The organism is Lacticaseibacillus jixiensis (assembly GCF_042847315.1).
GTDB lineage: Bacteria > Bacillota > Bacilli > Lactobacillales > Lactobacillaceae > Lacticaseibacillus > Lacticaseibacillus jixiensis.
This window is the reverse complement of sequence record NZ_BAAFPR010000007.1, coordinates 115,344-170,268: the sequence shown is the minus strand read 5'-3', so window position 1 is coordinate 170,268 and position 54,925 is coordinate 115,344. Positions and strand designations below refer to the sequence as shown.

47 protein-coding genes, 1 tRNA gene and 1 pseudogene (1 of these 49 running past the window's edge) are annotated in these 54,925 nt (G+C 52.3%); 19 read left to right on the top strand and 30 right to left on the bottom strand.

Translation table 11 applies throughout. The features are described 5' to 3' along the window. The 5 genes and pseudogenes from ACGG90_RS06650 to ACGG90_RS06630 all read left to right on the top strand — a co-directional run. Window positions 1-617 (top strand): transposase (locus ACGG90_RS06650; RefSeq protein ID WP_390407408.1); only part of this gene is annotated, 617 nt, incomplete at its 5' end. Window positions 618-787: 170 nt separating this feature from the next. Beyond that, window positions 788-1,471 (top strand): annotated as a pseudogene (locus tag ACGG90_RS06645) (carbohydrate ABC transporter permease); the annotation flags it as partial. A 179-nt stretch (window positions 1,472-1,650) separates the two neighbouring features. Continuing rightward, a complete protein-coding gene (locus tag ACGG90_RS06640; protein ID WP_390407405.1) occupies window positions 1,651-3,882 on the top strand; it encodes a helix-turn-helix domain-containing protein in 2,232 nt (743 codons plus the stop codon). A gap of 296 nt (window positions 3,883-4,178) precedes the next feature. Further along, window positions 4,179-4,862: a rhamnogalacturonan acetylesterase gene (locus tag ACGG90_RS06635; protein WP_390407402.1), complete on the top strand. Its 684-nt coding sequence runs from the start codon at window positions 4,179-4,181 to the stop codon at window positions 4,860-4,862. Window positions 4,863-4,867: 5 nt separating this feature from the next. Beyond that, on the top strand, window positions 4,868-5,683 hold the full coding sequence (locus ACGG90_RS06630; RefSeq protein ID WP_390407400.1) for a sugar phosphate isomerase/epimerase family protein: 816 nt from the start codon (window positions 4,868-4,870) through the stop codon (window positions 5,681-5,683). 108 nt (window positions 5,684-5,791) lie between these two features. On the opposite strand, the gene ACGG90_RS06625 is transcribed toward ACGG90_RS06630, so the two are convergent. The 6 genes from ACGG90_RS06625 to ACGG90_RS06600 all read right to left on the bottom strand — a co-directional run bounded on the left by ACGG90_RS06625 (window position 5,792) and on the right by ACGG90_RS06600 (window position 12,117). Next, a complete protein-coding gene (locus tag ACGG90_RS06625) occupies window positions 5,792-6,907 on the bottom strand; it encodes a glycoside hydrolase family 88/105 protein (RefSeq protein ID WP_390407397.1) in 1,116 nt (371 codons plus the stop codon). Next, a complete protein-coding gene (locus tag ACGG90_RS06620; protein ID WP_390407395.1) occupies window positions 6,907-7,920 on the bottom strand; it encodes a LacI family DNA-binding transcriptional regulator in 1,014 nt (337 codons plus the stop codon). The genes ACGG90_RS06625 and ACGG90_RS06620 overlap by 1 nt, the downstream gene beginning before the upstream one ends. Window positions 7,921-7,997: 77 nt before the next feature. Then, complete coding sequence (locus ACGG90_RS06615) at window positions 7,998-8,690, bottom strand: hypothetical protein (protein WP_390407392.1); 693 nt, start codon at window positions 8,688-8,690, stop codon at window positions 7,998-8,000. Window positions 8,691-9,010: 320 nt separating this feature from the next. Further along, window positions 9,011-9,889, bottom strand: a complete 879-nt coding sequence (locus tag ACGG90_RS06610) for a carbohydrate ABC transporter permease (protein ID WP_390407389.1) — start codon at window positions 9,887-9,889, stop codon at window positions 9,011-9,013. Further along, entirely contained in the window at window positions 9,889-10,776 is an 888-nt protein-coding gene (locus ACGG90_RS06605; protein ID WP_390407386.1) for a carbohydrate ABC transporter permease, read from the bottom strand. The genes ACGG90_RS06610 and ACGG90_RS06605 overlap by 1 nt, the downstream gene beginning before the upstream one ends. An 18-nt stretch (window positions 10,777-10,794) precedes the next feature. Further along, window positions 10,795-12,117, bottom strand: a complete 1,323-nt coding sequence (locus ACGG90_RS06600; protein ID WP_390407383.1) for an ABC transporter substrate-binding protein — start codon at window positions 12,115-12,117, stop codon at window positions 10,795-10,797. 603 nt (window positions 12,118-12,720) lie between these two features. On the opposite strand from ACGG90_RS06600, the gene ACGG90_RS06595 reads away from it, so the two are divergent. Then, complete coding sequence (locus tag ACGG90_RS06595; protein ID WP_390407380.1) at window positions 12,721-13,563, top strand: helix-turn-helix domain-containing protein; 843 nt, start codon at window positions 12,721-12,723, stop codon at window positions 13,561-13,563. A 48-nt stretch (window positions 13,564-13,611) separates the two neighbouring features. On the opposite strand, the gene ACGG90_RS06590 is transcribed toward ACGG90_RS06595, so the two are convergent. The 5 genes from ACGG90_RS06590 to ACGG90_RS06570 form a co-directional block, all read right to left on the bottom strand. Then, window positions 13,612-14,727: a glycoside hydrolase family 88/105 protein gene (locus ACGG90_RS06590; RefSeq protein ID WP_390407378.1), complete on the bottom strand. Its 1,116-nt coding sequence runs from the start codon at window positions 14,725-14,727 to the stop codon at window positions 13,612-13,614. A gap of 8 nt (window positions 14,728-14,735) precedes the next feature. Then, window positions 14,736-15,437 (bottom strand): hypothetical protein, encoded by a 702-nt coding sequence (locus ACGG90_RS06585; RefSeq protein WP_390407375.1) that lies wholly within the window; start codon window positions 15,435-15,437, stop codon window positions 14,736-14,738. Between the two features lie 802 nt (window positions 15,438-16,239). Continuing rightward, a complete protein-coding gene (locus ACGG90_RS06580; RefSeq protein ID WP_390407416.1) occupies window positions 16,240-17,118 on the bottom strand; it encodes a carbohydrate ABC transporter permease in 879 nt (292 codons plus the stop codon). Further along, a complete protein-coding gene (locus ACGG90_RS06575) occupies window positions 17,118-18,005 on the bottom strand; it encodes a carbohydrate ABC transporter permease (RefSeq protein ID WP_390407372.1) in 888 nt (295 codons plus the stop codon). Before ACGG90_RS06575 ends, ACGG90_RS06580 begins: the two co-directional genes overlap by 1 nt. Before the next feature lie 385 nt (window positions 18,006-18,390). Further along, window positions 18,391-19,710 (bottom strand): ABC transporter substrate-binding protein, encoded by a 1,320-nt coding sequence (locus ACGG90_RS06570; RefSeq protein ID WP_390407369.1) that lies wholly within the window; start codon window positions 19,708-19,710, stop codon window positions 18,391-18,393. 1,049 nt (window positions 19,711-20,759) lie between these two features. Here ACGG90_RS06570 and ACGG90_RS06565 point away from each other — a divergent pair. After that, entirely contained in the window at window positions 20,760-21,578 is an 819-nt protein-coding gene (locus tag ACGG90_RS06565) for a helix-turn-helix domain-containing protein (RefSeq protein WP_390407366.1), read from the top strand. 189 nt (window positions 21,579-21,767) lie between these two features. On the opposite strand, the gene ACGG90_RS06560 is transcribed toward ACGG90_RS06565, so the two are convergent. The 4 genes from ACGG90_RS06560 to ACGG90_RS06545 form a co-directional block, all read right to left on the bottom strand. Next, entirely contained in the window at window positions 21,768-23,147 is a 1,380-nt protein-coding gene (locus tag ACGG90_RS06560) for an MATE family efflux transporter (RefSeq protein WP_390407363.1), read from the bottom strand. 254 nt (window positions 23,148-23,401) lie between these two features. Further along, a complete protein-coding gene (locus tag ACGG90_RS06555; RefSeq protein WP_390407360.1) occupies window positions 23,402-24,034 on the bottom strand; it encodes a TetR/AcrR family transcriptional regulator in 633 nt (210 codons plus the stop codon). 29 nt (window positions 24,035-24,063) lie between these two features. Beyond that, window positions 24,064-25,215: an ABC transporter permease gene (locus tag ACGG90_RS06550; RefSeq protein WP_390407357.1), complete on the bottom strand. Its 1,152-nt coding sequence runs from the start codon at window positions 25,213-25,215 to the stop codon at window positions 24,064-24,066. Between the two features lies 1 nt (window position 25,216). Next, entirely contained in the window at window positions 25,217-25,939 is a 723-nt protein-coding gene (locus ACGG90_RS06545) for an ABC transporter ATP-binding protein (protein WP_390407355.1), read from the bottom strand. A gap of 278 nt (window positions 25,940-26,217) precedes the next feature. Here ACGG90_RS06545 and ACGG90_RS06540 point away from each other — a divergent pair, with 278 nt between their 5' ends. Genes ACGG90_RS06540 through ACGG90_RS06515 form a run of 6 tightly spaced genes read left to right on the top strand, consistent with a single transcriptional unit; the run spans window position 26,218 to window position 32,480 of the window. Then, the gene (locus ACGG90_RS06540) at window positions 26,218-27,270 is read left to right on the top strand and encodes an ABC transporter ATP-binding protein (protein WP_390407352.1); all 1,053 of its coding nucleotides are present in this window, start codon (window positions 26,218-26,220) and stop codon (window positions 27,268-27,270) included. Further along, complete coding sequence (locus ACGG90_RS06535) at window positions 27,267-28,514, top strand: ABC transporter substrate-binding protein (protein ID WP_390407349.1); 1,248 nt, start codon at window positions 27,267-27,269, stop codon at window positions 28,512-28,514. Before ACGG90_RS06540 ends, ACGG90_RS06535 begins: the two co-directional genes overlap by 4 nt. Before the next feature lie 12 nt (window positions 28,515-28,526). Further along, window positions 28,527-29,453, top strand: coding sequence for a carbohydrate ABC transporter permease (locus ACGG90_RS06530; RefSeq protein WP_390407347.1), 927 nt, complete (start codon window positions 28,527-28,529; stop codon window positions 29,451-29,453). Then, window positions 29,450-30,274 (top strand): carbohydrate ABC transporter permease, encoded by an 825-nt coding sequence (locus ACGG90_RS06525; protein ID WP_390407344.1) that lies wholly within the window; start codon window positions 29,450-29,452, stop codon window positions 30,272-30,274. Before ACGG90_RS06530 ends, ACGG90_RS06525 begins: the two co-directional genes overlap by 4 nt. Before the next feature lie 23 nt (window positions 30,275-30,297). Then, window positions 30,298-31,158 (top strand): metallophosphoesterase, encoded by an 861-nt coding sequence (locus tag ACGG90_RS06520; RefSeq protein WP_390407341.1) that lies wholly within the window; start codon window positions 30,298-30,300, stop codon window positions 31,156-31,158. Then, window positions 31,155-32,480, top strand: a complete 1,326-nt coding sequence (locus tag ACGG90_RS06515; RefSeq protein ID WP_390407338.1) for an MATE family efflux transporter — start codon at window positions 31,155-31,157, stop codon at window positions 32,478-32,480. Before ACGG90_RS06520 ends, ACGG90_RS06515 begins: the two co-directional genes overlap by 4 nt. Window positions 32,481-32,623: 143 nt before the next feature. Here ACGG90_RS06515 and ACGG90_RS06510 read toward each other — a convergent pair whose 3' ends face one another. The 7 genes from ACGG90_RS06510 to ACGG90_RS06480 form a co-directional block, all read right to left on the bottom strand. Next, complete coding sequence (locus ACGG90_RS06510; RefSeq protein ID WP_390407335.1) at window positions 32,624-33,481, bottom strand: TPM domain-containing protein; 858 nt, start codon at window positions 33,479-33,481, stop codon at window positions 32,624-32,626. A gap of 449 nt (window positions 33,482-33,930) precedes the next feature. Beyond that, complete coding sequence (locus tag ACGG90_RS06505) at window positions 33,931-34,515, bottom strand: LemA family protein (protein WP_390407332.1); 585 nt, start codon at window positions 34,513-34,515, stop codon at window positions 33,931-33,933. A gap of 262 nt (window positions 34,516-34,777) precedes the next feature. Then, window positions 34,778-34,963, bottom strand: coding sequence for a hypothetical protein (locus tag ACGG90_RS06500; protein WP_390407330.1), 186 nt, complete (start codon window positions 34,961-34,963; stop codon window positions 34,778-34,780). 561 nt (window positions 34,964-35,524) lie between these two features. Continuing rightward, complete coding sequence (locus ACGG90_RS06495) at window positions 35,525-36,442, bottom strand: FAD:protein FMN transferase (protein ID WP_390407327.1); 918 nt, start codon at window positions 36,440-36,442, stop codon at window positions 35,525-35,527. Further along, window positions 36,439-37,455, bottom strand: coding sequence for a tryptophan--tRNA ligase (gene trpS, locus ACGG90_RS06490; protein WP_390407324.1), 1,017 nt, complete (start codon window positions 37,453-37,455; stop codon window positions 36,439-36,441). The genes ACGG90_RS06495 and trpS overlap by 4 nt, the downstream gene beginning before the upstream one ends. A 1,006-nt stretch (window positions 37,456-38,461) precedes the next feature. Next, window positions 38,462-38,656, bottom strand: a complete 195-nt coding sequence (locus tag ACGG90_RS06485; RefSeq protein WP_390407321.1) for a hypothetical protein — start codon at window positions 38,654-38,656, stop codon at window positions 38,462-38,464. 18 nt (window positions 38,657-38,674) lie between these two features. After that, entirely contained in the window at window positions 38,675-40,012 is a 1,338-nt protein-coding gene (locus ACGG90_RS06480) for a dihydrolipoyl dehydrogenase family protein (RefSeq protein ID WP_390407318.1), read from the bottom strand. A 171-nt stretch (window positions 40,013-40,183) separates the two neighbouring features. Here ACGG90_RS06480 and helD point away from each other — a divergent pair, with 171 nt between their 5' ends. The 3 genes from helD to ACGG90_RS06465 all read left to right on the top strand — a co-directional run bounded on the left by helD (window position 40,184) and on the right by ACGG90_RS06465 (window position 43,544). Beyond that, complete coding sequence (gene helD / locus ACGG90_RS06475) at window positions 40,184-42,472, top strand: RNA polymerase recycling motor HelD (protein ID WP_390407315.1); 2,289 nt, start codon at window positions 40,184-40,186, stop codon at window positions 42,470-42,472. Window positions 42,473-42,909: 437 nt separating this feature from the next. Further along, window positions 42,910-43,182, top strand: a complete 273-nt coding sequence (locus ACGG90_RS06470; RefSeq protein ID WP_390407312.1) for an AbrB/MazE/SpoVT family DNA-binding domain-containing protein — start codon at window positions 42,910-42,912, stop codon at window positions 43,180-43,182. Window positions 43,183-43,184: 2 nt separating this feature from the next. After that, entirely contained in the window at window positions 43,185-43,544 is a 360-nt protein-coding gene (locus tag ACGG90_RS06465) for a type II toxin-antitoxin system PemK/MazF family toxin (protein WP_390407309.1), read from the top strand. Window positions 43,545-43,775: 231 nt separating this feature from the next. Here ACGG90_RS06465 and ACGG90_RS06460 read toward each other — a convergent pair whose 3' ends face one another. The 3 genes from ACGG90_RS06460 to ACGG90_RS06450 all read right to left on the bottom strand — a co-directional run bounded on the left by ACGG90_RS06460 (window position 43,776) and on the right by ACGG90_RS06450 (window position 45,875). Further along, complete coding sequence (locus tag ACGG90_RS06460; RefSeq protein WP_390407308.1) at window positions 43,776-44,450, bottom strand: CPBP family intramembrane glutamic endopeptidase; 675 nt, start codon at window positions 44,448-44,450, stop codon at window positions 43,776-43,778. A gap of 628 nt (window positions 44,451-45,078) precedes the next feature. Beyond that, window positions 45,079-45,151 (bottom strand) — tRNA-Thr (locus tag ACGG90_RS06455). Window positions 45,152-45,233: 82 nt separating this feature from the next. Beyond that, window positions 45,234-45,875, bottom strand: a complete 642-nt coding sequence (locus tag ACGG90_RS06450; RefSeq protein WP_390407305.1) for an HD domain-containing protein — start codon at window positions 45,873-45,875, stop codon at window positions 45,234-45,236. A 74-nt stretch (window positions 45,876-45,949) separates the two neighbouring features. Between ACGG90_RS06450 and ACGG90_RS06445 the strand changes: the two genes are divergently transcribed. Then, on the top strand, window positions 45,950-46,366 hold the full coding sequence (locus tag ACGG90_RS06445) for a MarR family winged helix-turn-helix transcriptional regulator (protein WP_390407301.1): 417 nt from the start codon (window positions 45,950-45,952) through the stop codon (window positions 46,364-46,366). Here the strand turns inward: ACGG90_RS06445 and ACGG90_RS06440 are convergent. Further along, complete coding sequence (locus tag ACGG90_RS06440) at window positions 46,350-47,069, bottom strand: nitroreductase family protein (RefSeq protein ID WP_390407298.1); 720 nt, start codon at window positions 47,067-47,069, stop codon at window positions 46,350-46,352. The genes ACGG90_RS06445 and ACGG90_RS06440 overlap by 17 nt on opposite strands. Window positions 47,070-47,127: 58 nt before the next feature. Between ACGG90_RS06440 and ACGG90_RS06435 the strand changes: the two genes are divergently transcribed. Further along, window positions 47,128-49,638: an excinuclease ABC subunit UvrA gene (locus ACGG90_RS06435; protein ID WP_390407296.1), complete on the top strand. Its 2,511-nt coding sequence runs from the start codon at window positions 47,128-47,130 to the stop codon at window positions 49,636-49,638. Window positions 49,639-50,199: 561 nt separating this feature from the next. On the opposite strand, the gene ACGG90_RS06430 is transcribed toward ACGG90_RS06435, so the two are convergent. From ACGG90_RS06430 to ACGG90_RS06420, 3 genes are all read right to left on the bottom strand, one after another. Continuing rightward, on the bottom strand, window positions 50,200-51,192 hold the full coding sequence (locus ACGG90_RS06430) for an aldo/keto reductase (RefSeq protein ID WP_390407293.1): 993 nt from the start codon (window positions 51,190-51,192) through the stop codon (window positions 50,200-50,202). 166 nt (window positions 51,193-51,358) lie between these two features. After that, window positions 51,359-52,168, bottom strand: a complete 810-nt coding sequence (locus ACGG90_RS06425; protein ID WP_390407290.1) for an HAD family hydrolase — start codon at window positions 52,166-52,168, stop codon at window positions 51,359-51,361. A gap of 658 nt (window positions 52,169-52,826) precedes the next feature. Further along, complete coding sequence (locus tag ACGG90_RS06420) at window positions 52,827-53,162, bottom strand: hypothetical protein (protein WP_390407287.1); 336 nt, start codon at window positions 53,160-53,162, stop codon at window positions 52,827-52,829. Between the two features lie 284 nt (window positions 53,163-53,446). Between ACGG90_RS06420 and ACGG90_RS06415 the strand changes: the two genes are divergently transcribed. Then, the gene (locus ACGG90_RS06415) at window positions 53,447-53,704 is read left to right on the top strand and encodes a DUF2187 domain-containing protein (protein ID WP_390407284.1); all 258 of its coding nucleotides are present in this window, start codon (window positions 53,447-53,449) and stop codon (window positions 53,702-53,704) included. 93 nt (window positions 53,705-53,797) lie between these two features. On the opposite strand, the gene brnQ is transcribed toward ACGG90_RS06415, so the two are convergent. Further along, window positions 53,798-54,925, bottom strand: the 3' portion of a protein-coding gene (brnQ, locus tag ACGG90_RS06410) for a branched-chain amino acid transport system II carrier protein (RefSeq protein ID WP_390407281.1). 204 nt of this gene lie beyond the right edge of the window; the window shows 1,128 of its 1,332 coding nt (coding positions 205-1,332); its start codon lies beyond the right edge, outside the window; it ends in the stop codon at window positions 53,798-53,800.

Genomic DNA, 54,925 nt, shown 5'->3' with positions numbered 1-54,925 from the left:
CGCCAAAATTTTACGAGATGTGCGACACACATGGCGTCGACTTTTTGGTTCGACTCAAGGCAAATTCAAAGCTTGGGAAGCTGGCAGAAACGGCCTTAGTGGATTGCCCTCCAAAATATGAAGAGAGCAAATGCGTCTACCACGAATTCAAGTATCAGGCCGCGTCATGGGGTAAAGCTCGCCGTGTTATCGTATGTTCTACTCATACGGCAGATGAGCTAGTTCCCTGGAACCACGCATTCGTAGTGACCAGCCTGGCCTCCGAGGCTCCAGAGACTTTGTTCAAGACCTATAGACAGCGGGGCAATGCTGAGAACCAAATTAAGGAGCTGAAATGCGGGTTTGGCTTTGACAAAACAGACAGCTCAACTTTTGCACGGAACACTGCACGAGCCTTGATCACCGGTATTGCCTATAACCTGGTTCAGCTCTTTAAACAGCTCTTTGTCTCGGAAGACCGTCGTTCAACCATCTCCTCGCTACGGTTCAGTCTCTTTCACATCGCCGGTAGGATTACTTGGCACGCCCGTCGTGTGGTGATTCATCTTGCTTCTAACTATGTTTACAAGAACTGGTTTAGTCGGCTCATGGACGAAGTCCATCAGTTGGCGACCTGAACTGAATAACTGAATAGGTCGTGCGTCGAGCCGAAAACTGGGTCGGTCTGTTCGTGGTGCATCGATCACCAACTTCTCCGCTCAGTCAGTATTCGCAACGCTCCAAACGTTGCTTTCAGACCGGCCAGATGCGATTTCATGTCCCCAATACCGAGGTGAATAATCCAGGATACGTGTTATCTACCCCAACGGTGTTCAAAAGCATCGGGGTTTCGCTGTTTGTCACCATTGTCGGAACGTCTTTGTCACTGATCCTCACCAGCTTCATGGCTTATGCTTTGAGTCGCAAGTACTTGCACGGCCGTAAGATCTTCAACTTCGTCGTCGTCTTCACCATGTTATTCAACGGTGGGATGATCCCAAGTTTCATCTTGGTGCAAAACCTGCACTTGATGGATTCCTTGTGGTCGTTGATCTTGCCTTCTTTGGTATCAGCTTACAACATGATCATCATGCGCAACTTCTTTCAAGGCATCCCGGATTCCCTGGAAGAATCCGCCAAGATGGACGGCTGCACCAACTGGGGTGTGTTCTTTAGGATCATTATTCCGTTGTCCTTGCCGTCTTTTGCCACGATTGGCCTGTTCTACTTGGTTTCGTATTGGAACACTTACCAGAATGCGATTCTGTACATTTCCAGTGCCGATAAGTGGCCGATCCAGATCCTGTTGCGGCAAATCGTGCTGGTTTCTAGCGGGATGGATGCCGACGCCGGTTCTGTTGATGTGATCCCACCAGCACAATCAGTCAAAATGGCCGTGATCATCATCGCCACGATCCCAATGCTTTGCGTTTATCCATTTATTCAGAAGTACTTCGTCAAAGGCGCTTTGATCGGTTCTGTGAAAGGCTGATCGTCGCTTGCTCAAGCCGCCACATGTTGTAAGTGGCGGCTTTTGGCGTGAAAAAGCTTACTGCAAACGTTATCCTAATTAAGAAATCAATGAAGATTGGAAGATGCGCAGGACAGCTTCCCACAAAGAGTGGTATACTGGAAGCGCTAACAACTATCGCTTTGGGGGAGGGGAAAACCGTGTGGCAGCATCGATCACGTTTCTATTACAGTATCTTGATTCCAATCATCGTCTTAGGCGCTGGGATCGTCATCGGTTTCTCACTGTACATCTTCCAATCCACTTACCGCAGTATTAAGATCCATTTGATCGATGAACGCCAGAATTATCTGGCGCAAGTCAAAAACAACCTTGAACAGAAAGTCAAAACCGTTGAATATTCCTTCTCCAGCTACAGCACCACCACAGCGTTCTCAGATCTGATCGCCACGCCATTGGATTACACCAATTTCGTCGATGTCAAACAAGTCAGCCATGAATTATCTTATATCAGCTCCATGAGCATGGAATCGACCACCTACTCACTGATCTCGACCCAAAGCAATTGGGAGATTTCTGACGGCGGTGGCTTACATAAGTTGTCTAAAGCCCGCAAAGCCCACTTCGAGCGGCTGACTGCCGATTCTGGCAAGCAATTGTTCTGGCACAAACAAGGCCACGAGATCCAGATGCTGGTGTCTTTGCCATTCTTTTCTGCAGAGCGGCGCGCCATTGGGGTGGCCAACATCCGTTTGGACACGATCCGCAACTTGCTCAACGATCCCATATCCAACAACATCGGCATCGTTGACGGCGATACGCAGATCCTTTTTCAAAATCATAAGTTCATCACCAAGCCGCTGTTGCAGCGCTTGGCTGCGGCCAAAGATACCAAAGACACTATCGGCACCCTCACTGAAGCCAACGGGGATACCTTGTTGTACACCCAATCCAGCTATAACAACTGGTATTACATCACCAGGCTGCCTGCTGCTCAAGTACATGCACAAGTGCAAACCTTGGCGGTGGGGATGGTCATGATCTGCGCGCTGTTATTAGTCTTGTTGTATTTTATTGCGTATATCGTGGCTTCACGCTCGGCTAATTCCATCGCCGCCATTCGCGATCGGCTGGTGCCGGTGATCGACGGCGCAGCGCGGCCGCATGACGAAATCGCCGATATCTTAGGTAATATCGACACCCTCAAAGACGAGAAGGAATCGCTGAGCCGGACGCTGGATTTTCAAGCGCCAGAAGTGGAGAACCTATTCGTGTTGAATTTATTCCGAGATTACGTCGATAAGCACGATATTCAAAAGCGCCTCACCCAATTCGGCTACCCCGACATGACCGAGAAGTGCTTTGCCACCATGCTGATCCAAATCGACGACTACGGCACTAACACCTCTGCCGATCGCGACTTGGTATTGACTGCCATCGAAAACATCGTCACCACCGTCATTGACGCTTCGCACCGCTTGCGCCCAGTGTTGATCAACACCGATACGCAAGCCACCTTGTTGTATTTCGATCAAACAGACGGTGAAAGCATCAAGACGCAACTATTGACCTATGCCAACCAATTGCAAAAAGCCGCCGCCACCTACTTGAAGATCAAGATTTCTGTGGGCATTTCCAATATCTATACCGATTTGTCAAACACCGGCGCTGCTGCCACCAACGCCAAGCAAGCCTTACATTTCCGCTTAAGCCTTGGTGAAGAATCGATTATTTCATATGACGAAATCGCCCCACAGCTCAACCAAAACGCTGTCGTCAAGATCCCGCGGTCCAAACAAGACTTGTTAGATGCCATCCGTGCCGGCAATAAGCCGGTGATCCGCCAGTTGTTCACCAAAGTCATCGACGACATTTTCACCCAGAATCACAACCCGATGGCGATCAAAACCAGCGTACTCAAAACTGTCGGTGACTTGATCCAATTAGGCCAATTGTTAGGCATCGACTTCGAATCTTCCTCAGACATCCGCAATATCTATTACGATGTGATCGATACCGACAATCAATCCCAGCTGATCGATTTGCTGTACAGCCACTTGGTTGTACCGATCGTTGATGAAACTGTCAATCGCACCAATAACGACATGCAGTCGCTATCAGAAAAAATCATCCATCTGATCCACACCAATGTCGACAAAGACATTTCGCTGGATTCTATCGCTGATGAACTGCATTACAATCCTAACTACCTCAGCTCCGTGTTCAAGAAGGAATTCGGCACCAACTTCAGCGATTACCTGCAAGCTTATCGCATCGAAACCGCTAAGAAATGGCTGATCGAAACGGACATGACGATCAAAGACATCGCGGCTCGTTTGCAATACAACAACCCGCAAAACTTCATCCGTTTCTTCAAAAAACACGCCGGCTGCACCCCAGTCGCATATCGCCAGAGAAACCGACCATTGTAACCCAGAGCGGAGTGGCGCGCATTTAGCGGGTCGGCTAGCCTAGACAGCATGCTTGAGGCGCGCTTTGCCTCGAGTATGCTGTCGTAGCTAACCGCACCCGCGTTGCGCCACGCAGCTCGACGACAAACCCAATACGAAGCCAAGGATATTTTAAATCCCACGCACCTCATCAGCTTGTCAATATGGAAAGAGACAACTTATCCCTGTACAACAGTCATCTTGAGTTCTTGAATCAGGATGATTAGTTTGTTGCACCCATCATCACAAATTTAATACATATCCAAAGGAGAATTATTATGGTGACATTATTTATCGCCGGTGATTCCACCGCCGCCAAGAAACTCACTGAAAGAAGGCCGGAAACCGGTTGGGGCGAGTGCCTGCAAGGCTTCTTTGACCCAGCACGCGTCACGGTTGATAACCGTGCGCTAAACGGCCGCAGTTCCAAATCCTTTATCGCCCAAGGTCACCTCAAAGAAATTGAACAAGTGATTCAACCGGGTGATTACATGTTCATTCAATTCGGCCATAATGACCAGAAGCTGTCTGACCCGCAACGCGGTACCCATGCTTTTGGCGATTATCAAGACTATATGCGCCAATACATTCAGGTAGCCAAAGCGCACCAAGCAACGCCGATCCTGCTGACTTCAGTGACGCGGCGCAAGTATCTCGCAGACGGGAGTACCCTAGACCCGCAAGCCGTTGGCGACTTTCCGGAAGCGACGCGCCAAATCGCGCAAGCTGAAGGTTTGGTGTGCTTGGATATGTTTGTCGAAACTCAGGCGTTTTTGAGTCAATTCCCACCAGCAGAAACCACGAAGTTCTTCATGAATTTTGCAAGTGGCGTCTATAGCAACTATCCGGCTGGTTCGGATGACAACACCCACAGCCGTCCCGCTGGCGCATTGTTGAATGCTTGGCTGGTGGCTAAAGCCTTGCGTAACAGCCCTTCACCGCTGCGCAACGCGTTATTGTGAAGCCTATGCTATTAAACTTAGGCATCCGCGCGCACGACTTGGCCTTTAACGATTTGGCCGGCTTGATTGACCAACTGCACGCGTATCAACTCACTCACATTCAATTTGCCGCAGCAAAATGCTTCCCTCAAAACGGCCCGTTGACCCAAGTTGCGGCAAAACATTATCACGACACTTTTGCCCAAGCTCATATCGCTATCACGATCCAAGGCTGCTACGTACCACTTGGTGCCAAAGACCTCGCCAAACGCCAAGCCGGCATCGCCCGCTTCATTCACGAGGCGGCGTTTACGAAAGCTTTAGGCGCTACGGTGATCGCCACAGAATGCGGTGGTGATGGCAACACCCCAGAGAACTTCACGCAAGCCGCCTATGAGCGCGTGCGTGACAGTTTCACCCAGATCCTCACCGCACTTCCTGCAACTGTGCCTGTCGCCATTGAAGCCGGTTTGCACAGTCCAATCTATTCAGCCGCGGTGTTGCGCCGCTTATTAGACGACTTGGCGGCCCCCAACGTGTGTGCTTTGGTCGATGGCGCGAACTTGATGACTCCGGATAATTGGCAACGTATGCCCACCGTGCTGGCAGAAGCGCTGGACTTGTTAGCACCAGACATTGCTGCGCTGCACCTCAAAGACGCGCGAGTCGTGAATGGTGCGGTGCAAATCGTCGCCAGCGGCCATGGCGTGATCGATTACACGCCCTGGCTAACGTACATCAAACAAGTGCGCCCGCAATTGCCTGTATCGCTGGAAGCTACCAAAACCCCAGATATCACCGCAGCAGTGGCGGCATTGCAGGCGAAATACGCTGAGCTATAACATCACAAAAAGCATCGATCCGCCGACAACAGCGGACCGATGCTTTTTTGACTTACAGGGTGTATTATTTTCTCATTAGTTTGCTTTAATATCAGGATCCAAAACTTGCTACCGCTGCGCCATTTCCGCCACCAGCAACAAGAACGGCCCGACGCCTTTGTGGTCGTTGACTACGATCGGTTCGCTCATGTAATAAGCATAAGAGCCGTCGCGGTGATTGTCCCCGCCTAAGCCGCCGACATGGGCGATCTTGTTGACGTTAACGAAGCCTTCGTTGGTGATGGTGATAAACTGCATCAAGGCGTTGGCATAGCCTTTGGCCAAGAAATCCTGCCAAGCTGCCTTGTCCAAGTAGCCCAGCCGCGTGCCTTTGGCAATAGCGGCTAAGATCATCAAACTGCCGGAAGATTCCAGATAATTCAGCGGGCGATCGCCTTGATCTGGGATCTGATACCATAAGTTGGTCGCCGGGTCAGCAACTTTGCGCAGCGCTTCAAGCAAGGCGTTGAGGTTTGCATTGAGTTGCGATTTCTGCGCAGAATCCGGCAAGTAAGCTTGTACATCAACCATCGCCATGACAAACCAGCCCATCGCCCGCAGCCAGAAGTGCGGCGAATGGCCGCTGAGCGGATCAGCCCAATACATTTGCTTGCTGGCATCATAAGCGTGGTAACACAAGCCGCTTTTTGCATCAACGGTGACGGCATATGCGTCAAGAAATTGTGCGCACACATCAGCCAAATGCTCGGTGATGCCTAAGTCGTGTTGATAGCGCGCATAGAAAACGTCGCCCATGTACAAGCCGTCCAGCCACACTTGTTCGGAATACATTGCCTTGTGCCAGAAGGTGCCGGCTTTGGTGCGCGGCTGCTTCAACAGTTGCGCGTATAACTTTGAAGCAGCCAGTTGATATTTAGCTGCCCCGGTTTCTTGATAAAGCGTCAACAAGATCTTACCGTTGTTGATATGGTCAAGCTGCCACTCCTGCGGCGCGTAGCCTTGAATTGAACCATCTTCTGCAACATAGCGATCGATATTGGATTTGATGTAGGCGAGATACTCTGGTTTGTGTGTGACTTGATAAATCGCATACATCCCGTCTAACATCAAGCCGTCTTCGTACTCCCACTTGCCGCTGTGATTCATGATCGGCTCGCGGTTTAACATTGTTTGCGCCGCCATGTGACACCAATCACTGTGCACATCGCCATATTTTCGATACATTATGCTTCCCCTTTCAATTGTGCAATCGATTCGCGCACCACCAAGCGTGGCGGCAGTCGCAAATGCATTCTGGGCATGTCAGGTGTGTCGATTTGTTCCATCAAGTGCGTGATCGCCAATGCCACCATGTCGCCAATGGGTTTGGCGATCGTGGTGATCGCCGGATTGTGCATGCTGGCATAGAAACTCCCGTCAAAACCCAGCACCGACATGTCTTCTGGCAGGTGCAGCCCTGCTAAATAACACGCTCTTAACGCGCCGATGGCCATGTCGTCATTGGCACACACCACACAAGTCGGCCGGATATCTTCAGGCAAGGCCAAGATCGCGGCCATTTGCTCTTGGCCGGTTTGCGACGAGTAATCGCCGACGCGAATCGCTTCAGGCACGGCGATCAGGTGGTTATCGATCACCCCTTGATCAAACCCTTGCCGGCGCAGCAATGCACTGGTAAAACCCGGCATGCCTTGGATCATGCCGACTTTGCGGTGGCCGCATTGGGCAATGTAATCCAAGCCCAGATGCACCCCGGCGGCATCGTCTGAAGCGACATTGGCGATGCCGGTATCATTGAGTTGGCGATTGATCACCACCAACGGTACCTGCAGGCTTTTGGCTTCATAGATGAACTGGGCGTCTTTTTCTGATTGGCTGACGACGATCACCCCGTCCATACGGCTGGCCACCATGTCGGCGACGCTGTCGATACGGTTGATCCCATTGACCGTCAGCAGATAATTCTCCGGCACCGCCGTGTACGCGGCATTGATGATATCTGACAAGAAACTTTGCGACGTGCCATCGGTCAGCGTCGAAAAGAAGATCCCTAACGTGTATTTCTTGTTTGTCACCAAACTGCGCGCATTGTAATTCGGCACATACCCGGTTTCGCGCGCCACTTGCAAGATGCGCTGCCGCGTTTCGGCTTTGATCACCGTGTGCTCGTTGAACGCGCGCGATACTGTGGTCATCGAAACGCCTGCTAAGCGCGCTACATCTCGAATCGTTACCATCGTCCCCAACTCCATTTTCCCAACGATTTTGACAAAAAGCGGGGCCTGCTTAGGCCCCGCTTCCATTCCCCAAGGAATTAAACTGTCGCAGCCACCTTATTCATTGAGGCGTTCAAGCTCCGATACAACAACCACCAAATGACCTCTGAAACGATCATCACGTTTAAAAACGCAGCTTGATTGGCGAAGCTCAGCCAAGCGACAAAGAGAAACGCCACCACCACTGACTTCAACAGGTACTTCCAACCAATAAACGCAGCCAGGCGCATCCGCAAGCGCCATGGGGTCTTTGGCGAACGCACGGTGATCATCACATAATGGATCAGTGCTGATACCGCCAAGGTCCCCAACACGATGAATGGCACGATCATGAAGGCGATTTGCTTATGACTGACGATTACGCCGACTTCCAGCAGATAAACGCCGATCACGACGTTGCTGATTGCGCCAAGTTTCAACCCAGATGCCAGATAGCGCCGCAATGCTTGCACATATTGCACCCAATAGGTCTTCAGCTTGGTTTCAGTTGTTTCGGCATAGATCTTGGTCATCACATGTAACAACGCCATGAAGTTTGGATACAGCCAAATGCCTACCACCAAGTAAATCGGCATCGTCACAATGTGTGGTTTGAACACGATATTGACTAACATATACGGGATCACGAACAATGAAAAGATCAGGGTCGCCTTGTATAACTCATAGAAACGACTGATCTTACTGGACATCGACGCTGGTCCCAGCAAATCATCGGCTAATTTATGGATCACAACGACCCCTCCTTAATCAATTCAGTCACGGTAATATCAAACATGGTGCAAAATATATGTGTGACAGTCCTACACCTAACAGTCTTACACCTAACAGTGTTACTAGTTTGTCACCAATTATGGTTTTGCCTACTGTTGGTGATCTTGCAACGACGTAGGCACCGCAGCAGGCCGTTGCCGGCATGATACGACTGTGGTCTTCGTCGAGCGCCGCAAAGCAACGCGATAGTGATATAAGCTGTGACGCCGCTAAGGCAAAGAGCGCCTTTGCGTCATCCCATCTTATATCAATCGCTAAGTGCGCTTTGCTCTGCTCTGGTTTATCCTTTAATCGACCCTGCCGACATCCCGTCCACGAAAGTCCGTGAAGCGGAGAAGAACAAGATCATTGAAGGCAACAGTGCAATCAGTGACATTGAGATAACTTGGTTCCAAGGCACGAAACCGGAAGCGGCATCAGAGGACATTTTCAACGCGATCGCTACTGGGAACTTGGACACACTGGAGATGTAGATCAACGGTGTGAGGAAGTCGTTCATCGTCCAAATGAACTGGAACAAGATGACAGTCATGATCGCCGGGCGCATCATTGGGGCGATGATCTTGATCAAGATCCCAAAGGAACTGCACCCATCCATTTTCGCCGCTTCATCCAATTCATTAGGAATCCCCCGCATGAATTGGATCATCATGAACACGAAGAACGGCTCTTGGGCAAACACGGTGTTGGCCACCAGCGGAATGTAGGAATCCAGCATGTGCATGTTGCGGAACATGATGTACAACGGGATCCGCGAAACGACTTGCGGCAGGAACATCGTGGCGATCAACATGGAAAACATCGCCTTTTTGAACGGGAAGGTGAAGCGGGTAAAGCCATATGCCGTCAAGGTACAAGATAAGACGGTAAACAAGACTTTAGGCAGCACGATCTCCATGGAATTGATGAAGTAATGGCCAAAGGTATATTCAGTACCGGTTTTCCAACCATTGATATAGCTGGTAATATCCCAATGCTTCGGCCAGAACCAAATCGTGCCGAAAATCTCGGCGTTAGACTTGAAAGACGCCCCAAACAACCACAGGATCGGGTAGAGCATGATGATCGCAGTTACGATCAATAAGACGTAGCGCCATGCGGCATTGACCGCGTTGCGCCGCCGCACTTTGCGGTTAACAGAACTTGCATCTGCCATCATCACATACCACCTCCACCATCAGAATAGTAAACCCACTTGTCAGAAGTCTTAAACAAGACCGTGGCAAACACCGCGATGATCACGAACAACACCCATGATTCAGCACAAGCATAGCCCATGCGGAAGTTCTTGAAGGCATTATCGTAAATGATCATTGAAGCTAAGTAAGTTGACTTGTTCGGGCCGCCGTTGGTAATCAGGTATGGCCCATTGAATTCTTGCAGTTTCTTGACCAGCTGCATGACGAGGTTAAAGAAGATCGTCGGGGTGATCATCGGTACCGTGATCTTGAAGAAAATCGTCCACTTCTTCGCCCCATCGACTTCCGCCGCCTCGTAAAGATCCAGCGGAATCTGTTGCAAGGCGGAGAGGAAGATCACCATTGACGATCCAAATTCCCAAACCCCCAGAATGACCAGAACAAACATCGCACTCGTGTTGCCGGAAAGCCACCCCACCGGCTGGCCCCCGAAGGCTTTGATGACTTGGTTGATCAAGCCGTCATTAGAGAACATGAACTTCCACAAAATCGCCACAGCCACGTTGCCGCCTAAAATCGAAGGCACATAATAAGCTGTCCGGAAGAAGTTGATCCCTTTGAGCTTGAAGTTCAAGATGAACGCCAAGAACAAGGCGAAAGTCAGCTGGATCGGCACCGTTAAGAAGGTGTACTTGAACGTTGCCAGCAGCGACTTCACAAAGTCTGTGTCAACTGTGAACATGTCGATGTAATTCTGGAGCCCAACAAACTTCGGGGTATTGATCAACGAATAGTTCGTCAAACTGTAATAAAACGAGCTGATGAACGGATAAATCGTAAAGATGAATAACCCGATAAGCCATGGGGTGACATACAGGAGGCCGATATATTTATCTCTCCGTTTCAAATGCCATCATCCTAACTTTTATTTTTGACTTGCTTTGGCCTGCTTAACGGCTGCAGGGATCTTGGTCATCATCTGACTAGCCGCTTCACTGGAGCTGATCGAACCAGTACCAAAGGCTTCAAAGACATCGTTGTAGGCGCTTTGGACGGCTTCAATGGCGATGTATGGGCTTTGGTAGATCCCAGTCGTCTTCTTGCCGTATTCATAAGCGGCTTTGGAAACTGCGTCAACTTTACCTGCGTCTTCAAGGATCTTAACGGCTTTGGTGTTAGCCGGCATCCCGCGAGACATGCCCATGTCCTTGACCCCGGTCTTGTTGTTCATCAAGAAGTTAAGCAGCTTTGCGGCAGCCTTTTGCTTCTTGGCATCGGAGTGCTTGGAAATCGAGAAGCACATGGAAGGCTTCTTCATCACGCCATCAGTCTTGGCGCCTTCAACCGTTGGGTAACTTGGAATGGCGATTTCGTCGTTGACCTGCTTCAAGTTCGTGGCATAAGTGGCCAAGTTGCCGTTCCAGTCGAAGGACCCGGCAATGGTGCCGTTGGTGAATTCCTTAACTGAAGTCAAGCTGCTGGTGCCAAAAGTGTTCAAGTTCCACTTGTAGGAACTGGTAATGCCTTTGTCGGTCAAGCCTTGATACCAGTCAAAGCCGTCCTTGAAGTCTTTCTTGGTGTATTGCATCTTGCCGGAATTGGACAACATGCCTTTGCCGGTTTTCTGTTGCATATAAGTCAGGACTTGGAAGTAGTTAGGAATGACCATGGCATACTTGCCTTTGCCTAACTTCTTGGCCACATCGGCGTATTCATCCCAAGTCTTTGGATAAGTGGTGACGCCGGCTTTGTTATAAACCGTCTTGTTGACGAAGAAGACACTGGAGTTTTCGCCATAAACCAAGCCGACTTGCTTGCCGTTGAGGTTGCCCATCTTCATCAGTTTCTTCGGGAAGCCGGACATATCAATAATATCTTTAAACTTGCTTAAATCAGCGTACCCATCACCATCAGAAGAATAAGTTGTATACCAGTCATAGTTTGTTTGCATCAAGTCCGCTTCAGTGCCGCCTGACATTTGGGTGGCGACTTTTTCCGGATAACCATCCCAGCCGGCGTATTCGGCTTTGACTTTGATGTTTGGATTCTTCTTCTCGAAGTCTTTGATGGCCTTTAATGTATCTTTATGGCGGTCATCATTGCCCCACCACGAGAAGCGAATCGTGACTTTCTTGCTGCCGCTATCGCTACTTGAAGAACTTGATTTGCTGTTACCACATCCGTAGAGCCCGATCGCAGCAACTGCCGCCGCAGCGACCATTGCGATTTTCTTACCACTCCGCAACATGATTTTTCCCTCTCTTCTTTGACGATCTTGCCGCGGTGCACCCCGATGCACCAAATTCGGCAAGCGTTAACAATTACCACCTAGTGCCTATTTCATCTACCTCGTGATCCACTCGACCCCCTTTACCGCCTTTAATTTAGCAGATAATGGATACGGTTTCATAGCGTTTTGGCGCAATTCGTCACGGTTGATTTTATGTGCAAAACTAAACTTGTGCTGACGATTTAGGACAATCATTGCGCCAGAATGGCACAACTTTCGACGCTGTTTTCCCATTAGATCCGGTGCTTATCCTGATTGTGCTGGCACAGTTTCTGAATATGCAGCCGTGATCCCATTCACAAGCAACAGGTAACGGTAACTTCCTGACAAAACGCGCCATTACACGGATCGTGGGCCTAAACCGTAATTCATGGATGCGCTCCCAATGTGCCGTTTTCGTGATACGTTAGTAAAATGTGCCGTTTTCGTCACGGCAGCCGGCGGACAATGCCCAACCCGTCGATATTTCACCGATCCTGAGCCAATCTATTGTTTAGCGCTTACATCAGTGGCAATATAAGGATAGGCAGAATCAAACCACTCAATTAAGGGGGAGTGATCATGAATCAGCAGCTTTCGCATCCCGTTGTGCTGCAAAGTTTCTATGCGCGCGGTTATCAGCGCTTGTCACCGGCTGCAGCACGGCCGCATTACCACGAATCGTTCGAGTTGTGTCTGGTGTTAGATGGTACCGCTAACTTTTCATTCAAGGGCCTCAGTGTCCCGGTGCAGCGCGGCTCGCTGATGATCGTGCCGCCGCATTGTATGCATCACTCGACGACTGATAACCGCGACGTCTACTCAGATATCGCCTTGTTGTTTCAACCTACCGCCGTTAGTGCCGTGTTTCACCGCTACCCTAAGGTTTTCTCGGTATTCAATGAAGCCTTGACCTCAGGCGGGCGCTTGTCGGCGTTGAATGAAACGCAGATCCAAGCTTATGTCGAAGGCTTTGAGGCGTTTCGCCAAACGTGTTTGCATCTTAACGACGCCACCGAATTCAAAGCTTACCTGCAGCTGTTGGGGCTGTTGGGGATGCTGGCAGATGACGTTAATACCAATGGCTTGTTTCGGCGTGGAGAAAGCCGCTACAGCAGCGAATTCAAGCGCATTACGGATTACATGCAGGCCCATTTGGCTGAACAACTCACCATCAAGCAGCTGTGTGATCACTTCTTTATTTCCAGTCCCACGATGTTGAGGATCTTCAAGCAAACGGTGAACATGTCGCCGATCCGCTACATGACGGTGCTGCGGGTGAATGCAGCCATCGATTTATTGAAACAAGATATGCCCATCAGCATCGTGGCGCCATTGGTGGGTTATCACAACGAATCCAGCTTCATTCGTGCCTTTCGCAGCGTCAAGAACGTCACCCCAGGCAAATACGTCAAAAGTATTTGAACCACAAAAAAAGTATCATCCCCAACTGCAGGATGATACTTTTATTATTTAGTGACGCTGCGCCATTTCTGCTGCCAATAACAACATCGGTCCAACGCCTTTGTGATCGTTGGCGACGATCGGTTCGCTCATGTAATACGCATATGAGCCGTCGCGGCGAGTGGCCCCGCCTAAGCCGCCAACATAGGCGATTTTGTTGACGTTGACATGGCCGTCGTTGGTAATGGTGATAAATTGGGTCAACGCATTCTCCCAGCCTTTAGCCAAGAATTCGTCCCATTGCGGATCAGGCAGATAACCTAGGCGCGTGGCTTTGGCGATGGCTGCTAACACCATCAAGCTGCCGGAAGCTTCCAGATAATTCAACGGGCGATCGCCTTGGTCTGGGATCTGATACCACAAGTTGGTGGCCGGATCGGCGACTTTGCGCAAAGCTTGCAACAGGCGCGATAAGTTCAAGTTGATGTGCGTTTTGTCGGTGCCATCTGGCAGGAACTCTTGCACGTCGACCATCGCCATGGCAAACCAGCCCATCGCCCGCAGCCAGAAGTGCGGGCTGCAGCCGCTTTTGGCATCGGCCCAATACATGCGGCGGCTGGCGTCAAAAGCGTGATAGCATAAACCGGTGTCGCGATCGACGGTGACCGCATAAGCGTTTAAGAACTGAGAAGCGACGTCGATGAAGTCCGGTGCACCGATCAGCTTCAGGTATTGCGCATAGAACACGTCGGCCATGTACACGCCATCCAGCCACACTTGGTTAGGATAAATGTCTTTGTGCCAGAAGGTCCCCATCGGCGTGCGCGGCTGGTGTTCTAGTTGATGATACAAGCGGTCGGCGGCGAGTTTGTACTTCGGATCGCCGGTTTCTTGATACATCTTCAACAAGATCTTGCCGTTGTTGATGTGATCCAATTGCCATTCTTTCGGTGCATAACCTTTGATCGCGCCATCTTCTGCGATATAGCGATCAAGATTGGTTTGAATGTAGTTGAGGTACGCGGGCTTTTGGGTTTGTTGATATACCGCGTACATGCCATCTAACATCAAGCCGTCTTCATATTCCCATTGCCCTTTGAGGTTCATCACAGGCTCACGGTTGAGCATCGTGTCAGCCGTCAAAGTGGCCCAATCCGTATCAGTCGTGCCATATTGTCGATACATACACATCACTACTCCTTGTCCAACTGCTTGGCCAACTTCGCCAACCCTGCATCAAGCTGACGGTACAACAACCACCAGATCACCATCGACACGATCAAGACATTCAAGAACGCCGCTTGATTAGCAAAACTCAACCAAGCCACAAACACAAACGCCATGATCGTCGACTTGCCAATGTACTTCCAGCCCATGAAAATGGCCAATTTCAAGCGACTGCGCCAAGCCAGCGTCGGGGCTTTTACGCTGATCATCAGATACTGCAGCAAGGCGGCTGTCGCCAAAGCCCCGATCACGATAAACGGCACGATCATGAAGGCCAATTGCTTGTGCGTCAAGATCAGCGCCACTTCATACAAGTAGCCGCCAATGATCAAGTTGGCCACGGCACCAGTGATCAGCGCCGGCTTCAAGAAGCGCCGCAGCTGTTGCCAATATAATCTGAAATATGCCCCCAACTTCAGCGTCGTGTCTTCGCCATACACCACCGTGAAGACCTTCCACAAGGCCATTACGTTGGGATACAGCCACACGCCGACGATCAGATAAATCGGCATCGTCACCGGATGCACCTTGAAGATCAAGTTGACCAGCATGTATGGCACCATCATCAAAGAGAAAACCAAAGTCGCCTTGTACAGCTCATAGAAGCGGTTGACCTTGGCGGACACAGATGCCGGCCCGAATAAGTTATTGGCGATTTTAGAAAACATGGCGATTCCCCCTTGTGATTAACGACTTGGATAAAATGTTGGTTAACGGATCTTCATTGCGGCGTGTCAGCATAAGGTAGTGGCAGATCGATGATCGGCCACTAGATATACTGACACGCCAGGTGCAATTGATTATTGTTGGCTCAAGTGCGACGACCCGCCTAACTCGTGGTCCAGCCACTTGAGCAGCAGATACTTAACAAACTCGCGATGACAACAGTTGCTAGGATCATCCCATTGACCATGAACTTACAAGATTTTCTCAGTATCATTGGCTCGTCATGCACCACCAATCGTGAGCATGCCCACTTCTAGCGATGCGACAACTGTGGAGGCAACGGGCTGCGAAGGCGCGAAATGCGGAGGCTGATAGGCCAGCAGGGGTGAAATTGTCCTTAGCCGAGTGGGTTGCTCGGCTTAGGACAACGGCGGTTTTCGAGATCCACTCGCCTGCACTTGGCGAGTTAGCTCGAAAACGCCGCACCCCGTTCCCTGGCCTAGCAGCCGGAGCGTATCGTGCCGCAGCAGGCCGTTGCCGGCATGATACGACTGTGGTCTTCGTCGAGCTGCGTGGCGCAACGCGGGTGCGGTTAGCTACGCTATTGCACTCGGGACAAAGTGCGGTCCCAAGCGCAATAGCTAGGCTACCCGACCCGCTAAGTGCGCGCCACTCCGCTCTGGTGCTCGTCGAGCTGCGCAGCCCAACGCGATTGCGTATAAGTCATCCCGATCCAATGGCACAAACCGCCATCGGCTCAGGCTGCCTTATACACATCGCTAAAACCGCTTTGCTCCGCTCTGGTTAACCTTTGATCGACCCTGCTGACATCCCATCCACGAACGTCCGTGAAGCGGAGAAGAACAAGATCATTGAAGGCAGCAGTGCAATCAAGGACATTGAAATCACTTGGTTCCAAGGCACGAAACCAGAAGCCGCGTCAGAAGACATTTTCAACGCGATCGCCACTGGGAACTTCGATACACTGGAGATGTAGATCAACGGTGTCAAGAAGTCGTTCATCGTCCAGATGAATTGGAACAAGATCACCGTCATGATCGCCGGGCGCATCATTGGGGCAATGACTCTCATCAAGATCCCAAATGAGCTGCAGCCATCCATCGTGGCCGCTTCATCCAACTCGCGCGGAATGCCGCGCATGAATTGGATCATCATGAACACGAAGAACGGTTCTTGGGCCAACACCGTGTTAGCCACCAACGGGACATAAGTGTCTAACATGCCGAAGTTTCTAAACATGATATACAGCGGGATCCGCGATACCACTTGCGGCAGGAACATCGTGGCGATCAGCATGGAGAACATCGCCTTTTTGAATGGAAAGTTGAAACGCGTGAAGCCGTATGCCGTCAAGGTACAAGAAATCACCGTGAAGAACACTTTCGGCAACACGATTTCCATAGAGTTGATGAAGTAATGGCCGAAGGTGTATTCCGTCCCGGTTTTCCAGCCGTTGATATAGCTGGAGAAGTCCCAATGCGACGGCCAGAACCAAATCGTCGAGAAGATCTCGGCGTTGGATTTGAACGACGCGCCGAACAGCCACAAAATCGGATACAACATGATGATCGCCGTTGCGATCAGTAAAACATAGCGCCATCCAGCGTTGATCATTTGCCGCCGGCGTACTTTGCGGTTAACTGCATTAGGGTCTGCGATCATCACATGCCACCTCCACCATCAGAATAGTAAACCCACTTGTCGCTGGTCTTGAACAAGACGATCGCGAAGAACGCGATGATCACAAACAACACCCAAGACTCAGCACAAGCGTAGCCCATACGGAAGTTCTTGAAGGCGTCGTCATAAATGATCATTGACGCCAAGTACGTTGACTTGTTCGGACCGCCGTTAGTGATCAAATACGGCCCGTTAAATTCTTGAAGCTTCTTAACCAACTGCATCACGACGTTGAAGAAAATCGTCGGCGTGATCATCGGAATCGTGATCTTGAAGAAAATGGTCCACTTCTTGGCCCCGTCGACTTCTGCCGCTTCATACAAGTCCAGCGGGATCTGTTGCAAGGCGGATAAGAAAATCACCATCGCCGAGCCGAATTCCCAAACGCCTAAGATCACCAAGACGAACATGGCGCTGTTGTTGCCGGACAACCAACCCACCGGCTGGCCGCCGAAGACTTTGATGATTTGGTTGATCAAACCGTCGTTAGAGAACATGAACTTCCACAAGATCGCCACGGCCACGTTACCGCCGAGGATCGATGGAATGTAATACGCGGTACGAAAGAAGTTGATCCCCTTGAGCTTGAAGTTCAAGATGAACGCCAAGAACAAGGCAAAACTCAACTGCAACGGCACGATCAGGAACGTGTATTTAAACGTCGCCGTCATGGATTGAAGAAAGTCGGTATCCACCGTAAACATCTCGATGTAATTGGCGAACCCGATGAATTTCGGGGTGTTGATCAGCGAATAGTTCGTCAAACTATAATAAAACGAGCTGATAAACGGATAGATCGTGAAGATGAACAGCCCGATGATCCATGGGGCCACATACAAGAGGCCGACATAGCGCTGGCTTCGTTTCATCTTGACACCTCCTTGCGGGATTTGGTCGAGCGATGCCTCGCAACGCGGTAGGATATAAGTCATGACGCCGCTTGGGCACAAACCGCCCAAACGTCATCCTGCCTTATATCAACCGCTAAGTGCGCAAGGCGTTGCTCTGTTTAGTCGAGCTGCGTGGCGCATCGCGGGTGCGGTTAGCTACGCCGTCGTACTCGAGGCCAAGTACGCCTCAAGCACGATGGCTAGGCTAACCGACCCGCTCAAGCGCGCCACTTTGCTCTGTATTCTTAGTCGAGCTGCGCAAAGCAACGCGGTAGTGATATAAGCTGTGACGCCGCTAAGGCAAAGACCGCCTTTGCGTCATCCCATCTTATATCAACCGCTAAGTGCGCTTTGCTCCGCTCTGTTATTTCTGACTAGCTTTAGCCTGTTTGACCGCGGCTGGGATCTTGGTCATCATTTGGTCTGCGGCTTGACTGGAGCTGATTGCGCCGGTACCGAATGCTTCAAAGACATCCGTGTAAGTGGATTGAACCGCTTCGATGGCCGTGTATGGGCTTTGGTAAACGCCAGTCACTTTTTGCCCGTATTCGTAAGCTGCTTTAGCCACTGCATCCACCTTGTTGGCGTCTTCTAAGATCTTGACTGCCGTGGTGTTAGCAGGCATCCCGCGAGACATGCCGAACAGCTCTACGCCTTCTTTGTCGTTCATCAAGTAGTCCAACAACTTCGCTGCGGCTTCTTGCTTAGCAGAACTGGAGTGCTTGGAAATTGAGAAACACATGGATGGCTTCAACATTGCGCCGTCAGTCTTCGCCCCTTCTACCCGTGGGTAACTTGGAATGGCGATTTCGTTGTTGACTTGCTTCAAGTTCGTCGCATAAGTTGCCAAGTTTCCGTTCCAGTCGAAGGACCCTGCGATCGCCCCGGAAGTGAATTCCTTAACACTGGTGATGTTAGCCGTGCCAAAAGTGTTCAAGTTCCACTTGTAGGAGCTGGCAATGCCTTTATCCGTCAGGTCTTGGTACCAATCAAAGCCGTCTTTGAAATCTTTCTTGGTGTATTGCAGCTTACCAGAATTGCTGAGCATGCCTTTGCCGGTTTTTTGCTGCATGTATGTCAGCACCGTGAAGTAGTTCGGGATGACCATCGCATATTTGCCTTTGCCCAGCTTCTTGGCCACTTCTTCATAGCCGTCCCAAGTCTTCGGGTAGCTGGTCACGCCGGCTTTTTCATAAACGGTTTTGTTGACGAAGAACACGCTGGCGTTCTCGCCGAACACCAAGCCGACTTGTTTGCCATTCAAATTGCCCATTTTCATCAGGTCCTTAGGAAAATGGGACATGTCGATGGTGTCTTTGAACTTGTTGAGATCGGCATACCCGTCGCCGTTAGATGAATAAGTGGTGTACCAATCGTAATTGGTTTGCATCAAATCCGCTTCGGTGCCGCCAGACATTTGGGTGGCGACTTTCTCAGGGTAGCCGTCCCAGCCGGAATATTCTGGCTTAACGGTGATATTTGGGTTCTTCTTCTCGAAGGCTTTGATCGCCTTGATCGTGTCTTTGTGTCGATCGTCGTTGCCCCACCAGGAGAAGCGGATGGTGACCTTGCCGTCTTTGTCGGCATCAGCGGATTGGCTGTTGCCATTGCCGCATCCTGCCAAGCCGATAGCCGTGATCGTTGCCGCCGCTGCTAGTGCAATTTTCTTGCCACTTGAAAACATGATTGCTCCCTCGCTTTCGTAATCCCCGCCGCGATGCATTCCTGCGTTTGCGTGCGCGCTGCATTGTGTGTGATTAGTTTTCCCTTATGTCTTCCGTTCGACCATATCCCCCTTCCGTATCTCTAACTTATCAGAATTAGTCAGCGCTTTCACGCATTAATAACCGGAATTAACCATGTTGATAATATGTGTACCGATTTCCCAAAAGTGATCAGAATTGTATCCGCTTTCGTGTCTAAACGCCGCTACCATGGGCTTCATCGGCTTTGCATCAAGTCCGCGCAAGCCTGCTGATCAGCCGTGAATCACGAGGTAATGATGCAGATATGGTCGTCTTGCATCAAATTAATAGCAAAATGACCAGAATCGGCTGATTTTGGGAAAAGGTGGGCCTGCTGCACGATTTCAGCGCAAAAAAAGGCCCCGCGAAAATTTCGCTGAGCCAACTGATCAAGTTCTTGTACACCAAATACACGATCGGTATATTCACCATCGTGTATTCGGTGTGGCAGGCTATTGATTCGTGCTTTTGCTGCCTGCCAATCGTTATTTGATTAAGTACCAGCAGGCGCAACCGCCTGCCAGCTGATCTAATGACGTCCTGTATATTGCTATACTGCCTAGGGATGTGAACACTTGGCTTCGTCGCGAATGTGCACAGACGCTCTGGACGCACGAGCCGCAGCGCAATTGCGCCTTAGATCGACTCGTGTAGGGACTTGGTGCGCAAGGTGCGGCGCTGAAGCGGTGTGGCCACCACTGCTTCCCAAGTTCCACTCGACATCTACGGTGATAATATAGCACGACACGGTCTAATATGCAAGCGATTTACAAACTTTTTACAAGCTAATGGCAGACAAGCCAATTTAGCCTTGCGCAATTGCACAACAGCGTCATGCACTTGGTGATTGCTGCGCAACGTTGTACAATTTAATTTATTGCCATCGCTAACTGTTAGTGGGAAGATATTGCTGACGGCGTTGTTGCGCCAGTCAATACAGCTTGCGTTAACGTTTGCAGGCTGGTGCTTTTCTTGGGGGGACTGTCTCGTGGAACAACTGGATTTTAATGTGCAAGATTATCAAGCCTTGGCACCGAATACTGCCGTGGCGCATTCGCATGATTCATTCGAGCTGTGCTTGGTGCTTAACGGTCAAGCGACCTTCTTCTTCAAAGGCCAAGCAATCCCGGTGCGGCGCGGTGCGTTGTTGATCATTCCGCCGCATTGCGTGCACCAAACCTTGGTCAAAGAAGACGAGCCTTGTGCAGATATCGCCTTGCGCTTCAAGCCAAGTGCTGTCAGTGCGTATTTTCGCCGGTATCAGAAGACTTTTGCCGTGTTTGCCGACACCTTGACCAAAGGCCCGCGCATCACTGAGCTGACTGAAGCCCAGCTGAATGCCTACACCCAGCCATTTGAGGAATTCCGCGCCGCGTGTCACAGTATGAGCGAAGCCACCACTATCGATACTTACTTGAAGCTGTTGCATCTGTTGAATATGCTGGCGGCTTTTGCCAATACCAACGGCTTGTTTGACCACGCAGAGTCGCGCTATGACGCTGAGTTCACCATGCTTACCGACTATATTCAAGCACACTTGGCGGCACCGTTGACCTTGCAGAATCTATGCGAGCACTTCTATTTGTCCACCGCCACCATTCAGCGTATCTGCAAGCAGAAAGTCCGCATGTCGCCAATGCGCTATGTGATGCTGCTGCGCGTCAACGCGGCGATCCCGCTGCTTAAAGCAGGGCTTGCGATCAGCACCGTGGCCGGCATGGTCGGCTACCACAACACCACCAGCTTCACGCGTGCCTTTCGCACAATCAAACAAGTGCCGCCTAGCCAATTTGTTAAGAAGCGCTAAGTGCGCTTTGCGCCGCTTTGGTATCTTCGTCTAGCTGCGCAAAGCAACGCGGCAGTGATATAAGATGGGATGTCGCCAAGGCACAAACCGCCTTTGCGTCATCCCATCTTATATCAACCGCTAAAAACGCTTTGCTCCGCTTTGGACACAAATCGCCACGCCGAGTTTTCGGCGTGGCGATTTTGGTCTCTATTCCAGTGGGATACCTTCTTCTTCGGCAAGCTTGCCGGCTTGCGCGTCTTCTTTCTGGCGAATGACTTTCATCGTGCGCAGATAGACGCTGACTAAGACAATCACAGAACCGACCCATGCCAGCGGATTGGCCATGGAAGCACCGGCAAAGCCGAAGTGTGCCACCAGCACGATCCCAGCAAAAGCACGCATCACCAGTTCAAACAAACCGGCTACTGTTGGCACCATCGTTTTGCCTAAACCTTGCAACAGATTGCGCATGGTAAACAAGATCGCCAACAGCCAGTACATGCTGGCGTTGAAGTGGAAATAAGTCTGCGCCAAGGCCGTGACTTGCGGCTGGTTCGGGCCTAAGAACAAGTTGACCAAAGGCTTGGAGAAGACAATGATCAACGCGCCTAATACCGCCGAAACCGAGACGTTCAACAGCAAGGTTTGATGCACCCCGCGCCTGATGCGACCGTATTCGCGCGCGCCTAAGTTCTGCGCGGCAAAAGTTGCCATCGCCAGGCCAAAGGATGACGCCGGCAACGTCGCCAGCTGATCGATCCGCCCAGCTGCGGTATACGCCGCCACCGCATCGGTCCCTAAAGTGTTCAGCATCACTTGCAAGATCACCGCGCCAATAGCGATGATCGACATGCTAAAGCCCATTGGCAAGCCGACTTTGAGATGGCGGCTGATGTCTGCCCAGTCGATTTTCAAATCGGCGCGCCGAATCACCAACAGCGGGATGCGCTTCTTGATAAACAGCCAACACAGAATCGCCGAGAACAGCTGCGCGATCACCGTCGCCCAGCCGGCGCCGGCCACGCCCCAATGAAACACCAAGATGAACAACAATTCCAAGATAATGTTGACCACCGTGGCAATGATCAGAAACACCAGCGGCGTGCGGGAGTCCCCCAGTGCGCGCATCATGTTCGACAACAAGTTAAAGCCCATTGACGCGCCGACCCCAATGAAGATGATCCGCACAAAAGATACTGACTGATCAATGATTTCTGCTGGCGTCTGCATCAATTCCAACAGCGGGCGGGTCATCGACACCGACACCACCGTCAAAATCACCGTGATCAGAAGCGATATCCAAATGCTGGCACCGAAGCTTTTGCGCACGCCGCGTTCATCGCGCGCCCCGAATGCTTGAGCCGTCAGCACTGACAGCCCGGCGGTGGTACCTTGCGCGAAGCCGATGATCAAGAAGTTGATACTCCCAGTCGCCCCGACTGCCGCCAGCGCGTCTTTGCCGATGGTGCGCCCCACGATCAGCGCATCCATGAAGCTATACAACTGTTGAAAGACATTCCCGATCAATAAGGGGATCGTAAACAAGATCACCAATTTCAACGGATTGCCTTTAGTTAACGTGCGCAATTTATCCCTCCGTTCTGTGCCCATACTTCTAACTTCGAGCATCTTACCGCATCTGCGTTGCAAAGTCATCATTCAACCAGTATGAAAATGCGCCAATTAGCATTTTCATAATAATTAAACAAAATTCCGCATTTATCTGTTTCAACGACATATAAATTATTGCAAAACATTAGCTGCCTTGTCACGAAATTGCAACGCGCAGTCACACAAATACCCCTGCATGACGATTCGAATCGTCATGCAGGGGCTAGTCATTAACGTGGTTGTAGCACTGGCAAAGCCAAGGTGACGATTTTGTCGGTGGTTGCGGCAACGTCCAGTTGTAAGTCGGGCTTCAAGATGACTGGCAACAAATACGTGATCAATAACCCCCACACCACCCGGAAGGACTCAAGGTCAGCAGGCTGGCCAATAAACCGCGTCAACATCGGCATCACCACTGGCGCAAAGCGTTGGCTGACCACAGTATATGCGGTATCAAACAACTCAGGATTGACCATGACTTCTTGGATAAACACCCGGATCACCAGCCGATTATCCAAGACGTAATGCAGCCGATCGCTCACCAGAAAATGCAGTGCTTCAGCCAAGCTGGTGAAGTGCTGCGCCGCCGCTTCTTGGGTGAACTCATCTGCCACTGCCGGCAGCACACTGGCTTGCAGCGGCTCCAGCAGCGCATTCAAAATCTCGCGTTTATTCTTGAAATGCTTGTACACCGTGCCTTCTGACACGCCGGCAAGCTCAGCAATGTCGCCAGTCGTGGTGCGATCATAGCCTTGTTGGGAGAACAAGGTCAAACACGCCTTCAACACGTCTTGTTGTTTCACCGACAGCTCTGACTGTTCCAAACTTTGGGCAAATAAGGTTTCTACGGAATTGATTTGCATGCTGGCCTCCGATCGTTGTGATCAGTTTATCACACCTTACGATACCGCCGCATCCCCCGCACATTCAAGGCGGTTAACACTAATAAGAACAGCAGCAACACGCCAATGTCCAACCCTAAGCTGGTGAGTTTGGTTCCATACATGATGATTTGCGTCATCGCATCTCCAGCATAGGTTAAAGGCAAAATGTAGGAAATATCCTTGACCCAAGCTGCCAGCGAATCCAGCGGCACAATGCCAGAGAAGAAGACTTGCGGAATCACAATGATCGGAATGAATTGCATCATTTGGAATTCAGACTGCGCAAGTGTCGACATCAAGATCCCAAAGGCTAACGCCACCAGCGCCAACAAGAAGCTGATCACCATTACTGCCGCCAGCGTCCCGGTGATTTCAACCCCCATAAAGCCCACGGTGCACGACACAATGATCACCGTTTGGATCAAGGCCAAGATCCCGTAGCTGATCATGTAACCTAACACGATTTCCCCACGCCGCACCGGTGTCGCCAACAATCGATCCAAAGTACCAGTGGTGCGCTCTTTCAACAGCGCCATGCCGGAAATCAAGAAGACGAAGAAGAACACGAAGAAGCCCATCAGAATCGGGACGATCTTGTCAAAGAAGCCGGTGTTCTTGTCCCCGTAATTGTAATGGTTGGTAATCTTCGTCGCCCCTGGTGCCTTGGCTTGTTGCAGCTTCAAGGAACCTGCCGCTTGCGGGGCGACTTTGGCCAAAGTCGCCGCTAACTGGGTCACGGTCTTGCTGAGTTTAACTGTCGTTGCTTTCAGCGTCTTCATGCCATTGGCGGTGAGGGCGGCGTTGAAGCCTTGCTTGACCAGTGCCGTCTTGGTAGCGTCAGTGTTGGCATAAGTGATCGTGTAGTGGCCGGTGCTGGTTTGATGGATCACCGCGTCGACATGCCGAGCTTTCAGGGCCTTTTGGGCGCTGGCGTTGCTGGATTTGCGGGTGACGGCGACGTGTTTGACATCATTCAACGCCGTGCGCACATTGCCATCCACCCCGACAGTCGCCACATCCACACTGGTTGTGGCACTTTGGGCAAAAATCAGCTTCATCAAGAACATGATCAACACCGGCGCCACAAACATCATCGCCAGCGTTCGCTTGTCGCGGATCAATTCGCTGACCACGCGCCGAGCAATATAAATTGCGCGCATATTAGGCCACCCCTTCCGCTTTCAAGAAGACTTGTTCGATCGTCTTCACGTGATATTGCGCTTCAAGCACAGCCGGTGTGCCATAGGCCATGACCTTGCCGTTTAACAACAACGCCACATCATCAACCAGCTCCGCTTCATCCATCACATGCGTCGTGATCAAGATGCCGCGCCCAGCATCGCGCAACTTGTGCAACTCTGCCCAGATCTTCTGCCTAAGCGCCGGATCGATGCCAACCGTCGGCTCATCTAAGATCAACAACTCCGGCTCCCCTAGCAGCGCAATGGCCAACGATAAGCGTCGCCGCATCCCGCCGGAATAACCGGAGACGATTTTGTTCAAGTCAGGCGTCAAGTCCACGACTGCTGCAACATGGGCAATATCTTCAGCCAGCGCGGCTTGCTTAACGCCTTTCATGCGGCCGAAGAAGCGCAGGTTCTCTTTACCGCTTAACGTGTCATACAGCGAGTCATCTTGGGCCATGTAGCCGATGCGTCCCAAAAGCGGCCGGTTAGGCATTTGGGTGTTCAACACCAAGGCCTTGCCGCCGTCTGCAACTTCCATGCCCATGGCGGTTTTGATCACCGTGGACTTGCCGGCGCCGCTGGGCCCGATCAAACCAAGGATCTGACCTTCATCGACATGCAAGGTCACATCAGCGAGCACTGTTTGTTTACCGAATTGCTTCTGCAGGTGGTGTAAATCAATTAATCGAGTTGACATCTTGATCATCCTTTCAAGTGAGTGATAGCTCACTCATCGGAGATTACTATACCCGCTGCCTTGGTGAGTGTCAACTCACTCAAGCAACAAAAACGGCCCGCGCGTTTTGCAAGCTGCCATGTATGTATTGGCTGTAAACCGGCATGTGCCGTATGGAAAAGCGGTTTATCACGGATCAACCAGCTGTCATGTTTTCAGAAAGCATACGAAAGATTTACCGTTCTGATGTGAGTAATTTACATCCACCCGGTAATGTTTGGCCAATAGGAGGTGATCCAATGATTGAACTTGAACACATTACCAAGCGCTACGACCGCGACACCCAAGCCGTCAGCGATGTGAACTTAACGGTTAAAGATGGTGAATTCCTCGTGTTTCTCGGGCCTTCTGGCTGCGGCAAATCCACGATTTTGCGCATGATCTCAGGCTTAGAAGAGATCTCAGCCGGACGCTTAGCCATCGACGGGCAAGACCACACCCACACCCAACCCAGCGAACGCGGCGTAGCCATGGTTTTCCAAAATTACGCCTTGTACCCGCATTTATCGGTACGCGACAACATCGGCTTTGGCTTGCGCGTCAAACATGTCAAACGCGCCATCATCCGCCAAAAAGCCGACGCCATTGCTGAAAGCCTGGGTTTGACGCCGTATTTGGATCAATATCCAGGCAACTTATCCGGCGGTCAAATGCAGCGCGTCGCATTAGGCCGCGCAATCGCCAGCAACTGCAAGATCTGCTTAATGGACGAGCCATTATCTAACCTTGATGCGCGCTTGCGCGTTGAAATGCGCAAGGAAATCAGCTTGTTGCACCAGAAGCTGCAAACAACCACCATTTATGTCACCCATGATCAAGTTGAAGCCATGACGATGGCTGATCGCATCGCGGTGATCAACCAAGGCCGCATCCAACAAATCGGCACGCCGCATGAATTGTACCTGCACCCGGCGAACACTTTTGTCGCCAGTTTCTTCGGCACCCCGCCGATGAACTTGCTGCAAGTGCCTAAAGTCGCCGGCGGCTTCGCATTAGGCCGCCGCTTCTTGGCCCATGCGCCGCAACTGGCAGATGACACTTTGACCGTCGGCATCCGTCCAGAAGCTGTGCGCCTGCAAACCAGCGGCGTGGCAGCCACAGTGAAGCTGATCGAAGACTTAGGCAGCGAGCAATTGCTGCATTTGCAAGTTGACACACAAACCTTGATTGCCAAAACCACCACCCGCCACCAATTAGGCCAAGCGGTACATTTTGATTTCACCGATGATGCCCTTACCTATTTTGACCAAGCTGGGCAACGCCTCGATCCCGCAAAGGAGCATACCTCATGAAAATTCGTCCCTTACTTGCCACCGTCTTGTTTGCCACTGCTGCATTAAGCTTAGCCGGCTGCAGCCAGTCGGCCAAAGCCGACCACGGCAAAGTGAAGTTAGCCATCAACTACTACAGCGGCGGCATCAGCAAAGCCGCCATTGCCAACGCCAAGCACCACTTCAAAGACTACACGCTGGACTTCAAGCAAGTCGCATCCGATGGCAGCTTTGACACTAAGCTTAAAGCCAGCCTCAATTCCAGCGCCGCGCCAGACATCACCATGATCAACAGCAACATCGCCGACTACACACCGTATTACAAGAAATTCGTCAACCTTCAAGACTTCGGCACCAAAGCCTTGGCCCCGCATTATGTGGCTTGGAAGTGGCGCGCGACTTTAGCAGATCACGACCGCTATCAAATGGCGATGCCTGTGGACATCGGCCCCACTGCTTTGTTTTATAATGTGGCCAATTTCAAGCAGGCCGGTTTGCCTACCGCCCCTGATGCCGTCAGCAATCTGATCAAAGACCCAGACGCTTATTTGGCCGCCGCGGCCAAGCTCAAAGCCCAACATATCGCGATGTTTGAATCTTCTTCAGAGACGTTCTCTGCTGCTTATAACGCCATGAGCGAACACATCTACGCGCCTAATGGCAAGCTGACTTTCGCGCATGGCCAGCTCAAACAAGCCTGGGACTTCAGCGTCAAAGCCTTACAAGCCGGCTACATGCTCAACACCGAAGCCAACACCACCGATGGCGTGGTGGCCGAGAAGAAAGGCCAATTCTCCGGCATGATCAAAGCCTCTTGGGGCATCGCCGACTTGAAGGAAAACGGCGTCAAACCAGGCGATTGGGCAATCGCCAAAAGCCCACTTAAGCCATCTAACTATGGCGGCTCTTACTTAGCCGTGATCAAAACCACCAAGCAGCCTAAAGCCGCCGCAGCCGTGGTCAAATACTTAACCAACGCCAAGAACCAAAAGGCCAACTACGACGAACTCAGCTTGTTCCCAAGCCACACCGCCGCTTATGATGATCAGTTCATGGCCACCACCAACCCGCTGTTTGGCGATGAACAATACAACAAATATTTCGTCGAATCCGCCAAGCACCTGCACTTCAACGCCACTGACTCGCGTGAATCTGCGGCTTATGACTGCTTCACCAAGCAATTGGACCTGGTGACCAACCAGCACAAAGACCCCAAGCGCGCTTGGCAAGATGCCGTCGCCAAAGTCCGCGCCTTGCAATCCTAAAAGGAGTCCAATATGGCTGCAAATCCTGAACTGTCATCCCAGAAACCGCTGCGCACCAAGCGTTACCCCTTCGCACGCTTGGTGCCGTATGCCAACATTGCGCCATTTTACCTCTTGTTTCTGATTTTCGGCTTGTTTCCCATTGCCTTCTCTGCGGTGTTGGCTTTTAGCCATTGGGATGGATTAGGCGACATCACCTTCATTGGCTGGGCGAACTTTGCCAAGTTGCTGCATGATGACACTTTCTGGCTGGCGCTGAAGAACACCTTGATCATCTGGGGCGTCGGCACTTTTCCGATGCTGGCAGGGGCGTTGGTGTTGGCGTATTTCATCAGCCTTAAGTTCATCAAACACCGCCGGCTGCTGGAAGTCTTGTTCTTCTTGCCGAATGTCACGTCGATTGTGGCGATCACCTTGTTGTTTGGCTTGATCTTCTCTAATGTCAACGGCTTGGCCAACAACATCCTCAGCTGGTTTGGCATCGCCCCGATTGCTTGGCTCAAAACGCCGCTGTGGCTGCAATTGGTCATTGCCAGCGTCAACATGTGGCAGTATTTAGGCTACAACATGCTGCTGTATTTGACAGGCATCACCAAGATCCCTAAGTCCTTGTTTGAAGTGGCCGCTTTAGCTGGCACCTCACGCTGGCAAACCTTTCGCTTTGTGATCATCCCGCAGCTGCGGCCGATCATTCTGTTTACGTTGATCATGTCCACTATCGGCGGCTTGCAGGTTTTCACTGAAGCGCAAGTGCTGGCGCCTAACGCCAGCGCAGAAGGCGGTGCTTTGACGGTGGTGTATTACCTGTACACCAGTGCCTTTCAAGATCATCAATATGGCTATGGCGCCGCGATCGCCTGGGCTTTGGTCATGATCATCCTGTTCTTTAGCGGCTTGAATTGGCTGGTGAATCACAAGTTAGGAGGCCGCAAAGCATGATTGCCAAACTGACCCGCTTCAACATTCGCGTGATCATCATCATTGGCGTATTCTTGTCGCTGTTTCCGTTCTACTGGCTGTTAGTCACCGCCAGCGAAACCAGCGATCAACTGTATTCAATGCCGCCAAAATTGACTTTTGGCCATGCGCTGTTGACTAATATCACAACCGTCTTCACCCAAACCCCATTCGTGCATGCATTGGGCAATACCTTGTTCATTGCCACGATTTCGACTGTTTGCGTCTTGTTCTTCGATTCGCTGGCCGGCTTCACCTTCGCCAAGATCCCCTTCAAAGGCAAGAAACCGCTGTTTGCCTTCTTGTTGCTGACCATGACGATCCCGGGCCAATTAAGCATCATCCCCAGCTTCTACCTCATGGATAAACTCGGCTGGATCGGCAGCTATAAGGCGCTGATCGTGCCAGGAATGGCCAATGCCTTCGGGATCTTCTGGCTGAATCAATATTGCCATAACGCGATTCCAGACTCCTTGCTGGAAGAAGCGCGCTTGGAAGGCTGCTCGATTTTTCGCTGTTATGTGCTGATCGGCTTGCCTTTGATGAAGCCGGCGCTGGTGTTCTTAGGCCTGTTTACTTTCATGGGGTCGTGGAACGACTACATGTGGCCGCTGATCATCTTAAACGACCAAAGCAAATACACCTTGATGCTGGCGTTGACTCAGCTCAAAGGTCTTTACACCACCAACTACCCGCTGGTGATCACCGGCGCGCTGTTGGCGGTAGCACCGTTAATCTTGTTGTTCATCCTCTTTGCCAAGCAGATCATGTCCGGGGTCATTAACGGCACGGTTAAACAATGACCCCCTCACGAAAGGAAGTCCTTATGTTACATACCACAAAAGCAGCCTTTAAGCTCATCCAATTCACCGATACCCACATTGGCAGCTACCCCTTCGTCGCCGACGACTTGCGCACGTTGGAACAAGTCGCAGCCACCATCGCTGCCGAACAGCCTGATTTGATCACCATCACCGGCGATTTGATTTGGTCCGACGGTGTGGTTGAACCGCAGCGCGGCTTGCATGCTTTGATCGAAGTCTTGAATCGCTTTGACGTGCCGGTGTTTGTTACTTTCGGCAATCACGACAGCGAAGAAACGTTCACCAGAACTTCGCTGCGGGCCATGGTCGATGCTGAATTGAAGCACCAAGTTGCCAAAGCGCATCACGTCATCGACGACGCCGGCAAAGAAGCCTATGCCATCGAAATTGCTGATGACTCAGGCTTGCGCCATGTGCTGTATGTGTTTGATTCTGGGGCCAATGCCGCTTTTGACCAAGAAAGCTATGACGTGGTTTCACTGACGCAAATCGCCTGGTACGAACAAATGCAAGCGCACTATCAACAAGCCTCAGTCGACGCCGCCTTCATGCACATTCCTTTGCCGGAATACAACCAAGCCGGCGAACACATCACCAGCGGCTTCTTCTGGGATCAAAACCCGCGCGTGGCAGCCAGCAAACTCAACACCGGCTTGTTTGCCCGCTTGCAACACAATGGTATCCAAGCCGTCTTTTGCGGACACGATCACGACAACAACTTCAGCGGCGACTGGTTAGGCGTGGCCTGCCATTACGGCAATGTGTCCGGGTATAACTGTTATGGCGACTTGCCGCGCGGCTATCGCACCATCACCTTGACCGCCGATGGCATCGATTCGACGGTCAAGCAGTATCCGCGATGAGCAAACCAACGCTGTGGCACCTGAGCTGGCCGATTCTGTTGGACATGCTGTTGCAAACCGGCATCAATAATGCCAACGTCTTGTTGATGGCGCAATACAGCGCCACGGCGGTAGGCGCAGTGGCGGCGGCCAATCAATTGTTGGGGCTGGCCCCATTCATCTATGGCTTCGTCGCAGTAGGTACCCAGATCCTGGCGTCGCAGCTGATCGGCGCCAAGCGCCAACAAGCCGTCAGCTCACTGGTGGCCACCGCTTTTGCTGCGGCAGTGGCGCTGGGGGTGTTGGTCAGCGCCTTGGCAATTGTGGGCGCCGGCTATTTCTTGAGTTTGATCGGCTTGCGCGGGGCCATGCTTGAAGCTGGGACCACCTATTTGCAATACGGCGGCTTTGGCGTAGCTTGTGCGGCGTTATCCAACACGGTGCTGGCCTTGTTGCGCAGTTATGGCCACACCCGCGCGGCGATCTTGGTACCATTGCTGACTAACGGCATTACCTTATGCGGCAGCTTCTTATCCGTGCACAATCCTTGGGTGGCGCAGCAATGGGGCGTCGCTGGCTTGGGTTGGGGGATGCTTTGCGGCAACTTATGCGGCTTGGCTTGTGCCTTGTGGCTGACTGGCAAGTTGTTGCATTATACGCCAAGTGACTGCCACTGGCGCAAGTGGTCGCTGGCCCAGCTGAAAGCAATCTTGCGCTTGGGTTTGCCAAGTTCCGGCGAAGCGTTGTCGTATCAAGGCGCCCAAGTGCTGGTGCTTGCGCTGGTGGCATCTTTAGGGGTGACGGCTTTGATCACCAAATCCTATCTCAACGCGATCAGCCAGTTGCTGACGCTGGCGGCTTTTGCTTTTGCACAAGGCAATCAGATCATCGTCGGCCGCTTGATCGGCGCCGGCCAAGTGCAAGTCGTCAAGCGTACAGCCTTAGTCACCACTGGCAAAATGGTCCTGCTGACGGCTGGCATCTGCAGCTTGGCGTTGCTCTTCAGCGCGCCGTTATTGCACTGTTACACTCACGATGCGCAAGTGCTGCTGCTGGCGCGGCGCATTCTGATCGCCGAAGCGGTGCTGGATTGCATCCGCACAGTCAATATCGTGCTCGTTGATGCCTTGAATGCCGTCGGGGATGTGCGCACACCGTTTCTTTATTCGCTAGTCGTGATGTGGGCGATCAGCATTCCTTTCGCCTATGTCCTCGCCGTGCCTGCCGGATTTGGCTTGATTGGGATCTGGTTGGCTTATATCATCGATGAAGGTCTGCGCGGGATCCTCATGCTGCGCCGCTGGCAATCAGGCAAATGGCAAGATCTGGCAGTGACTGCATAAACCGCAAACAGCGCCTCTGCAAAACCATCACGGTTTCGCAGAGGCGCTGTGTTGTGATGTGACCCCTGGTCGGTTTTTTTGCCTGATCGCACCAAAAAAGCGCCTGAAATTCAGGCGCTTGCTTTCACTAGTCAATCTAGGTGTTAGACATCGGCACCACCGCCGCCGGAACTGCCGCCGCCCCAACCGGAGCCGCCTCCGCCAAAACCACCACCGCCACCGAAGCCGCCTCCACCGCCGCCGAATGGGCCGCGCGGACCACGACTTGATAAGAGGCTGCCAAGCAGATACCACAGCCACCAAGAACCGCCACTGCGCCGGCGACGACCACCGCCTCCGCCACCGCCGCCAATCGAGGCGATCACGATGATCACAATGATCACGATAAAGGCGATTTTGATGATCGCGGAAAACAGCCCATTACTGCTGGATTCTCGCGTCGGCGTTGCCGTTGTTTCATCGTCACTCGTGGCACTTGAGTAACCATATTTCTTATCGATCACCTTGGCCACTTGGTTAAACACATTGTTAACGGCAGTATCGACTTTGGCATCGTCTTTGGACTTGATATCAGACAAGTTGTCATTTAAGATATCGCCTGCCGTGGAATCCGTTAGTGTGTCTTCCATCCCATAGCCGACTTCGATACGCATGTTGTTCTTGCCGCCATTCTTGGCAAACACGATCAACACACCGTTGTCTTCATCCTTGTTGCCGATGCCCCACTTTTTGAACAGTTCAGGGGCATACTCGCCGATTGCTTCGCCGCCAGTGGATTTCACCACCGCCACGCCGATTTGCGGCTGTTTCTTAGTGTCGGCGTATTTGCGGTTGACGGCATTGATCCGAGTTTTCGTCGAGTCAGATAGAATGTTGAGTTCATCATAATAGTTATTGCCTGCTGGTTTATCCGGCAGACTGGCTGCCGCCACCGGCGTCGCCGCGTGGAGAAACACCCACAACGGGATCAGTAGCAACAACCACCATGCGCGTTTATGCATACGCGAACCTACTTTCCAATGCCAAAGGACTAAGTGCCGAATACGCTGGTTGCGTCAAGCTCCGCAGCCCAACGCGATCGCGTATAAGCTGTCCCGAGCTTATGGCAAAAACCGCCATTAGCTCAGGCCATCTTATACACATCGCTAAGAACGGGCTGCTGCGCTCTGGGTTTATCGTCGAGCTCCGCAAAGCAACGCGGCGTGATATAAGTCGTGACGCCGCTTGGGCATAAACCGCCCAAACGTCATCCCGCCTTATATCCACCGCTAAAACCGCTTTGGGTTTATCGTCGAGCTGCGTGGCGCAACGCGCCACTCCGCTTTGGGTTCTTCGTCGAGCTCCGCAAAGCAACGCGATTGCGTATAAGTCATCCCGATCCAATGGCCAAGTACGCCATCGGCTCAGGCTGCCTTATACACATCGCTAAAACCGCTTTGCTGCGCTCTGGTTAATTATCCAAGTCGACCTTTGGTACTTCCGAAGCTGCTGGATCGGCTTTGAAGGTCGCCTTTTGGCCCAGACCCATCATGTTGGCGAAGATGTTCTTTGGGAAGGTCACGACGCTTTGGTTGTAAGCTTTCACGTCTTCGATATAACGCTGCCGTTCCACTGAGATGCGATTTTCGCTGCCTTCCAGCTGTGTCATCAACGTTTTGACGTTGTCTTGAGAAGACAGTTGCGGGTAGCTTTCTTTGATCGCAGAAATTAAGGTGCCGACGCTTTGATTCAACTGACTGTCGGCAGTCGCCTTGCTTTTGGCGCTTGTGGCGTTGTTGTAGTTGCTGCGCGCCTTGGCAATGGCTTCGAAGACGTCAGTTTCATGTTTCATGGAACCCTTGGTCGCCGACACCAGATTCGGGATCAAGTCGGCGCGGCGTTGCATGACGTTCTCGACTTGACTCCATTGGGCGGTGACTTCTTGGTTCTGCTTCTGTAAGCTGTTATAGGTGCTGACCCCGTAGATGCCGAGGATCACAGCGATGGCCGCGATCACGATACCAGTGATTGCAACAGGACTCAGGCGTTTGTGCATGTCGAATACCCCCTTTAGGTTAATCTAAGTGTACCATGCCGCCGGCCCCACACGTCAGACTTAAGGCGGATTTCTCGACGCAAAAAGGCCATCGCACCAACTTGTCAGCTCAGCTTCAGTCATGGTAAGATAAAGGCATAGAAAGAGCGCAGTGGTTGCACACTGCGCTCAGTCCGGACAATGCTTGTCCTAGCAGGCAGTCATTGACGGCAACCTTTTCACTGACGACAAAGAATCATCGCGCTGCTGCTTGGTTAAAAGTTTAGCGCGATTTTTTCTTTGCCTTTTTCTTTACTTTGGTTTTCTTAGAAACCGAAGTCATCGCGACCCAAAACGACGCTGCTGAAGACAGCAACGCTGCCAGTGCCGTCAACCAGTCCGTGATAGGCACTGATTGATCACACTGTTGGATCACGACGGTGGTTGCGACGCACACAACCACAGACATAGAAGTCCTCCTTTCCTAGATTTGTTCTGCATATTCGCATACGCATCACTCCTCTCTTGCTCAGAGGTCACCGTGCTATTAACTTTTCTGCTGTTATTGATTGTACCATGGCTTGTGCGGCAGAGATAGATTGAAAGACGAGAGACTAGGGATTTAAATTCGTTATTTAATGTTGTACAGTAGGAAATAATATATCCATTTCTGTTATTTATAATTACGAATTGCTCAACTATCCAGTCAGTCGTTCTACATTAATCGGTGGCTGTTTATTCACAAATTAGTTATTTAATAAGGTTGCCCAGTTTCTACACGCCATGTTATTATGATTAAGCACGGTGTGTCAGCACCGCGCTCGGTCCGGACAATGCTTGTCCTAGCAGGCAGTCATTGACGGCAACCTTTTTGCTTAACGACAAAGAATCATCGCGCTGCTACTCGGGTAAAAGCTTTAGCGCGATTTTTTCTTTGTCTTTTTCTTGTACTTAGGTTTACGAGAAAACGCAGTCATCGCGACGCAAAGAAGCCGTGCATCCCCAATCGGATACACGGCTTCTTTGCCTACTATTCCAGCGTCACGCCGATACTTTCGTGATGACCGTCTTGATAAGCGAACACCGCGCCGAAATGCGTCGGATCGGTTAACCAATCATCAGGGGCGGCGCCGTGGAAGAACAAACGCTTGGCTTCAAGCTCGCCTTGCACCGAATCGGTGGTGAACACCGTCACCCCGGCCAGCGCCGTTTGCAAAGGATAGCCGGTGCGCGGATCCAGCAGATGATGGTATTGCTTGCCGTCTTTGATCAAGAAGCGCTCATAAATACCGCTAGTCACCGCCGACACCGCCGGCAGAATCACGCGGCCTAAATTGACATCACGCTGTTTGGCCGGGTCTTGCACGCCGATCACCCACCGGCCATCGCTGCGTCGCAAGGATTCGCCGACAAACAACAAATTACCACCCAGGTCAATGATCCCCGCTTGCACCCCGTAAGCTTGCCACAACGTGCGGATCTGATCGGCAATGGCGCCTTTGGCAATCCCGCCAAGGTCCAGCTCCATCCCCGCTTGCCGCAGCATTACGGTATGGGCAGTGGCGTCTAACACCACATCTGCCGGGTCGCACAACGCCAAGCGCGCCGCGATATCGGCTTGGTCTGGTACATTGGCCCCGGCAAAACCGATTTTCCACAGCTTCACCAACGGTCCGATCAACGCATTGAAGCCGAAGTTCTCACGACTGGCCGCGACGGCTTGGGCGATCAATTGATAAGTTGCCGAAGACACCGCCACCGCAGACTCGCCGGCGGCCGCGTTAACCGCCATGACCTCAGAATGCTCGCGATTGACAGTCAGGCGGTCTTCTTGCCGCGCGATCAACACCGCCGCAGCTTCTAAGGCGGCGTCATCAAGCTCATTGAAAACGGTCAAGTTGATGGCAGTGCCTAAGGCGTGCAGACTTTTTACCCGCTTATTGATCATTTGAAGTAGTTGAAGCCAATGGCGTCGCGGACTTCTTGCAAGGTCTGGTTGGCCACTTCATTGGCGCGCGCTGTGCCTTCGATCAAGATCTCTTGCACGCTGGCCATGTCTTTGGCGTATTCTTCGCGACGCTGGCGAATCGGCGTCAATACCGCTTCCATCACGTCATTCAAGTAACGCTTGATTTTCACATCGCCTAAGCCGCCGTGTTGGTATTGTTCCTTAAGTTCTGCCACCTTAGCCTTGTCTGGGTCAAAAATGTCGAGGTAAGTGAACACCACATTGCCTTCGACTTGGCCTGGGTCTTGCACATGAATGTGGTTAGGATCGGTGTACATGCTCATGATCTTCTTTTGTACCGTGTCGGCGTCATCAGCCAAATAAATGCCGTTGTTCAAGGACTTGGACATTTTGGCATTGCCGTCGATACCAGGTAAGCGGCCGGAGCCCTTCGGTGGGAAATAGCCGTCTGGTTCGACCAGAACGTCTGCGTTATACGTGCGGTTGAAAGTGCGCACGATTTCGCGAGTTTGTTCCAACATCGGTTCTTGATCATCGCCCACCGGCACCGTGTCGGCCTTGAAGGCAGTGATATCAGCAGCTTGGCTGACCGGATAAATGAAGAAGCCAGCCGGCACAGATTCACCAAAAGCCTTCTGCTGGATCTCGGCTTTGACCGTCGGGTTGCGGTTGAGGCGGTTAACCGTGACAAGATCCAAGTAATACATGGTCAATTCTGACAAAGCCGGAATGGCGCTTTGCACCAAGATCGTTGTTTTCTTCGGATCGATGCCCACCGCCAAATAATCCAGTGCGACTTCCATCAGCGAGTTGCGGATCTTCTCCGGGTTGTTGGCGTTATCTGTCAGCGCCTGGGTGTCAGCGATCATCACATAGCTGTTGTAATCGCCGGAATTCTGCAGCGCCACGCGGTTTTGTAAACTGCCGATATAATGTCCAATATGCAAGCGCCCAGTTGGCCGGTCGCCAGTTAAGAATGTGTGTTTAGCCATAATGTTATCCTCCTGGAATAATGAATGTCGCAAGTCATGTAAAAATGTCCAGCTGAGTTCGGGCTGCTCCGCTTTGGTATACAAAAAGTCGTCCTATGCTGAAAATTCAACATAGGACGACGAAGCGCGGTACCACCTAATTTGCCACCGCATGCGATGACCTCTCAAATGGCTTAAGGCGCTCCCACCGAATAGTCCCTCACGAGCCAACTCACCGAAACCAGATGATTCCTTTCTCAGTCACAGGAACTCTCTGCACATCTGAATTGTTTCGGCAAACATCGCAAGTATTGACGTTACCGTTAATCTTAGTGAACACCACCGAAAATGTCAACGGTTGCGTGCAACCTGGATCATCCAGTTGATTATCTAGCCGCGAAAAAAACGCGATCTCATTGGAACAGATCACGTCAGTCTTCATCACCAAGCAGATTGCATCACTAAATATAGACCGGCTTCTCATCGCCCATTGCCCATCCTGATTCAAATGATGTAGGACAGGTGTTGCGCAGGCGCGTGGTGCGGCAAGCTGGTCAGGCCGTGAAACGATCAGCACAGTAAGACTTGCGGGTTGTGCAAGGCTTGCTGTGCTGATCGCGGCAAATTCAGAGACAAGCAGGCGAGCAAAGCGAGCGCTTGGCTCTGAATTTAGGCGGAAAACACGCGCTTTTCAGCGTGGTTGGAGCCGGCCGCACAGCCTGCGCCAGCTTGCCGCACCGCGCGCCGGAGCAACACCTGTCCGGGCCCTTAACGACTGTGGTCTTCGTCGAGCTGCGCAGCCCAACGCGATCGCGTATAAGCTGTCCCGAGCTTATGGCAAAGACCGCCATTAGCTCAGGCCATCTTATACACATCGCTAAGTTCGGGCTGCTCCGCTCTGGTCCATCGTCGAGCTGCGCAAAGCAACGCGGCAATGATATAAGCTGTGACGCCACCGAGGCAAAGACCGCCTTTGTGTCATCCCATCTTATATCAGCCGCTAAACCCGCTTTGCTCCGCTCTGGGGTTACATCATGTTGAACAGTACGGTTAAGAACACGCCCACCACACAAACGAAGACGCCGATCATACCGCCTAATTCCATCGCGCGGCCGAAGCTTTGGTTATCGTTGCGGAACTTGTGGCCAATGGCAAACACCACCACAAAAATCACCGCTAGGATCAGCCCGATTACTAACAATATTGAACTGAATGCCGACATAAACTTTTTTCTCCTCAGTTAGCTGCGCGGGGTGCGCAACAAGTATTGCAGGTCGCTGGAAACGCTGGGATAGCCGTAGATCAGCTCCCTGGCCATATTCGACGTATGCGAATCGATCAACAGCGCGAATTGATTCACCAATTCTTCCGCATGCGCCGACACGATCAACGCCCCCACCAAATCACCGGACTCGCGATCAGTGATGGTCACCACGCGCGCCGTTTCATCTTGGACCCGATTATAAGTGTACCAGTGTGACACATCTTGGTCACGCACCAAATATCGCTCCGGCTGCGCCTTGGCCGCATCCAGCCGCACGCCGACATGCGCCAGCTCAGTGGCACCAAAGATGATCTCAGGAATCGCCGGGTATTGGATAGGATCGCTCACCCCCAACAAATGCCGCCCCACATAACGGCCTTCAAAGCTGGCCACCGGCGTCAGCTTCGGCTCCATTTTGTCCACCACATCGCCGATGGCATACACATGCGGCACATCGGTTTGCATGTGGGCATCTACCCGCAAGCCGTCTGACGTTGGCAACAAGCCGATCTTGTCCAACCCCAAGTCCATCGCCGGCACCCGCCCGATCGCAGAAAAAGCGGTGTTCACCACCAATTCAAAACCTTCTTCGCCTAACAAACGCACGCCGTTGACTGCCGGGCGCACCGCCGTTAAGCTCACTTCGTCATGCCAGCGCACGCGGCGCTGGATCATCAACTGGCGCAAAGTCTCGGTGGCGTCGCGGTCCCACCCGCGCAACAAGCGCTTGGAGCGGTTGATAATATGCACTGTCGAGCCGGCTAAGGCTGCGATGTTGGCCAATTCCACGGCAACATAACCAGCACCGATGAAGGCAATGCTTTGCGGCAATTGCGACAGATTCAAGAATTCAGTGCTGGTTTGCAACAGCTCAGCACCTGGAATATCCGGCTTGGCCGGCACCCGTCCAGTAGCGATGATGATATTCTTGGCCGTATAAGTCACATCTTCGGCTTGCACCGTATGCGCATCGACAAAATGCGGCCGCGCATGCCGCGTTACCACCCCTAACGCGTTCAAGCTGGCCAAGGTTTTCTCCGGTACCGTATCGGTATACGAACGCTTGAAATGCATCAACTTCGGCCAAGCGATCGCCGTTTCGCTGATGATTCCAACTTGGGCCATGCTGGCTGCGGCGGCTTTGACTTCAGCGGCACGGTACAACATCTTCTTCGGATCGCAGCCGCGATTAGGGCAAGTGCCGCCCCACAAATCCCCTTCAAACATCAATGCCCGCTGATGGCTCGCTAAGACGTTAGCCGCCGCCATCCCCGCCGGCCCTGCGCCAATAATGATCACATCATATTCATTCAAATTCTACACCTCCACAATAGCGTCTCTGCCTTGATTCTACTCGAGAAAAGGCAGAAGGACAATTTTTTACTACTATAACTATCGCTGCGAATATACCCTTTTATCGATAGGACTTGTCAAGAAGCAGCGCTTGCTCTAAACTAGATGGACTGAATTACAAGGAGGTGCGCCATGGAGAATGCTACCAAAGCGCTAGAACAAATCAGAGTCGATGCCGTCATGACCAAGCTGCACCAGCGCTTGGCCACCATCGCCACGCAAATCAAAGAAGCGCACCAAGACACCGCATTGATCGAGCAAAGTTATGGTGATGCCACCAAGGTCAACATCACCGAAATCGACGACCGGATGGAAACCAACGCCGCCGTGCAGCAACAGAAGATGATGGTCGCCCGCGCTGTGGAAAACGAAACCATCTTGTCCCATGAGCAAAACCGCCTGACGCGCTTAAGCCGCAACCCGTATTTTGGCCGCATCGACATCACCGATGAAGGCACCACCGAAACCATGTACATCGGCACCGGCACCTTCATGGACCAAGACAATCAATTCCTGGTGTACGACTGGCGCGCCCCAATCGCCAGTGTCTACTACAACGGCACGCTTGGGCCGGTGAGTTATGACACGCCGGTGGGCAAGCAAACCGTGACCTTGGACTTGAAGCGCCAGTTCATGATCGAACACGGCCGCATCACCAACATGTTTGATACCAATGAAACGGTTGGCGATGAGATCTTGCAAGCGGTGTTAGGCAACCAAACCGACGACTACATGCAAAACATCGTCGCCACCATCCAGAAAGAACAAAACGACATCATCAGAGACACTTCCGCTGACGTCTTAGTGGTGCAAGGCGTCGCCGGCTCTGGCAAAACCTCTGCGGTATTGCAGCGCGTGGCCTATTTGCTGTATCACGCCAGAGCAGCATTGGATGCCGATCAAATGGTGCTGTTTTCGCCGAACCAATTGTTTGCCAACTACATCTCCGCCGTCTTGCCCAGCCTTGGCGAGAAGAACATGCGCCAAGCCACGATGTATGAATTCTTTGCCAAGCGCTTCAACGGCTTGCATGTGCAGACGCTGTTTGAACGCTTCGAACAAGACGCCGCTAACTTGCCGGAAGCCACCAAGCGCATGCGCCGCTTCAAAGAAAGCGCCGGGTACTTAGACTTGGTGCGCGATTACGCCAACCACGTGCCGGTGCCGTATTTTGTCGACATTATGTTGAATGGCGAAGTCTTCTTCTCGGCCAAAACCATCGCCAAGATCTACGCCAAACAACCCGCTGCCGCCACGGCTGCCAATAAGTTCTTAGACACCAAGAACACCTTGATCCGCCGCTTGCGCACCCGCATCAAATTAGCCGCTTATGAAGATTGGGTGCAAGAGCGCTTAGACTTGTTGTCAGACGATCAAGCCCGCGCCATTCTCGGCGACAAAGAATTCGCTGACGGCGACCAAGAAGCACGCTATATTGCCGAAGCCGTAGTGGCCGACGCTTTTGCCCCAGTGTATGACGCGATTTATAATGACTATTTTCTCGATGAATACCAAGAATACCAGCGCTTCTTGGACACCGTGTGTGCCCCAGGGGTCGATTCTGAAGTATGGTCTGCGATGACGCAAGCTTACGCCAATGACTTAGAAGCGCACCAATTGCGCCTAGAAGATGCTGCGCCGATTTTATATCTGCGCAACACTATCGCCGGTTCTGGGCAAAACCACCAGATCCAATACCTGTTTGTCGATGAAATGCAAGACTACTCGATGTGCCAACTTCGCTATTTGCATTACGCCTTTCCTAAAGCCAAGCTGACTTTGTTAGGCGATGCCAAACAAGATGTCTTCACCGCCAATTATCAGCCTAGCGACTTCATTCACGAAATGAAGCAAGTCTTTGCCGGCATGAAAGTTGAATTGATCTCGTTAAACAAGAGTTACCGCTCCACGCGGCCAATCACCAACTTCGGCAAAGCCTTGCTGCCAAAAAGCGACCATATTCTGGCCTTCAACCGCGACGGCGAAAAGCCGCGCGTGTTGACCGTCACGCAAGACGCCGCCATGGCGGCTTTGACCCAATTGACCAACACCTTGTTGCGCAGCAATCACACCGTGGCCATCTTAACCAAAAACCACGCCGCAGCCACCAAGTTGTTCGCCACCTTGAAAATCGACACCCCGACGCACCTTCTGTCGCCAGCCGATCACACCATGCACTCTGGCTGCTTGATTTTGCCAGTCTACTTGGCCAAAGGCTTGGAATTTGATGCGGTGATCGGCTGGGATGTTTCCAAAGCCACTTACGGCACCGAAGCCGACCGCGACATCTTGTATACTTTAACCACCAGAGCCTTGCATCAGCTGATCTTGATCGGCATCGATGCGCCATCACCTTTAGTTGCCGAGTTGTCCAGCGAGTTGTACACGCCGCAAACCCTGACAAAAATTGGCGTGTTATAGAACCAGAGCGGAGTGGCGCGCTTTTAGCGGTGGATATAAGGCGGGATGACGTTTGGGCGGTTTATGCCCAAGCGGCGTCACGAATTATATCACGCCGCGTTGCGCCACGCAGCTCGACGATGGACCAGAGCGGAGCAAAGCGGGTTTAGCGATGCGTATAAGGCGGGATGACGCAAAGGCGTACTTTGCCTTAGGGGCGTCACGACTTATACACAATCGCGTTGCTTTGCGCAGCTCGACGATACCAGAGCGGAGTGGCGCGCTTTTAGAGGTAGATATAAGGTGGGATGACGTTTGGGCGGTTTATGCCCAAGCGGCGTCACGACTTATATCTCACCGCGTTGCGCCACTACTGACGCGGAGCTAATTGTGATGTAAGTACTTGTAAGTATGGTTGAGTGTGTGTATACTTGTACGTACGAAGAGGAGATGATCCTATGGCAGAGAAGTTATCTAAGCCAGGAAAAATTGTTGGCCGATTTGTCGCACGCAAATCTGGGAACTCATTGAGCCTGACAATTCCAGCCGAAGTGGGTGTGGAAGCAGGTAAAGAGTTCGTGTTGGTCGTCCAAGACGACGGTTCATTATTATATGAACCTCAACACGTTAACCCTTGGCACACGCAAGCAGCCAAAAATTATGACTTCCGAGCTGATCTTGATCACATGGGTAATATCTTTGAAGAGCCACGAAAAGGTAGGGAGTTATAGTCATGCGGATGCCTAAACAAGGCGACATTATATTTATTGATGCCGAACCACATGCCGGTAAAGAATTTGGCGGCCACAACCCTGAAACAAATAACAATCGACGTCCGATGATTGTTTTGTCAAACTCTGATTATAATCACGCAACCAAGATGGTGATTGGAATGGTCGTGACGCATAGTACCTTTGGCGATCAGAATTGGTACGAGCGGTTTGCCGATCTGTCCAGTGGTGTCGAAGGCAACATCGTTTTGTGGCAATTGCCGACTTATGATGCCGTTGCACGGCATACTGAGATCGTTGGGCATGTATCTGATAAACTTTTGAACCGATTAAAACAGGCAGCTAAAGATATTTTTGATTAAGAATATCGTAATGGCTGGCCTCAATAATTGATAATAAATTGATACGCCGTTAATGAAGAATACCCAAACAATCTGAACCACGATCAAGTATCGTTAGCCTACAATAAAAAAAACGAACCCTGTCCCGCGCCATTGAAAGAGCAAATGGCGCGGGACAGGGTTCGTTTATGTTGCTTGACATTGTTTTATGGTCTACGACTAACGATTTGCAGTACGGCTTAATAATGTCGCTTATAGAAACAGCGCGGCGAAATTATTCAGAAAATGTAACGCCATGCTATAGCGTATATCTTTGGTCTTGGCATAGGTCAGCACGAACACCCCGCCTAAAGCACTATACACCAACCAGTTGGCCGGATCTTTGAAACCGGAATGCAACAAGCCAAACACCGCTGCCGACACGATACCGGAAACCCACACCCACTGTTTCTGATCTTGATGAGGAAAACTGTGCATCAACAATCCGCGAAAAAGCAGCTCTTCCACCGGCGGCGCGCCGATCACGGCCACTAACGCCATAGCCAGCGGGGCTTGTTGCATGGAGGTCATGATCGATTCTTGGTTATTGGATTCTGGGATCGCATGCGTGCTGGTAGCGATGCTGGCGACGACTTGAATCGCCACCAACAGCACCACCATCAGCAGCATGAAACGCCAAGTCTTTCTGGTGGGCCGCAGCGGCCCATACAGTTGCGGTCGTTCGCTGCGCAGAAAGTAGCGATAAATCGACGCCAGCAGATAAATCAAACCACCGAAGCTGATGCCAAACACCACCGCGATCACCGTCGCAGACGTTTTGCCGCCGCCGATCATCGTCGGCAACACCGCAACTGTTTGCGCCAAGGCATATAAGGCAAAACACCCTACCACAGTGGCGATGCGGCCGATAAATTTACCAATAGACATGGAAAACCTCCCTAAGTGAAGATGACACGAGTAAGCATGGTTAACCGGATAATGCCCAGTACCGATCCTGATTCAAATACAGGAGGCCAGGTGCCGCGTAGGCGCGCGGGGCAAGCGACGGTCAGGCCGTGAAACGAGCAGCATCGTAAGACAAGCGGGTTGTGCTTGGCTTGCGATGCTGCTCGCGGCAAGTTTCAAGACCCGCGCTGAGCAAAGCGATGCGGGGCTTGAAACTTAGGCGGAAAACGCGCGTTTCTCAGCGCGGTTGGAGCCGGCCGCACTGCCTGCGCCGTCGCTTGCCCCGCGCGCCGAAGCGGCACCTGGCCGGGCTTAGCCAACACCTGCGTCTTGATCGAGTCCCCGCTTGATACGCTGTGGTCTTCGTCGAGCTGCGCAAAGCAACGGGCTTGCGTGTAAGGCATGACGCCGCTTGGGCAAAGAACGCCCAAACGTCATCCTGCCTTACACTCCGCCCTAAATACGCTTTGCTCCGCTCTGGTTTCTTCGTCGAGCTGCGCAAAGCAACGCGGCGTGATATAAGCTGTGACGCCGCCAAGGCAAAGAGCGCCTTTGCGTCATCCCATCTTATATCCACCGCTAAAACCGCTTTACTCCGCTCTGGTATATATGCCGTCTGCTGGATTTGAACCAGCGACCTCAGCCTTACCACGGCTGCGCTCTACCTACTGAGCTAAGACGGCATGTCAGTTGTCTCACAAAAACAACTGCCCAATCAATATACAATACCCGTATTGTACCATGCAACCATTTTGCCACAAAAGGCTACGCACGACCGGTCACTTCAGCCAAGAACTCGGCCACGAATTCATGCATCACCGCATCGCGCTTGGCGGCAATGGCTTTGGCTTGCGGCGTGTTCATTTGCGCAGCCAGCTTAAACAACTTCTCGTCAAAATGATTAAGCACCGTTGATTCATCGCTGCGATACGCCGTTTCGTCCAGGTGATGGCGCGGTAAGCGCTTAGGATCATACATGCGGCTGCCATGGGCGCCGCCATACATGAAGGTGCGCGCAATCCCCACGGCGCCGATCGCATCCAAGCGATCGGCGTCTTGCACCAATTGACCTTCCAAACTCAGCACTTGATGCGCCGCCAAGTTGGCTTTGAAGCTCATATGATCGATGATTGCAATGATCGCCTCTTGCTGCGCAACCGTCGCGCCAGCTTGGGCCAACACTTGTTTGGTGCGCCTTTTGGCAATAGTCACTGAGGCGACTAGTTTATCATCGTAAGTATCATGCAACACTGCTGCGGCTAACACCACTGCCGCGTCAGCTTGCGGGGTTTGTTGCAGCAGCAACTGCGCGTTGGCCACCACGCGCTGGATATGGTCGAAAGCGTGGCCGGAATGGTCTAAAGCCGCGCCTTGCTTGGCATAATTGGTTAGAATTTCTTGGTCCATAGGCTCTTCCTTGCTTGTTGAGATAGTAACTCGGTACAATTAAGTCATAGACAGCCGCTCACAAGGAGGAAATCATGACCAATGACCTGCTAACAGCCAATGAAACGCTGCAACAATTTCGCCACCTCACGACCCCCAACAGTCAACTGCGCACCACCCCAGAAATGCGGCTGCTGCTGAGCTTAAGTTCGCGCAACGACCAGCCCACGCCTAGCACTTTCGCGCAAGAATGGCACGTGTCGCGCGCCGCAGTGACCAAAGCGATCGCCGGGTTAGTCGCCGATGACCTGGTGGAGAAAGTCGTCAACCCCAAAGACAAACGCAGCTTCGCCATTACCTTGACGCCCACCGGCCAAGTCGAAGCCAGCGCCTTAAAAACACTGTACTTGGCGCAAGTGACGACTTTGCAACAACAAATGGGCCAAGGCCAATTCGTGGCGCTGATCACGTTATTGGAAGCGGCTAATCAAGCCCTTACTGCGGCAGAATAAACCCTTGCCGGCGCAAAATCGCCCCGATTTCGTTGCGGTGATGCTGATCTTGCGTCAAGTGGCGCACCACCAGCGACGTGAAGGTCTCTTGGCGCGGATTGCCGCTGCGATGTGCGTAATACGCGCCAAGGGTGGTATCATAATCTTGCAGCCCACCGGCTTCAGGATACCCGTCGACGCCAAATACGGCAGCTTTAGGCAAGCGCGGCTTGGCTTCAGGGTCTTGATCCGGCACGCCGATCGCCAACCCTAACAGCGGAAAAGTGTGATCCGGTAAGTGCAATAAGTCGATCATTTGTTGCGGATCGTTCAAGATGCTGCCTAAGATCACCCCGCCTAAACCTTGGCTTTCTGCAGCCAGCAAGGTGTTTTGCACCGCCAGCGTCGCATCAAATACGCCAGCCAAGAACGCATTCCAATTGCTGAAGTTGGCCACATCAGCACCTTTTGGGGTCAATTGAATGTCGCGATGGGTATCGACCACGAAGATGAACAATGCCCCAGGGCCTTTAATGAAGTCCCCTGAGCCGGAAATCGCGGCGATTTGCTCGCGAAGGGCCAAGTCTTTGACTTGGATCATAGTAAAAGATTGCAAGAACTCACTTGAGCTGGTGGCTTGGGCGACTTTCTCTAAAGTTGCCACAGGCACTGGCTCATTTTTGAAGCGGCGAATACTGCGGTGGGATAAGGCGATTGGTTGCATGACGGTTCCTCCCGAGTCAGATAATTAATTAGATAAGTTAAAAAGAAGGTTACAACATATGTCTCATGATACCACGAATGTCGACCACATCGTTGTGCGCGGCGCTCACGTGAACAATCTGCGCCATGTCGACGTGGACATCCCCTTACACCAACTGGTGGCCATCACCGGCCGCAGCGGCTCTGGCAAATCCAGCCTGGCTATGGGCGTCTTATACGCTGAAGGCATGCGCCGCTATGTGTCGGCGCTGTCCACTTACACCAGGCGGCGCTTAGGCCAACAAACCCACGCCCAAGTCGACAAAATCGAACATATCCCCAGCGCCATTGCTTTAAGGCAGCGCCCGGTAGTGCCTGGCATCAGAAGCACTGTAGGCACCACCACCGAAGCGCTTAACGTGATTCGCTTGATGTTCTCGCGCCTCGGCTCCCCGCGCTGCCCCAATGGCCACCAATTGCCGCCGACGCTTGAAATCGCCCATATGATGGACACCCAAGGCGAACAAGCGCACCTGACTTGTCCAGTGTGCCACGCCACCATCAAATTGTATGGGGCAGAGAGTTTTGCCTTTAATTCCGCAGGCGCTTGCCCCACTTGCGGCGGTACCGGCCAAGCCAAGACTTTAGCGCCTGAACGCCTGATCCCTGATCCAAGCAAAACCATCCGCGACGGCGCCGTGGCTTCTTGGCGCCTGCCTGGGCGCAACTTCATGCAAATTGTCGCCCAATATGCCGGCGTTGACATCGACACGCCTTTTGACCAATTGCCAAAGGCCCAACAAGATATGGTGCTGCACGGCCCCAAGCAAACTTACGCCATCAATATCCCCAGCAAAAGCGGCAAGATCTTCCACATGGACAACGCCATGTATGAGAACGCCTATAATGCTGTATTAGATTCCATGGCCACCACCACCAACGAGCGCGCCATCGCCCGCCTCAATCGCTTCTATCAATTCGGCGTGTGCCCAACATGCCACGGTTCACGCTTCAAGCCGGAGTTGTTGAGCCAACTGTTAGCCGGCAAAAATATCGCCCAAGTCAGCGACATGACTTTGGCGCAATTGCAAGCCTTCCTGCCACAAGTATTGGCTTGGCTGCCAGAAACGATGCAGCCTTTGGCCCACGACATCATTCGCGAGCTGCAACAGATCCTGCGCCCCTTGCTTGATCTTGGGTTGAGTTACTTGCAGCTTAGCCGTGCCGGCGCCAGCTTATCCACTGGTGAACTGCAGCGCATTCAACTGTCGCGCACCTTGCGCACCCAAACCACCGGCGTGTTGTATGTGTTAGACGAGCCATCCATCGGCTTGCATCCGGCCAATGTCAACGGCTTGATCGCCGTGATGCGCGGGTTAGTCGCACAAGGCAACTCAGTGATCGTGGTCGATCACGACACCGCCATTATCGAAGCCGCCGACACAGTGTTGGAAATCGGCCCAGGTGCCGGCGCTAACGGCGGCCAATTGCTGCATGTGGCAACGCCTCAGACACTGGCGCAAGCTGCAGACTCTTTGATCGGCCCGTTCTTAAACGGCAAAGCGCAATTGCGTGTGCGCCAGCAGCTGCCAGCGTCGGCGAAGCAATACGGCGTCACCGTCACTGACCGCTTCAACTTGCATGACGTGACGGCGCATTTTCCACTGAATCGCTTCTCGGTGGTGTCAGGCTTCTCAGGCGCCGGCAAGTCCACGCTGGTGTTCGATGCCTTAGTGCCAGCTTTGACTGCGACCAAAACGCACCCGGCCCCGGCGTTCACCAAAGACGTCAAACGCTCAGGCATCCGCCGCGTGGTTGCCATCGATGCCACGCCGGTAGGCAAGAACGTCCGCTCTACAGTGGCGACTTATACCGACATCCTCGATCATTTGCGGACACTGTTTGCCGCGCTGCCGCAAGCGCAAGCCGATCAGAAAACCGCCAGCGATTTCTCGTATAACGTCAAATCCGGCGCCTGCCCGACTTGTGGCGGCACCGGGCAAATCAGCTTAGACATCCAATATCTGCCTGACATGCAAGAAACCTGCCCCACTTGCCACGGCCAGCGTTACAACCCGGCGGTGCTCAAATACCGCTGGCACGGCTATAGCATCGCCGACCTCTTGGCCTTGTCGGTGGATGAAGCCTTGCCAATTTTTGCAGATGTTGCCGCAATCGAAACAACGCTGACCACCTTGCACGACATGGGTTTAGGCTATTTGCACCTAGGCGAAAGCACCCCGGCTTTGTCAGGCGGCGAAGCTCAGCGTCTGCGCTTGACCAGCCACTTAGGCAAAACGCAAGCGCACACCTTGTTCGTCTTTGATGAACCAAGCGTCGGCTTGCACCCGCTGGATGTGCAGGTGCTGCTTGACGTCTTCTCACGCCTATTGGCTCAAGGCGGCACCGTGTTGGCCATTGAACACGACTTAGACGTCTTAGCCAACGCGGATTACATCTTGGACATGGGCCCAGAAGGCGGCGTACTCGGCGGCCAAATCGTCGCCACCGGCACCCCTGAAGCCATTGCAAAAGGCAACGGCCACACCGCAAAATACCTGCGCGAACACTTGGCCCGGTTTAACCAGTAACGCAAACAACGCCTGCCTGACTCATTTACGAGCCAGGCAGGCGTTGTTTTGTGGTTTCTCGTCGAGCTGGGACGCTGCCAAGATACAAACCGCCTTTGGGTCCTCCCATCTGATCTCCCCCGCTAAGTGCGCTTTGGTGTCTTCGTCGAGCTCTGCAAAGCAACGCGGTGTGATATAAGTCATGACGCCACTTGGGCAAAGTACGCCCAAATGTCATCCTGCCTTATATCCACCGCTAAATGCGCTTTGCTCCGCTCTGGTTTTCGTCGAGCTGCGCAAAGCAACGCGATTGTGTGTAAGCTGTCCCGAGCTTATGGCAAAGCCCGCCATTAGCTCAGGCCATCTTACACACATCGCTAAGACCGCTTTGCTTCGCCCTGGATAATGTAGGACACGCGCCGGAGCAACACCTGTCCGGGCCTGCCCTAAACGACTGTGGTCTTCGTCGAGCTCTGCAAAGCAACGCGGCGTGATATAAGGCGTGACGCCGCTTGGGCCAAAACCGCCCAAACGTCATCCCGCCTTATATCCACCGCTAAAACCGCTTTGCGCCGCTCTGGTTTATGCTTTGGTAATTTTGTCGATTGCGGCCAATTCGTCTGCCGTAAACTTCAAATTCTCAACAGCTTTCAAGTTATCATCGAAATGCTCGATACTGGTAGTCCCAATGATCACACTGGCCACGACTGGATCTTTTAACAGCCAAGCCAACGCCATTTGCGACAAGGTTTGGTTGCGATTCTTCGCGATTTCGTTCAGTTGATTGAGGCGGGCGACAACTGCTGCTTCGCCGTCTTTCATCGTGGCAGAATTCGTGTGATGAATCGAGAAACTCTCATCAAAGCCGTTCAAGTACCGATCACTCAACAAGCCCTCAGACAGCGGTCCATAAGCGATCAAGCCCACGCCGCCTTCGCGCAGTGTATCCAACAAGCCAGTATCTTCAACATTGCGGTTAAACATGTTGTAACTCATTTGATTCAACACCAGCGGCGTATGCAGCTCTTTAAACAACTTAATGGCCGCTTTAGCTTGCAGCGTTTCGAAATTCGAGATCCCGATATACAGCGCCTTGCCTTGGCGCACCACATCATCTAAAGCCTGCACCGTTTCTTCAAGCGGCGTTTCCGGATCGAAGCGATGCGCATAATAAACATCCACATAATCCGTTTGCAGCCGGCGCAAAGAGCCGTCAATGTGCTGCATGATGCCTTTGCGCGACTGGCCGATGCCATAAGGGCCTTCGTGAATCGAGAAGCCGCCTTTAGTCGCAATGACTAACTCATCGCGATACGGCTTCAAGTCACTAGCCAACACTTGGCCTAACAGTTTCTCGCTGGACCCCAGATCCGGGTCGCCATAATGATCCGCCACGTCAAAATGAAACACCCCAGCGTCAAAAGCATGCAGCAATAACGCGCGGCGATCGGCTAACGGTGAGCTTGAGTCAAAGTTGCGCCATAAGCCTAAAGAAACTGCCGGCAACAATAATCCAGAATGTCCGGCATGGCGCAACGGTACACTACCATAACGATCAGCACTTGCTTGATACATAGTTATCCCACCTTTTGAGTTTGCCCGATGTGTGATGACGCACCGGTTTGATTGCGCTTCCAGCGTAACAAATGTGCCGGCTTTTGTCCATGTTCTCACGACAACACAGACAGCGCTTCTTACGATTCAAGATACCAATCGTAAGAAGCGCTGATGAGGCTGATACTTATTTAAACCAATTGCTTAAGAAGTGCGCAATGCCGTCTTCCGTGTTGGCCAGGGTTTGATAGCGCGCAGCTTTGGCCACATCTGGCACAGCGTTGCCCATCGCGACACTGATGCCAGCGGCTTGCAGCATCCCCAAGTCGTTGAGTCCATCGCCAAAGACGATGGTACGGCTGGCGGGGATGCCTGTTTTGGCCTGCAATTCGGCAATGGCCGTCGACTTGTCGACGTGCTTGGGAATCAATTCGATGTTAGTCGCGTCACTGGCCGACAAGTGCATGGCGTTGGTTTCTGCCAAAGTCATCATCGTGCGCGCCAACGGTTCCGGATCATCTGGGCTGAAAATGATCCCGTTGGTGATTTCACCAGCGTGTTCGAGCAATTTCTCCACCGTGTGCACCTGCTGCACGGCAATATCGGCAGCAGCTGACGCAAAGCTCATCAAGGTGTCAACCACCTTCTGGCTAGGCGTCTTAGTGTAATACACGGTGTCGTCGGTGAAATACACCGCCGTCAGCGCCTGGGCGCCGGCCGCTTGTTCGGTGACGGTCAAGGCGTGCTCGCCCATCAAGTGGTGCACGCGTGAGCCGTTGAAATCATACACTGCGCCATTGGAGGCGATGATCTCAGCGCGCGGATCGACTTGCTCGGTCATGATCTTAGCCAGGTTATACATCCGCCCAGTTGCCGCATAGAACTCGTGTCCGGCGTCCATCAGCTGTTGCAACACCTGCGCCGTCTTAGCGCTGACGTGCTGATGATCATACGACAAGGTGCCGTCGATGTCGGAAATAATCAGATACTTATCCATGGATCCTCCTGTAGAAAAAGACGGCCGAGGCCGCCTAGTGCGATAATGCGTAAAAGTTGCGTAAAAATGGGATACGGCGCGATGCTAAAAACATGGGCGCAAGGGTCGCAAGTTTCGAGTTTTCGCGACTGCGTGCACGACATTGAGTCTATGGCAAAACCCAGCCAGTGGCTCAAGCCAGCTTACGCACATCGCCAGAAACGAGTTGTTCCACTCTGGTCTTCCTCGTCCTACTCACTATCCTGATTCCAATCAAGGAGGACAGGCGTTGCGTAGGTGCGTGGTGCGGCTAGCTGGTCAGGCCGTGAAACGATCAGCACAGTAAGACTTGCGGGCTGTGCAAGGCTTGCTGCGCTGATCGCGGCAAATTCAGAGACGGGCAAGTGAGCAAAGCGAGCGCCTGGCTCTGAATTTAGGCGGAAAACGCGCGTCCTTTGCGCGGTTGCAGACGGCCGCACCACGCACCGGAGCAACGCCTGTCCGGAGCCTCGAGCAAAACTTTACCTTATTGAGTCCTCGCTTGATACGCTGTGGTCTTCGTCGAGCTGCGCAGCCCAACGCGGCGTGATATAAGTCGTGACGCCACGAAGGCACAAACCGCCTTGGTGTCATCCCGCCTTATATCCACCGCTAAGTTCGGGCTGCTCCGCTCTGGTTTTTAACGGCCTTGTGGGATGCTGGCTAAGCTGGCTTTGTACCAATCGTTCCATGGTGTTTCTGGCAAACCGTTATCATCAAATGGCGCCTTGATGGCAGTCAGTAAAGCCTTGAGGTTGTCGCCGCGATCGGCGATCAAGCCATCGATCAATTCTTCAGTCGAGAAGCTGTGGTTAGCAGACAACCAAGCGTTGATATCTGCCACATGGCCGGATTCGTCGGCTTGCGCGATCAAGTCCAAGCCTTCGTTGCGGTACTTGTCTAAGTAGAACTGCGTGAAGTCACGCACGGCCTTGGCCTGCGCTTCTGGGGTTAATTCAGTGATCAGTTTCGTCATGTTGATGGTCTCCTTCTTTCGCGATGCCACAAGATTATCCGTCGGCTTCGCTCATTTCATACAGTATCTATTCTAGCCGTTAACTGCCCGTCAGTAAACGGTTAAGCTTTGTGAATCGACTGCGGCTCACGGTAAAGCGGTTGCTATACCACTTAAGCGAATCGATTCGGCAAAATTGGTAAATTAGAATTATTTGTGAATTTTTTCGCTAGCACCCTTGAATACTCCTACAAAATGAGGTAGTGTACTTATCATCAATCGACACCTGAAAGGATCTGATCGTATTGAACAAGGAAGATATTCATCTTGGCGACTCGCTTGAATGCAAGGTCAAAGAAGACATGGAGAAGCCCTTTACCGGCACGGTCCAGAAAATGTACGAAAACTCGGCACTGCTTGATATCACTGACTATGCAGCCGCCGACAAACAAAACGTCGCAGAGCTGAACTTCAAGATCGTGATCAACTTCAAAGCCATCCGCAAGAATTTTGGCGGCGGCCATGCCGATCCCGAACCAACTGCTGAAGAAGCAGAGAACTAAGTCCATCAAGACTTGGCCAATAAATACACAATAAAACCCAACGGATCCGAGAAGTCAGGCAGACTTCTCGGATCCGTTGAGTTTTAGACCAATTTACGCCTTGCGCCGGCGATCGAAGATGATTCCAACAATTGCGCCAACCACCGCCGGCACCACCCAGCCCATGCCATTGGCAAAGCCTGGCAGCCATGCCCCCAGCTGCAACAACCACGCGATCAACCCAGTGTGGGCACTGGCTGGCAAGGCATTAAGCCCATCCAGCACCGCAGGGATCGCCGTAAACGCCATTGCGCAATTAAATAAATAGCGCGTGTGGGCAAACTTGGGACTGATCAGCCCGGCTAAGATCAACACGATCGCCAACGGATACAATGCCATCAACACCGGTGTCGACACTGCCAACAAGTTCTCCAAGCCGATGTTGGCAAAGACCATCGGGATCAAGGTCGCCACCGCGATCACCCCTTGATAAGGCAGCTTCGGGAATAATTCCGTCGCCGTATCCCCAAACGCCGTGATCAAGCCGATGGCCGTTTTCAAGCAGGCAATGATCACGATCACCGCCAGCAATGCATTGCCCAGCGTGCCAAAATACGCATGTGCCACATTCGCCAAGATCACCCCGCCGTTATCAGCACGGGCAAACGGCCCCAAGGCATTGCGCCCCAGCAAGGCCAACAGCGCATAGATCACCGCCATTAACACACACGCCAACCCGCCAGCGCGCACCGTGTGCTTGGCGATCGCACCAGGCTCGCTGATGCCCAACTCGCGCAAGGCGTTGACCACGATGATGCCAAAAGCCAGCGCTGCCAGCGCGTCCATGGTGGAATATCCATTGGTGAAGCCGGTGGCCAACGCAGCGTTTTGATAAGTGCCGCTGGCAGCAAGACCGTGGCCTAATGGGTGGATCACCACTGCCGCGAGCAAAATCGCCAATACCACCAGAAACGCCGGCGTGAGCATTTTGCCAACGTAAACCATGATCTTAGACGGCTTGCGGGCCAACAGCCACGCGACGCCGAAGAACGCCACTGAATAGCCCCACAGCGCCGGCGTTTGGTGCGGTGCGGCGACGAAAGGCGTCAAGCCGATTTCATAAGAAATCGTCGCCAGCCGCGGCAAGGCAAACAGCGGCCCGATACACAAGTACAACAAGATCGTGAAGCCATAGGCAAACGGCCGATTGACCTTCTCTGCCAAGTGGAAGACGCCATCGAC

Coding starts and splice junctions, on each gene's coding strand:
- ACGG90_RS06425 (WP_390407290.1), bottom strand. CDS start 52,168: ATGGATAAGTATCTGATTATTTCCGACATCGACGGCACCTTGTCGTAT.
- ACGG90_RS06500 (WP_390407330.1), bottom strand. CDS start 34,963: ATGTCTGTGGTTGTGTGCGTCGCAACCACCGTCGTGATCCAACAGTGT.
- ACGG90_RS06630 (WP_390407400.1), top strand. CDS start 4,868: ATGCTATTAAACTTAGGCATCCGCGCGCACGACTTGGCCTTTAACGAT.
- ACGG90_RS06635 (WP_390407402.1), top strand. CDS start 4,179: ATGGTGACATTATTTATCGCCGGTGATTCCACCGCCGCCAAGAAACTC.
- ACGG90_RS06590 (WP_390407378.1), bottom strand. CDS start 14,727: ATGTATCGACAATATGGCACGACTGATACGGATTGGGCCACTTTGACG.
- ACGG90_RS06510 (WP_390407335.1), bottom strand. CDS start 33,481: ATGCATAAACGCGCATGGTGGTTGTTGCTACTGATCCCGTTGTGGGTG.
- ACGG90_RS06535 (WP_390407349.1), top strand. CDS start 27,267: ATGAAAATTCGTCCCTTACTTGCCACCGTCTTGTTTGCCACTGCTGCA.
- ACGG90_RS06610 (WP_390407389.1), bottom strand. CDS start 9,889: ATGATGGCAGATGCAAGTTCTGTTAACCGCAAAGTGCGGCGGCGCAAC.
- ACGG90_RS06585 (WP_390407375.1), bottom strand. CDS start 15,437: ATGTTTTCTAAAATCGCCAATAACTTATTCGGGCCGGCATCTGTGTCC.
- helD (WP_390407315.1), top strand. CDS start 40,184: ATGGAGAATGCTACCAAAGCGCTAGAACAAATCAGAGTCGATGCCGTC.
- ACGG90_RS06485 (WP_390407321.1), bottom strand. CDS start 38,656: ATGTCGGCATTCAGTTCAATATTGTTAGTAATCGGGCTGATCCTAGCG.
- ACGG90_RS06470 (WP_390407312.1), top strand. CDS start 42,910: ATGGCAGAGAAGTTATCTAAGCCAGGAAAAATTGTTGGCCGATTTGTC.
- ACGG90_RS06555 (WP_390407360.1), bottom strand. CDS start 24,034: ATGCAAATCAATTCCGTAGAAACCTTATTTGCCCAAAGTTTGGAACAG.
- ACGG90_RS06545 (WP_390407355.1), bottom strand. CDS start 25,939: ATGTCAACTCGATTAATTGATTTACACCACCTGCAGAAGCAATTCGGT.
- ACGG90_RS06580 (WP_390407416.1), bottom strand. CDS start 17,118: ATGATCGCAGACCCTAATGCAGTTAACCGCAAAGTACGCCGGCGGCAA.
- ACGG90_RS06435 (WP_390407296.1), top strand. CDS start 47,128: ATGTCTCATGATACCACGAATGTCGACCACATCGTTGTGCGCGGCGCT.
- ACGG90_RS06600 (WP_390407383.1), bottom strand. CDS start 12,117: ATGTTGCGGAGTGGTAAGAAAATCGCAATGGTCGCTGCGGCGGCAGTT.
- ACGG90_RS06540 (WP_390407352.1), top strand. CDS start 26,218: ATGATTGAACTTGAACACATTACCAAGCGCTACGACCGCGACACCCAA.
- ACGG90_RS06445 (WP_390407301.1), top strand. CDS start 45,950: ATGACCAATGACCTGCTAACAGCCAATGAAACGCTGCAACAATTTCGC.
- ACGG90_RS06625 (WP_390407397.1), bottom strand. CDS start 6,907: ATGTATCGAAAATATGGCGATGTGCACAGTGATTGGTGTCACATGGCG.
- ACGG90_RS06515 (WP_390407338.1), top strand. CDS start 31,155: ATGAGCAAACCAACGCTGTGGCACCTGAGCTGGCCGATTCTGTTGGAC.
- ACGG90_RS06520 (WP_390407341.1), top strand. CDS start 30,298: ATGTTACATACCACAAAAGCAGCCTTTAAGCTCATCCAATTCACCGAT.
- ACGG90_RS06440 (WP_390407298.1), bottom strand. CDS start 47,069: ATGCAACCAATCGCCTTATCCCACCGCAGTATTCGCCGCTTCAAAAAT.
- ACGG90_RS06430 (WP_390407293.1), bottom strand. CDS start 51,192: ATGTATCAAGCAAGTGCTGATCGTTATGGTAGTGTACCGTTGCGCCAT.
- ACGG90_RS06620 (WP_390407395.1), bottom strand. CDS start 7,920: ATGGTAACGATTCGAGATGTAGCGCGCTTAGCAGGCGTTTCGATGACC.
- ACGG90_RS06460 (WP_390407308.1), bottom strand. CDS start 44,450: ATGTCTATTGGTAAATTTATCGGCCGCATCGCCACTGTGGTAGGGTGT.
- ACGG90_RS06550 (WP_390407357.1), bottom strand. CDS start 25,215: ATGCGCGCAATTTATATTGCTCGGCGCGTGGTCAGCGAATTGATCCGC.
- ACGG90_RS06505 (WP_390407332.1), bottom strand. CDS start 34,515: ATGCACAAACGCCTGAGTCCTGTTGCAATCACTGGTATCGTGATCGCG.
- ACGG90_RS06495 (WP_390407327.1), bottom strand. CDS start 36,442: ATGATCAATAAGCGGGTAAAAAGTCTGCACGCCTTAGGCACTGCCATC.
- ACGG90_RS06575 (WP_390407372.1), bottom strand. CDS start 18,005: ATGAAACGAAGCCAGCGCTATGTCGGCCTCTTGTATGTGGCCCCATGG.
- ACGG90_RS06450 (WP_390407305.1), bottom strand. CDS start 45,875: ATGGACCAAGAAATTCTAACCAATTATGCCAAGCAAGGCGCGGCTTTA.
- ACGG90_RS06530 (WP_390407347.1), top strand. CDS start 28,527: ATGGCTGCAAATCCTGAACTGTCATCCCAGAAACCGCTGCGCACCAAG.
- ACGG90_RS06525 (WP_390407344.1), top strand. CDS start 29,450: ATGATTGCCAAACTGACCCGCTTCAACATTCGCGTGATCATCATCATT.
- ACGG90_RS06570 (WP_390407369.1), bottom strand. CDS start 19,710: ATGTTTTCAAGTGGCAAGAAAATTGCACTAGCAGCGGCGGCAACGATC.
- ACGG90_RS06465 (WP_390407309.1), top strand. CDS start 43,185: ATGCGGATGCCTAAACAAGGCGACATTATATTTATTGATGCCGAACCA.
- ACGG90_RS06595 (WP_390407380.1), top strand. CDS start 12,721: ATGAATCAGCAGCTTTCGCATCCCGTTGTGCTGCAAAGTTTCTATGCG.
- trpS (WP_390407324.1), bottom strand. CDS start 37,455: ATGGCTAAACACACATTCTTAACTGGCGACCGGCCAACTGGGCGCTTG.
- ACGG90_RS06420 (WP_390407287.1), bottom strand. CDS start 53,162: ATGACGAAACTGATCACTGAATTAACCCCAGAAGCGCAGGCCAAGGCC.